Raw genomic sequence first — 57,671 nt, forward strand, 5'->3', positions numbered from 1 at the left:
CACCACGGTCTTGTTAGAAACGGGCATTCTGCCAATGCAGGAGCCATTCACAGACCTCACACTCGAGGCTCCCGCCGGGCTCATCCGCGTCCGCGCCACTTGCAAGGACGGCAAAGTCACGTCCGTCACATTTCGCAATGTGCCCGCCTTTGCCGTGCATCTCGATGCACAGATAGACGTTCCCGGACTGGGACCGGTTACTGTTGATATCGCATGGGGCGGCATGTTCTTTGTCCTCGCCCAGGCCGCAGCCTTGGGGGTCTCGCTAGATCCTGATAATGGCGGCGAAATCCTACGCATTTCCGAAGCGATCCGCCATGCCGCCGCAGAACAGCTGCCCGTGGCGCATCCCGACAACCCCGCCATCTCCGGCCCCACAATCACCAACCTCTGGGGGTCTCCCACCGATCCGGCCACGCACGGGCGCGGCGCTATAACGCTCTCGACCGGCCCATATGACCCGACAAATCCACAGGCGGCCAGTGGCATTCTTGACCGGTCCCCCTGTGGCACCGGCACCTGTGCCAAAATGGCGGTACTGCACGCGCGCGACCTTTTGAAACCGGGCCAAGACTATGTGAACGCGGGCCCACTCGGCACCACCTTCACGGGCCGCATCCTCGAAGAGACTACAGTCGGCCCCTATCCCGCAATCATACCCACTCTGACCGGTCAGGGTTGGATCTATGGCACCTCCCAATACATGCTCGATCCAACAGATCCGTTCCCGACCGGGTACACGGTTGGAGACATTTGGTGAGCACGATGCTGACAATCTGGGGCCGCAAAACCTCTTCGAACGTTCAGGCGCTGATGTGGTGCGTCGACGAACTTGGCCTGCCCTATCTGCGCCACGACCTCGGCCACCGATTTGGCGGTCTGGACGACGCCGCGTTTCGTCGCCTCAACCCCAACGGCACCATTCCCGTGCTTCAGGACGGAGACGAACCACCTTTATGGGAAACCGGAGCAATCCTGCGCTATCTGGCCACCTGCTATGGCGACGAAGACTTCTGGCCATCCAAACCAATTGCGCGCGCGCATGTTGATCGATGGGCAGAATGGGCCAAGATCAACGTTGCCATGCAATTCACCGTGCCAGTGTTCTGGCGCGTGGTGCGCACACCGCCCGTCCAACAGGACACCGCCGCCATCACGGCCGCCGTCGAAAATCTGGAAACCAGACTCAGCATTGCCGCGCACCAGCTGACAATCCACCCTTACCTAGCCGGCACGCGCTTCACGCTTGCCGACATCCAGCTTGGGCACATTCTCTATCGCTATTTCGACATTTCCATTACACGGGCTGACCTCCCGGCTCTTCGGGAGTACTATGACCGCCTCACCCAACGCCCTGCATTTCGCGCCCACGTGATGATCGATTATGACGATCTTCGCGTTCCGTGACACCCAACGAGAACAGCCCGTAAGGGATGGCGGAGCTGCCCATCTGCGTCACCCTGCATCAATGCCCCAATGCCGCAAAACCACACCGACGCAATACCGACAGAATACCGACGTAATACCTACGTTTCAATTTCGCACAAATGAGGGCCTTAACCATTCATCTCCGCCAGCCGCGCCACATAGCGCGCCAGCGTATCAATCTCGAGGTTTACCAGATCGCCTTCTTTCGCCTCACCCCACACAGTCACACCCTTAGTATGCGGAATAATGTTCACCCCAAACGTGCACCCATCTACCTCGTTCACCGTCAGTGACGTGCCATTCAGCGCCACCGACCCCTTAGGTGCAATGAACTTTGCCAATGCTTCGGGTGCACGGAATGTAAACCGCGTGCTGTCACCCTCGTCCACCATCGAAACAATTTCGGCCACACCGTCAACATGCCCCGACACAATATGCCCGCCCAGCTCGTCGCCCACCTTAAGCGCACGCTCCAGGTTCACCTTGGTGCCCTCGGCCCATGAAGCCAGATTGGTCTTCGACACAGTTTCCGCTGATATTTCAACGTCGTACCAGTCGTCACCTAGCTCCACCACGGTCAGACAAATACCGTTACTGGCAATGGATGCACCCATGTCAATCGTGGCTGTGTCATAGCTCGTCCCGATCCGCGCACGCAAATCACCGCGCTTTTCCAATGCGCGCACTTCGCCGATGTCTGTGATGATGCCAGTAAACACGAGGCCTCTCCTTTGTCTGAGAACGCCCAAGACCTACCGCTGCGCGTGCGCGCTGACAACCCGTCAGAATCTGGCAAATTGCGACCTTAATTCTGCCGCAACCTCATTGTACTCTGCTTGGAAACAACCAGCATCGCATAACAGAACCATGACACATTCCACAGGCAACAATCGGGTTTTCCTCTTCCTGCAAGGGCCACACGGGCCTTTTTTTGCAGGGCTTGCCCGTATGTTACGTCGCTCTGGCGCCACAATCTGGCGGGTTGGGTTCAATGCTGGGGACCGGGCATTCTGGCGTGATTCGTCCACCTATATCCCCTACACGGATACCCCCAAGAACTGGCCTACAGCTTTCAAATCGCTGATGAAAACCAAGAGCGTGACTGATATCGTTCTCTACGGCGACACACGCCCAATCCACTCCGAGGTAGTTGCAATTGCACGCGCTGCCGGTGTGCGCATCCACGTCTTCGAAGAGGGTTACCTGCGTCCCTATTGGGTCACCTATGAACGCGGTGGGTCCAACGGGCACTCGCGCCTTATGAATATGACAATCCCGCAAATGGAGCGCGCACTCGAAGGTTCGGACATGGAAGCTCCTCTGCCGCCCGGACATTGGGGCGACATGCGCCAACACGTCTTTTACGGTGCGCTCTATCATTGGTTCGTGATGTTCGCGAACAAGGCTTACCGGAATTTCCAACCCCACCGCGACCTTTCGGTCACGCGTGAATTTCAACTTTATATCAAGCGCTTGCTTCTTACACCTATTCAGATGGTTGAGCGCCGGATCGCAACGCGGCGCATTCGCACAGGCGGTTTCCCCTATCATCTGGCTTTGCTGCAACTGGAACATGACAGCAGCTTTCAGAAACACTCTCCTTTTGACTCCATGGTCGATTTCCTCGATCTCGTCATCTCCCAATTTGCAAAGGGCGCCCCAAGCCACCACCATCTGGTGTTCAAAGCCCACCCCTTAGAGGATGGCCGTGTCGCCCTACGCAAAGAAATCAAACGCCTGTGCCAGATGCATGGCGTCGCGGACCGTGTGCATTATGTGCGTGGCGGCAAACTGGCCCAGCTTCTCAACGATGCGCGCACCGCCGTCGCGGTCAACTCGACCGCTGGTCAGCAGGTGCTATGGCGTGGCATCCCGCTGCGCGCCTTTGGCGACGCGGTTTATAACCAGCCGGAATTTGTCAGCACCCAGCCGCTGGCAGATTTCTTCTCGGGTGCAACGCGCCCCGACAACCAAGCTTACAAAATTTACCGCCGCTACCTTCTGGAAACCAGTCAGGTACCCGGCGGTTTTTACTCCGCAAAGGGTCGCCGTCAACTCATGCGACTCGTTGTCGATATGATGCTCTCACCCGAAGATCCTTACGAGGCGCTCCGGTCTGGCACAGCGGCACCAAGGCAACAGTTGCGTCTGGTGAACTGACCGACACAAGGTCTAGCGCTGGATTTTTGGTTCGGATTCCGGTAACTTGTCGGAAAAAATTGAGGCAGAATAATAATAGGTCGAGGAGACCGAGCAGTGAAACCCTTTCAAAAACGATGGGCGAAGTGCGCCGTCACAGTGGCTCTTATTGCCGCCGTGTCATCGTGCAGCCTGATTCCCCGCCCCGGCCCGAACAAACGTGAAATCTTTGCCGGATCCGTGCAACGCGAAGGCGACGCATTTATCGTGGCCGTCAACGACCGCGTCACACGCGCAACCGCTGTAGTGCCCGCATTGGGCTTTTCCGATGGCTTTCAAAACGCCGGCACGCTTGGCTCAGATACGATCCGCCCGGGTGACATTCTTGCGCTGACCATCTGGGAAAACGTCGATAAACCGCTTCTTGGCCCCGAAGGTCAGGTTGCCGCCGTCCTCGAAGAAGTTCAGGTTGACGGCGCCGGGTTCATATTTGTGCCTTACGCTGGTCGCATCCGCGCCGCTGGCAACACCCCCGAAAGCATCCGCCGCATAATCTCGGCCAAACTGGAAGAGCAGACACCCGACCCCCAAGTCGAAGTGCGCCGCGCTGCCGGGGATGGATCAACCGTGTCCCTTATCGGCTCTGTTGGAGCACAGGGCGTCTACCCCATCGAACGCCCAACTCGCACGTTATCGACTATGTTGGCCAATGCAGGTGGTGTCACCATCGTACCTGAAATTGCGCAAATCACAGTTCTGCGTGGCGAAACATCCGGCAAAATCTGGTTTCAGGACCTCTATGAAAACCCGCAGCTCGACATCGCGCTGCGCGGTGGCGACCGTATTCTTGTAGAAGAAGACACGCGCGCCTTTACCGCGCTGGGGGCAACCGGCACCCAAAGCCGTATCAACTTCACAACTAAGGATCTGTCCGCGATTGAGGCGATTGCTCAGGTCGGCGGTCTCTCGGCTACGACCGGGGATCCCACTGGTGTCTTTATCTTCCGTAATGAAGCGGATGTGATCTCGAACCAAGTTCTGGGCCGCTCCGACCTTCAGGGCGCGCAGCGTATGGTCTATGTGCTTGATCTCACCGAACCAAACGGCCTGTTCATGGCACGCGACTTTGTGGTTCGCGACGGTGACACGCTTTACGTGACCGAAGCGCCTATCACCACTTGGGACAAGACAATTTCCGCCATCACCGGCACGCTCACATCGGCCGACACATTGTCGAGCCTTGGCGCGCTCTAACGTGACAGGCACTACGCCAATCAAGGCCGCCGGGACATCATCCTCCCGGCGGCTTTTTGCATTCAATGGTGGGTTTTATACACAACACCGCCTGCGCCGCATTCTGCACCTCGCAGGATACGATCTTCGTCTTGGTTGGCCCAAACCTGATGACCAGATTGCGATCTGGGGGCAAAGCCCGACATCCGGGCGCGGTCACATCGTCGCCGCCAAAACTGGTGCCAGCCCGCTGTTTTTTGAAGACGCTTTTCTGCGTTCCGTCCGACCGGCCCGCGTGTCCAAAGAACCACCAATCGGCCTGTTCATCGACAACCAATGCCCCCACTTTGACCCGTCAAAACCCAGCGATCTCGAAACCCTTTTGGCCACGCATCCGCTGGATGACAGCGCCCTGCTGAACCGCGCCCGTGCCGCCGTTGCGCGCCTACGCGAAGCACATCTGACAAAATATTCCGGCGTTGATCCAACACTGCCCGCACCCGCTCCCGGCTATGTTCTGGTCATTGACCAAACGCGCGGTGATGCATCCGTTACGGCAAGCGGGGCAAATGACGCCCGGTTTCGCGAAATGCTGGTCATGGCTCAGGAAGAGCACCCCGGCTGCCCGGTCATTATCAAGACCCACCCCGAAACCGCCCAAGGCCAGCGATTGGGCTATTATGGTCCAGAAGATGCCAATCACCGCGTCACCCTCTGCACCGACCCAATCAGCCCGTGGACGCTGTTCGAAGGGGCTGTGGGGGTCTATACCGTGTCCTCGCAAATGGGGTTCGAGGCAATATTTGCCGGGCACAAACCCCGCATCTTTGGCAAACCGTTTTACGCGGGCTGGGGTCTGACGGCCGACGAAGACCCCGTTCCACGCCGCCAACGTATCCTGACTCGTGCACAGCTTTTTGCGGCGGCCATGATCCTTTATCCTGTATGGTACGACCCCTGTCGCGATCAACTCTGTTCGCTCGAAGACGCCATCGACCAATTCGAAGCACAAACCCGAACATGGCGCGAAGATCAATTTGGCTGGAACGCCCATGGAATGCGCCTGTGGAAACGCAAACCACTGCAAAAGGTTTTTGGCAGCGTCAAACCGATGGTGTTTGACAAACCCACATCTGACCGTCCGGCAATGGTCTGGGCCAGCAAAAATGGCCCAGAAGGCGCCACGCGAGTCGAAGACGGTTTCTTGCGATCACGCGGCTTGGGCGCCGAGTTGGTCCCGCCCCTGTCGCTGGTCTGCGATGACCTTGGCATTTACTACGATCCGTCCCGCGAAAGCCGTCTTGAGCATCTGATCGCGCAGCGTGCCGACCTACGCCTCGATCAACACCACCGCGCCGAAGACCTCGTGGCGCGCCTGCGCAAACTCGGCCTTAGTAAATATAACCTTGGAGGCGCGCTGCCAGACCTGCCCGAAGGCCGAAAAATCCTCGTGCCCGGTCAGGTCGAGGATGACGCCTCGATCCTTGCTGGCACCGACGCATTACGCACCAATCGCGCGCTGCTCGAAGCCGCACGGCGCGCCAATCCCACTGCCCGCGTGCTTTATAAACCTCACCCCGATGTTGAGGCCGGCCTGCGGCAAGGGCACATACCCGATGCCGAAGATTTTGCCGATATGGTCCTTGATCACGCGGACATGGCGCAACTGCTGGAACAGGTGGACGAGGTTTGGACCATGACCTCCCTCACGGGCTTTGAGGCGCTGCTGCGCGGTGTCAAAGTCGTCACCTTGGGCACACCATTCTATGCGGGCTGGGGGCTGACCGATGACCGTGGCACGATCCCTCAACGTCGCAACGCGCAACCAGACCTCGCCGGGTTGGTACACGCGACGCTGATAGACTATCCTCGTTACTTCGATCCCGTCAGCGGTCTTCCCTGCCCGGTCGAAACCGCCATAGAACGCCTCGCTACCGGCGACATTCCCCATCCGGGCGCATTCAATAGATTGCTTTCAAAGCTACAAGGGCGATTTGCCAGCTACCAGTCTCTGTGGCGCTAATTCGCACTAATGCGGCTCAAGCCGGTGCCACACTGTCATAACATCGGCGCCCACAACCCGCTGAGATTGCAGCTCAAATCGCGGTGCTGCGCTCAAACGCTCGACCCCCAACGCACCAATCGCCGGGTGCCCTTCGGCCCCAAGCACCATGCCCGCCGAAAACGTGAGCAACTCGTCCACGAGATCCGCTCCCAAAAGCGACGCCGCCAATGCGCCACCGCCTTCGCAAAACACCCGCGTGATCCCCTTTTGCCCAAGCGCATTCAACACAGCCACAGGCGACACATGCGCGCCATCCAGGTTACACGGCAAAAGCTCGGCACCGATATCGCGCCACGTGCGCAACAAGGTTGAGTCCGCATCGGGCCCGTGTGCCACCCATACCGGAATATCTTTGGCAGTACGGGCAAGATTGCTCATCAGTGGCATATCCAGCCTCCGCGATACCACCACGCGCACCGGCTGATGCGCCACACCCAGTCCGCGTACTGTCAAAGACGGATCATCAGCGCGGGCTGTTCCACCTCCGACCATGACCGCGTCATGGCGCATGCGCATCGCATGCACTTCCCGCCTTGCCTCCGGGCCAGTGATCCACTGGCTTTCCCCCGTTGCCGTTGCAATCCGCCCATCCAGACTGGACGCCAGTTTGAGCGTCAGAAAAGGCCGCCCTAGATCGGTTTTCAGAAAAAAACCCTGCAAATCGCGCGCCGCTTCATCGGCCAACACGCCCGTGGTGACGTCGATACCCGCGTCCCGCAACATCGCCAGTCCACGCCCGGACACTCGCGCATCGCTGTCTTCGACGGCAACAACAACCCGCGCAACCTTGGCCGCAATCAATGCCTCCGCACAGGGTGGCGTTTGCCCGTGATGCGCACAGGGCTCCAGCGTGACATAAGCCGTGGCCCCTGCCGCTGCGGCGCCCGCTTGCGCCAAGGCAACAGGTTCCGCATGGGGTCGCCCGCCCGGCTGTGTCCAACCGCGGCCAACTATCCGTTCATCCTTGACGATCACACACCCTACCGCCGGGTTGGGCCAGCAACGCCCCATCCCTCGCCGCCCAAGTTCTAGGGCAAGCGCCATATACCGATTGTCAGACAGGGGTCAGTCCTCTGAAGGTTGGTCAGGTCGTAGTTCACTAACGAACTTATCAAAATCATCCGCCGCCTGAAAGTTCTTGTAGACGCTGGCAAATCGCACATAGGCCACGGTATCAATCCGTGCCAAGGCTTCCATAACGATTTCGCCTATCGTCGGAGACTGAATATCTGTCTCGCCCATGCTTTCCAGGCGTCGCACGATACCAGATATCATCTGGTCGATCCGGTCCGGTTCGACGGGGCGTTTCTGCATGGAAATCCGGATGGACCGTTCCAGTTTATCCCGGTCAAAGTCCTCGCGCCGTCCATTGGATTTGACAACCACCAGATCGCGCAGTTGCACGCGTTCATATGTCGTAAATCTTCCACCGCACGCCGGACAAAACCGCCGCCGTCTGATCGAAACATGATCCTCTGCTGGTCGTGAATCCTTGACCTGAGTGTCTATATTTCCGCAAAATGGGCAGCGCATAGGCTTTTCCCCTGTCCGATAATTCGTCTTTTCGCCACGCATGGGGGTTTGCCCCCACTTATCTACAGATACTATAGGACAGCATCTACCCTTTGGGTAGAGGGCAAATGCAACCGCAACATAAGCCACAGGCAAAAGGTTTAAATCTGCGCAAAATACCCTATATCAAGGTCAAGGGTTCCTCCAGAACCTCCACTTCATGCGAGAATATGCGCCGCCACCCGCCGGGTGTGTGGCGCATTTCTATGTTCAAACAGATAGATACCCTGCCACGTACCCAACTGCATTCGCCCATTGGCAATGGGAATGGACAAAGACACTGGCATCATTGCCGCTTTGATATGGGCAGGCATATCGTCGGGTCCTTCGTAAGTATGCTGAAGATAGGCCATGGACGGATCCGTCGTAGGCGGTACAAGTCGCTCGAAATACGCTTGCAAGTCGGATTGCACTTCGGGGTCAGCGTTCTCTTGTATCAACAAGCTGCAAGAAGTGTGCTGCACAAATAGCGTCAGCAAACCGTTTCCGCCAAACTGTGACACCCATTTCGCCACTTGGCCCGTAAACTCGTATAGTCCCGGGCCATGTGTCTGATGCAAGAATGTCGTCTGTTTCATAAAGCCCGCTTCTTAGAATATCAGCACGCCCAACTTGTCACACTCACCCCAGGCATAAGTCAGGCTTCGCCCATAGCCCGGTGTCAGGATGTCGGAAACCACGTTGTTTGTGTAGACCTCAACACCCGATGCCGCCGGATCGGTTGTAAACACAACGGCATTTGGCGATGCCTGCGTCACGCCCTGCCCAATGCCGGTTTTGACATAGATCCGCGTTTTCCATGGAGCGTTTCTACGGACAAAGAAATCAGCTGCAGCACACCAGAAATCAGGCTTGGTATTGCCGGGGCGTCCAATGACTTCAATTTCAACCGAATTGACCGGATTTACGATTTGGTTGTTCACCGTCCGAAAGGCCACGGCTTCGCTCGCGATTGCCACACTCAGCGCAGCCACCGTTATTTTTACGACACGTTGTATCATGGTGCTCCCCTTGATCGAATTACGCTTGCCCAACTCTGGGCATTACAATTCTGCGGAAGTTACCCAAACTCACAAGTCACGTTTCTGTTTCGTACGACACTCGTGGATGGCCTCAACGACAGAATTGCTTGCACCGATGTTTGGCCCCCAATAGGTGCGATTGCCTAGCGCGCCCTCAGTTTGTTCCGGCGGACTAAGTGAAAACTGTACAGTCGAGCGACTATCCGCAACAACTCCCGGCCCCGCCTCGCTGACCACGTATACTTTGTCGCGGTCTTCGGCCCCTAACACACGTTTGGCGTAATCCCCTGCGCCACACCAAAAGTCTTCTATTTGTGTCTCACCGGGAAGGGCAGCCACCTCAAAAATCTGTTCGTTTACCGGGTAAACGCGCACCCCAGTTCGGGTGTGAAAATCACCGCTTGCAGCGCTGCCCACACTCACCAAGACAAAGGGAGTCGCCAATATCGCTACTCGGTTCATGCGCTTCTCCTAGTATTCTCCACTGACGTCGAAAATGGCTCATAGGGTCAAGTAAACTCAAAACGAAAATCGTGCATACCATTGTTTTGAATAGTTTAAATTCGTTTTACTAGTCCCGATTCTGCGGGGTTCGACAGCTCGACGCAGACCTCACAACGGAGCTACTGGTCCCAATCTTTGGCCCCCAGGAACTTACTCGCCCCAATGCACCTTGCGTTTGCTCTGGTGGACTCATCGAAAACTGAACCGTTGAATTACTCTGCGCGACGACACCCGGTCCCGCCTCGCTCACAACATAAACGCGCTCACTATCCTTCGCTCCCAGCATTCGACGCGCATAATCGCCCGCCCCGCACCAGAAATCGGCCTCACCAACCCCACTCGGACTTTGTGAGACTTCGAATACCTGAGCGTTCACGGGCGCCACGCGTACGCCGTTGCGTGTGTGAAATCCACCGCTACTGGTTTCGCTGCAAGCGACAAATGCGAAACAGGACAAAATCATCAATTTGCGCATAGCTGAGTTCCATTTCTCAAGAATTTGTCAACTGCGCCCCAATTGCTCGGAACACAGGTTCAATCAGCGCATTTCCAGTTACATTTAACGCGAATTCACGAAGACGCGAAGCCACGCGATCTCGCCAAATTAAGGCACAAACCGGTCAATGTTAGAGTTACATCTTCGGCTTGCGTCTGCAACGAACCTAGAATCACCAATCTTCGGGCCCCAATTCCCTCTGTGGCCTTGCGCGCCTTGCGCTTGCCCGGGTGGCAACAGCGAAAATTGAACGGCGGAGTTACTGTTATACGTCACTGCTGGCCCCGCCTCGCTCACAACATAAACGCTGTCATTTGAAGCTGCTCCAAGCTCTCTTCGGGCGTATTCGCCTGCACCACACCAGAACTGAGAGGGGTATGATGCGGGCCGCGGGATCACTTCAAAAACCGACTGGCTGACCGGGTTCACCAGTTCGCCGGTGAATGTGCGAAAACCACTTGAAGACGAGGTTTCGCTACAGGCCGCTACGGCAAGAACCAATAGTAAAGGAATGTGCTTCATGACAATCTCTGCATCCTACACCTGCCAAATCCACAGGCATGCCTATCGTAGATGCAGATCCAAAAATGTCAAAGCGCACCAAAGTCGGAAAGCACCTAACTTAACGTAAACTGGCCGATGCGACCCGTATCAAGCATTTGGTCCGTCAAACAAACGGTCGCCTTGCTCGTCGATGACCTGTTTGCTCTTGGTTACACCCGCTTGCATCGCGTCGTCTTTGACGTTGACGGTATCCGCTCGTACCAATCGCTGCGAACGCAGCTCGCCATCTATGTTCTTTTCGATCCGCGCTGACACACGAAACACGCCACCTTCTTTGATCGGTTCGGGGTAGATAGCAAAGCCTTTGTAGTCGACCGGTTCAGCAGCTTGCGCCGATTCACCTCCGCCACCAGTCCCGCCAAAGAGTTTTTTCAAAAAAGACATTTGCCCCCCTCGCCCTACGCACTCATTATGGGCGTAGCTATCAGATCGTCCAAGCGGGCAACGCGCGCGCGCCCGCCGGACATCAATGTGTGCGCTTACTGGTCCAGGAAAGACCGCAGCTTGCGCGAACGGCTCGGGTGCTTCAGCTTACGCAGCGCTTTGGCTTCGATCTGACGAATACGTTCGCGTGTTACGCTAAACTGCTGCCCCACTTCTTCCAGCGTGTGATCGGTGTTCATGCCGATGCCAAATCGCATCCGCAACACACGCTCTTCACGCGGCGTAAGCGAGGCCAGCACCCGTGTCGTGGTTTCCTTGAGGTTTTCCTGAATGGCGCTGTCCAGCGGCAGCACAGCATTTTTGTCCTCGATGAAATCACCAAGCTGGCTGTCTTCCTCGTCGCCAATTGGCGTTTCGAGCGAGATAGGCTCTTTGGCGATTTTCATCACCTTGCGCACTTTCTCAAGCGGCATTTGCAGCTTTTCGGCCAATTCTTCCGGCGTTGGCTCGCGGCCAATTTCGTGCAGCATCTGGCGACCGGTGCGGACCAGCTTGTTGATGGTCTCGATCATGTGCACCGGAATACGGATTGTGCGGGCCTGATCCGCGATTGAACGCGTGATCGCCTGACGGATCCACCATGTCGCATAAGTCGAGAATTTGTACCCGCGACGATATTCAAACTTGTCCACGGCCTTCATCAGGCCAATGTTACCTTCTTGAATAAGATCAAGGAATTGCAGGCCACGGTTGGTGTATTTCTTGGCAATCGAGATCACCAAGCGCAGGTTCGCCTCGACCATTTCTTTCTTGGCTTGACGCGCTTCTTTCTCGCCTTTTTGCACTTGCTGTACGATACGGCGGAATTCGCTGATATCCAGACCGACATACTGGCCAACTTGCGCCATATCGTTGCGCAGCTCTTCAACCTTGTCGCTCGAGCGCTCCATAAACATTTGCCAGCCGCGCCCCGGCTTGCCGGACATATCGTCCAGCCAAGTCGGATCCAGTTCGCGCCCACGATAGGCGTCGATGAATTCGCGGCGGTTGATCCGTGCCTGATCCGCCAGCTTTACCATGGCCGAGTCGATCTGCATTACGCGTCGGTTAATCCCGTAAAGCTGATCGATCAGCGCCTCGATCCGGTTGTTGTGGAGGTGCAGCTCATTGACCAGCTCCACAATCTCAGAGCGCAGTTTCTGATAAGTCGCTTCTTCGGTCGACGAAAAGCTGTCATCCTCGTTCAACGTGGCCGAAATACGGGCGTCCTGCATCTCACTCAACTGCGCAAAATCACGCGCGATGATGTCGAGCGTTTCCAGAACACGCGGCTTTAGCGCGGCTTCCATCGCGGCAAGCGACATGTTCGCCTGTTCGTCATCGTCGTCGTCATCGTCTTTAGCAATTGGGTTGCCGTCCGCGTCCAGCTCCTGTTCGGATTCTTTCTTGGGCGCAGTGGTGACATTGGCCGCTTCTACAACCGGTTCTGCCACCTCTTCCTCGTCATCGTCACCCATCTGGTTGCCAAACGTGGTCTCCAGATCGATCACGTCGCGCAACAGGATTTCTTCGGACAAAAGTTCGTCACGCCAGATCGTAATCGCCTGGAATGTCAGTGGGCTTTCACACAGCCCAAGGATCATGGTGTTGCGGCCGGCCTCGATGCGCTTGGCAATCGCGATCTCGCCTTCACGGCTCAACAGCTCGACCGAACCCATCTCGCGCAGATACATGCGCACCGGATCATCCGTGCGGTCCAGCTTTTCACCTGTGCCAGACGCCAGCGCCACACCACGGTTCGCAGACGATGTGTCCACAACCGCGGTCGACTTCAGCTCTTCTTCTTCGGCCTCTTCGTCTTCGATGATGTTGATGCCCATTTCGCTGAGCATCGACATCACGTCTTCGATCTGTTCCGAACTCACCTGATCGGGCGGCAACACCTGATTAAGCTGATCATAAGTGATGTAGCCCTTCTCCCGAGCTTCAGCGATCATTTTCTTGACGGCGGTCTGGCTCATGTCCAGCGAGATTTCGGCGTCCTGATCGGCGGGCTTCTGGTCGTCGGTGTCTTTGGCGGCCATGCGGTGCTCCTGCAAATTCGGGCTATGGGTGATTCGCTAAAAACGAATCAATCGCGAGGTCAGATGATTCGCAACCCTGTTTACCCTGATTCCTTTACCTGTTCCTCACCAAAACGTACTAACCGCGTCGCGGTTTGCCTCCACGTGAGAAATCAATGTTATCTGTCAATGCGTTCAATGCCGCACGTTCATCCTTGTCGATCGGCGCACCGTTGTCGCCAACCTCGTATTCTGCGTTGTCCTCCTGACGGCTGCGAATCGCATTGTTGCGCGCCTCCGCCGCTTGTCCCAACCGCCACGTCACCGCTTCGTCTGCCACACCCAAAAGGTCTTCTTCCGCTTCGGCAATCTCGGCACTCAGACCGCGTTCGGTCTTCAGCTTTGCCAACTCTTCACTCAGTGTCAGTCTGGCAATATCCACGTCGCCCGGATGGCGCACAGCAGGGGTGATCGCCACATAGGGATGACGCAACAGATTTTCAACGGCTTCCAGCCCCAACGCCATCTCGACCTCTGCACGCGGGTCCGGACTGTTGGCATAGCGCAACAGAACGTCCCGGATCATCGCGTTTTCCGGGTCCAGACACTCCATGCCCTCAATGGCATATTCAAAACTATCCAGTATCTCCGGTGTCACCAGCGCCACTGCCAGCACCACCGCTTCGCGCAAACGGTGTTCCACCGCCCCTTCGCTGGCTGCCAGCATGGATACTTTTGTCTTTGTCACAACCACCGGGCGGGCATTCCATTTGCCCTTCCTTTGCCCGGCACCACCCCCACGCTGCGGGCGGAATAATTGCCAGCGCATATCGTTGATCGCCTGCCCGTAGTGCTTGCGGATCGACGGATCCTTGATCAACAGGATCTTTTCCTTGAGCGATTTGTCCAACGCCGCCTTGCGTTCGGGGCTATCAAACACCTTGCCCTCAATCTCACGCTGCCACAGTAGTTGAACCATCGGCATCGCCTGATCCAGAACCTTTTGCACCGCCGCACGCCCCTTGGACTTTATCAGGTCGTCCGGGTCCTTCCCATCGGGCATAATCGCAAAGCGCAGCGATTTCCCCGCCTCCAATTGCGGCAAAGCCAAATCAATCACCCGCATCGCGGCCCGCAACCCGGCTGTGTCGCCATCCAGCGCGATGATTGGCTCATCCGCAATGCGCCATAGCAATTGAAGCTGGTTTTCCGTAACGGCCGTGCCCAGCGGTGCAACCGACGCGCCAAAGCCCCCTTCGGCCAGCGCGATCACATCCATATACCCCTCGGCCACAATCAGCGCCTGCCCCTTGCCCGCCGCCTCGCGCGCGGGACCATGGTTATATAGGCTACGCCCCTTATCAAACAGCTCGGTTTCGGGCGAGTTCAGGTATTTGGCATTGTCATCCGGATCCATCGCCCGCCCGCCAAAGGCAATACACCGCCCCCGCGCATCGCGGATCGGGAACATAATACGGTTGCGAAACGTGTCATAGGGCTTGCCACCCCGGTTCGAGGGCTTGGCCAACCCGGCGGCGATGATCAGGTCCGGTGCGACTCCGCGCCCGATCAACTGATCCCACAGTCCCTGCCATCCCTCGGGCGCGAAACCGATGTTCCAACGATCCCAGGCAGTTTCGTCCAAACCGCGCTTGTTTTTCAAATACTCACGCGCAGTGTTTCCCGCGCCCGATTTTAACATCAGCCGGAAATGTTGCACCGCCATTTCCATGATTTCTGCAAGCTGCGTACGCCGATCAGCCTTTTGCTGCGCCTGCGGATCGCGCTCTGGTATTTTCATCCCGGCCTCATCGGCCAGAATGCGGATCGCCTCCATGAACTCGACGTTCTCTGTTTCCTTTACAAAGGAAATTGCGTCGCCCTTAGCGTGGCACCCGAAACAATAGTAATACCCTTTTCGGTCATCCACATGAAAAGACGCGGTTTTCTCGTGGTGAAACGGGCAAGGCGCCCACATGTCGCCTTTTCCTTGGTTTGATTTGCGCTGATCCCACATCACTTTGCGCCCCACCACCTGTGTCAGGCTGGTGCGGGTGCGCAGTTCATCCAGAAAACCGGGTGGCAGACTCATTGCAGAAATATGGGCGCTTCACGAGACTCTGTCCAGCCTCGCGCCCATCCCAAGCGTTTCAAAAAGTGATGGCTTATTGCGCGACGCAGGCGTCGAAATAGGCTTTTCCGGGATCTTGCTTAAGCTGCTTGCGCTTCAGATCCTCGTAAACCCACTCAACAATCGCCGGAACCGAGGCAAGATATTTCTCCGCAACCGCCTCATCTTCGCCCGAGGTCATGGTTTCAAGCGCCTTTTTCTTGCTGGTGCGATCCTGGCGCAACTCAGCCGCGCGCGTCACAATGGCCGCCTGCAATTCGCACTCTGCCTGCTTTTCCGATGCATGTTCATGCGCAAAAACCGGCAAAGCGGGCACAGAGATGGCAACACTCAAGGCAACAGCAGACAGCAGACGCATTTTCATTTTCCTCGTTCTCACAGCAGATAGGCCAATTAGATGTCAGGATGCGTCGCGCGCCGCAACCCCTTTCATGGCCGTTTCGACCTCGTGGACCAGCGTCTTGGCCATCGACCGGAATGCCATAATCTGAAAGGCGCTGTCTCCAACACGCGTTATGGAAACGCTCATATGCTGCAACATGGTTCGCACCGTGTGACCGCGCTTGAACACAGCCGCGCGCAGATCAACGGGCACCAATCGCGCCAGCACATCTTCTGCCCCTTCGCCATATAAGCGCACCACAGCCCAGGCATCGCTCTGATCAGTCAGTGCGCCATGCGCCTCCAGCGACGCCGCCGGTTCCGGCCCGATTAACATCACCTGCTCCCGCCCAATCCACACCACGCGTGCACCGTCGCGCCCTGTGGCCCGGTTTGGTGCGGGCAATGCCATACCATGCGCCGCCTTCAAGGCCTCCGACAAAGCCGCGGTTTGTCCCTTGAACGGAGAAATTGACGTCATCAACGTCATTGGAATCTCGCTCAGATGCACATCTCCGGCCGCAATCGGTAACAGGCCATCACAAGGCGATTTTGCATTCATTTCAGCCACGCACACGCCCTCCTTCGGGATCAAAGAATACAGGATCACACACCACGCAACGCGCTGTCACATCGCGCAAGTGATCGACCATCACAACTTCTTCACCATGTCGCCCCCGCCCATTTCGCAGGAACGCCAACCCCAGATAACTCTCCATCGTTGGTGAATAGCCAACAGAAGTCGTATAGCCTTGCTCATTCTCGCGCACCGCTGCGGCCCCGACCTCAAACAAATGCGCCCCGGCCGTCAGTTGTTTAACCGGTCCCACCGGTTTCAACCCAACCAGCTGTTCACGGTCCGCGCCGCTCAACCCTGGACGTTCGCTCATGGTTTTGCCTACACAGTCCTTCTTGGCGCTGACCATGCGTTCCATGCCAATATCGAACGCAGTGACACGCCCGTGAATTTCGGCATGGGTAATAAAGCCCTTCTCGATACGCAGAACATTCAGCGCCTCCATACCGTATAGCCCCCCACCCAGCGCCTCTGCTCGCCGGTTCAACTCTCCAAACAGGCTTTCGCCAAACCGCGCCGGCACCGCAATCTCATAAGCGCGCTCACCGCTGAACGAAATCCGAAACAGCCGCCCACCGACACCCAGCACCTTAATCGGCCCACAGGCCATGAACGGCCAGTTTTCGTCGGCCAGATCGTCGTCCACCAAATCATTCAAAAGATCACGCGCTTTGGGCCCGGCCACGGCAAATTGGGCCCACTGCTCGGTCACGGAAATCATCTGCACGTCCATCTGCGGACACAGACACTGATGCACAAATTCCAAATGCCGCAGCACCGGTCCCGCCGCTGCCGTTGTGGTGGTCATCACATAGCGTTGCTCGCCCAATCGCGCCGTGGTGCCGTCATCCATAACGGTGCCATCCTCGCGCAGCATCAGCCCATAGCGCGTGCGCCCCACCTTCAGGGTCGAGAACATGTTGGTATAGACAAAATCCAGAAATGCGCCCGCATCCGGCCCCTGAATGTCGATCTTGCCCAATGTGGACACATCACACACTCCCACCGCATTGCGCACCATATTGACCTCCCGGTCACAGCTCTGGCGCCACGTCTTTTCCCCCCGCGCCGGGAAAAAGCTGGGACGGTACCATAGCCCTGCTTCGATCATCGGCGCACCGCGGTCCACGCTAACGTTGTGACTTGTGGTAAAACGCTGAGGTGCAAACCCCGCGCCCTGCGCGCCCGCACCCAGAGATGCGATCGATACCGGAACGTACGGCGGTCGGAACGTGGTTGTCCCCGTTTCCGGTATCCCGCGCCCCGTCGCATCCGCCAACACCGCCAATGCCGCCACGTTGGAGTTCTTACCCTGATCCGGGCTCATGCCTTGGGTGGTATAGCGCTTCATATGCTCCACGCTGGCAAAATTCTCGCTCGCGGCCTGCTTCACATCCTTGACCGTCACGTCATTCTGGAAATCCAGCCACGCGCGCCCCTTACCACCCACGGCCCAGAGCGGTGCCACCTCGTATGGTGCATCCTCCGCCTTCGGAATGTCTGTCACCTTGGCGCTGATCCCCAATGTATCCAACGCCACAATAGCTTGTGCCGCGCCTTCGCTCAGCGCCCCGTGTGTCGAGAACGTACCCTGACACGCCCCGGCTGTCGTCATGCCTGGGATCATCCCATCCACCGGAACAAAAGACTGTATGGCTTCGTTCCAAACCGGTCGCCCATTCATATGACAGGTTAAATGTACACTCGGGTTCCACCCTCCGGATACGGCCAGACAGTCAGTCTCCACCTTGTCCTCGCCGCTCAAGCTGCGAAAGGTCACGCTCTCCAGTCCCTTACGGCCAGAGCTGTTACACACTTCCGCCCCGCGATAGACTGGATAGTCATTGCTGTCTGTCGCATCCCGGCGATTGTCGATCACAGCCGCCACATGCACACCCGCTGCAATCAGATCACGCGCGGTTTGATGCACGCCATCATTGTTGCCAAACACAGTCACTCGCCGCCCCGGCGCCACGCCATATCGGTTCAGATAGGTGCGCACAGCGCTGGCCGTCATTATACCCGGCCGGTCGTTGTTCTGAAACGCCACGGGCCGCTCTATCGCACCCGCGCACAGGATCGCGCGCTTGGCCACGATCCGCCAGAAACACTCCAGCGGACGCCCGCCGCGATCCCCAAGGTGATGCGCCACGCGTTCCAGCGCACCATATGTGCCCTGATCATAGGCCCCCGTTACAGTTGTACGTGTCATCAACCGCACATTCGGCATCGCCTCCAGCTCAGCAACAACGCCAGCCGCCCAATCGGCCCCAGCCATGCCGCCAACCTCTTCGGTCTCGCCATTCAATCGACCGCCCATCAGCCGGTCTTCCTCAGCCAGGATCACATCCGCCCCCGCGCGCGCCGCTGTCAGTGCCGCCATCAACCCGGCAGGCCCCGCGCCAATCACCAACAGGTCACAGAACGCAAAAGCCTTTTCATACCTATCCGGATTATGCGCCCCGCTCAGCGCACCCAATCCCGCAGACCGACGGATGATCGGCTCGTAGATCTTCTCCCAAAACGCCTTGGGCCACATGAAGGTCTTGTAATAAAATCCCGCCCCCAGAAACGGTGCCGCCAGATCATTGACCGACAACATATCCCAGTGCAGACTTGGCCACCGGTTTTGCGACCGCGTCTCCAACCCGTCAAATATCTCCTGCATTGTGGCGCGTACATTTGGATCCTGCGCAGCGCCGCGTCCAACGGTCAACAGCGCATTCGCTTCTTCGCTGCCCGCACCCATCACACCGCGCGGGCGATGATATTTGAACGATCGCGCCACCAACTTGACCTCGTTGGCCATCAAAGCCGACGCCACCGTGTCACCTTCAAACCCCTGAAACACGTTCCCGTCGAACCGGAACGACACCGGCTTGGTGCGGTCGATCAATCCCTTGCCCGACAACCTCATGCCATGGCCTCCTTCGCGTCAGAGGCCAGCTCTGTCTGCAAAACCTCATGGGTCACCGTGTTGCGGGTCACGACCAGCCACGCACCGCATCCACCCTCATGATACCAAAGGTCTCGTGTCACCCCGGCCGGGTTGTCGCGATTGTGCACATAGTCATCCCACGCAATATCCCCGTCATCCGGATCCGGGCGCGACAATGCTACCGCATCCCCCACATAGTAAAACTCGCGCCGGTCGCGCTCTCCGCAAATGGGACAGGTGATCCTCATGATTGCGCCCTTACTTCTCTATGTTCCCAAATACCCATGACCCAAACCTCTTCCTGCGCGATCAGTGCAGATTATGCTGCGCGCCCGTGCCTTCTTCGTCCATGATCCCTACGCCGGTGCGGAACCGATCCAACCGGAACTTCTCCGCCACCTCATGTGGTCTGTCCGTGGCCATCAAATGCGCCATGCACCAACCAGATGCAGGCACCGCTTTGAAACCGCCATAGTTCCAGCCACAATCGATATACAGACCGTCAATCCCGTCAATCCGATCAATGATAGGCGAGCCGTCCGGCGTCATATCCATGATCCCTCCCCAGCTGCGCAGCACCTTGGCCTTTCCGATCATCGGCATCAGCGTCATGCCCGCTTCCATCACGTGCTCTTTCATTGGCAGATTGCCGCGCTGCGCGTATGACGCATAAAAATCCAGATCACCACCAAACACCAATCCACCCTTGTCAGACTGGCTGATATAAAAATGCCCCATGCCAAAGCTGACCACGTGATCAATCACCGGCTTCAAACCCTCGGTCACAAACGCCTGCAACACATGGCTCTCAATAGGCAAACGTCGACCGGCCATCGCAGCCACCTGCCCCGAGCGCCCGGCCACGATGATCCCCACCTTCTTGGCACGGATTGGTCCCCGACTGGTCTGCACGCCTTTGACAACGCCGTCCTCAATGTCGATCCCGGTCACTTCGCAGTTTTGCACCAGATCAACGCCCCGATCCGAGGCACCGCGCGCATAGCCCCACGCCACCGCATCATGTCGCGCTGTACCGCCGCGCGGATGCATCAACCCGCCGTAAATCGGAAACCGGGTTTGCTCAAAGTCTAGATAAGGTAGATGTTTGCGCACCCCCTCGCGATCCAGCAAAACCGCGTCATCACCCTGATTGATCATCATATTGCCGCGCCGCGCAAAGGCATCACGCTGCCCATCAGAATGGAACAGGTTGATCAATCCGCGCTGCGAATGCATCACGTTGTAATTCAGATCTTCCTCAAGACCTTCCCACAGTTTCAGCGAATGGGAATAGAACTCCGAGTTGCCCTGCAAAAAGTAGTTTGCGCGCACGATCGTCGTGTTACGCCCAACGTTGCCGCCACCCAGATAGCCCTTTTCCAAAACCGCAACATTGGTAAGCCCGTGGTTCTTGGCCAGATAATAAGCCGTCGACAATCCGTGACCGCCCCCGCCGATAATCACCAGATCATACTCGGGTTTTGGTTGCACTTCTCGCCAGTGCCCTTGCCAACCCTTGTTACCAGTCAGTCCCTCTTTCAGAACGCGCCAACCAGAAAACTTACCGGAATACCCCATCCTAGGCCTCTCTATTCGTCACCACGTAACCTCACGCAATTTGCACAGTTGCTCGCGATTAGTTCACTTTGCAATCACTTTGTTCAGGCAGTAGTCTCCCAAGAACTAAAGAAGTGGGGAATTATGAACGTCAAGACTTTGCTGACCGTTCTGGGGATCGGTTTATCGGCAAGCTGGGCAGGCGCGGGGGAGTTCAAGTCACCAGATATTCTGGTCTTGGGCGACAGCCAGGTTTCTTTTGGATCGGGACCAGCCTATGTCAGTTTTTTCGAAAACCTCAAAGAGAATTGCCAGCCAAACAAACGACAGGCCCGCCAGCTAAAGAAACTTGGCGAGGCCAGCGTTGGTGTGATCGGAGTGCGTTCAACATCTCTACACTCGTGGAACGCTAAATCGGGCAAAGCCAAAGGCATGATCTGTGACGTTGATCCAAAATGGAAGGTCAACGCAGGCAGCTACGGCATTCTGAACACCACAAAAAACCCTTACGTTCAGATTGGCCAGGGCGCGAAATACCAGTTCTGTCAAAAGAATACCCCAGCGTTCAAAGCGATGCTGCGCCCCAACTATTACGAACCCAAACTGCTCATCATGGCGTTTCTGGGCAATTCCACGGGCACTTGGATCGACGAACCAGCCAAAGCCGTGACTGACGTTAAAGTAATGGAAAAAAACCTACCACCCGACATGCCTTGCATCTTTATGACCACGGCGCCGGGCTATAGCGAAAAAATCAACGCCCGCCGTCGCGCCGCTCAGGAAAGCATACGTGCGGCTTTTGCCAAAACTGGCAGCCGATGCAGTTTCATCAGCGGTCTCACCCCCAAAACCGAAGCCTTGAACGAGGGTGTAAAATCCCACTTTCGCCGGAAACAATCTGGCGCAGTGCGTGATCCTTATCACCCGAACAAAAAGGCTGCCCGCAAGCATTTGGGTGCCTTGCGTGGCGAACTTTGCAACGCGATTTACGATCAGCTCTCGGACATGGAAACCGCCGCGTTGGTCGAATAACGTCTCACTAAAAGATATAGCGAAAACTAAACCCGGCAATTGGCGCGGGATCATAGCTCTGCGAACTGACCACGGACCCCGCAGTGTTTTCCAGTTGCAAACGGCCATCAAACTCGGCGCCCGCAAAGGCCGACAGCGTTAGCGCTCGCGACGGTTTGAATTCGACCGACATCACAACTGGCACGCTAGAATCTTCCCCAACACCACCCGGTGCCACTCCACTGTTATCCAACAGGAACCGCACCTTTTCGCTACGCGTAATCAGAGACACGTTCACCGTGTCGCTGGCTTCGTAGGTCAGAGAAACCCCCGGCCCTTGGGATGCCCCCAGCCCAGCGCCCGTACTCAGGTTCCATCGATCAGCAATGTCCCAATCCACTAAAAGCGCGGGGAAAATCTCGACCCCATTGGTACCCAGTTCAGAGAACACTCCCATTGCCGGGCCAATCCGCAGGTTTGGGTTAATTTTCCAACTGACGCCACCAAATACGCCATATGTCATACTGTCCGAAGCGCTCGCGCCGCTCTCGTAGTCCCACCGCACCTGTGGCGACACAAATACTGCGCCAGTTTCACCAAACGTGAAACGCACCGGAGCAGACACACGAAAATCCGTCACATTGCCCCATGGCGCGGGCCCTGCAAAATCGTAGTCAAGCTGCCCATAACTGGCCAATACGCCATAGGACGTACCTTCCAGATCACGATACAACGCACCAGCGCGCAAGAATTGTCGGTTGGCCGAAAAGGTTCCTCCGCCGCTCAAATCAGCCTCAAACTGATAAACCGCCAACCCATCCACAACCCAGGACCAGCCTGCACCGCGTTGCTGCGCAGCCACATCGCCGCCTGCGCAAACCATCATTGCCGCGCCAATTGCGGCCGCCACATGCCCGTATCTGATCATTTTGTGCCCTAACACCCAGCTCTCGCCCAACAACACGTCGGATTTCAGAGGTTTACGCAATGGGAATTCGAGTGGATTAAATAGATTGGGGTGAACCGCTCCGCAAAAGGCACAGTTTTATGCATCAGCCGGGCAAATTTGCACCTAGTCCGGGGTCGCTGCCTGTCGTTCTGCAAGCGTCAGAATACGCGGCTCGACCACCGGCTGGCGCGCGTCATCAAAGAACGGCGTGTCGCGGGCCGTGCCCTTTAACACTGCCCCAAAATGACGCCGCAGCACTTGCAAACCAAGTTTTGCAAATCCACGATCCCTAAGCGTACCCGGACCGGGCTGGGCAAATTTGGTATGTACCACGGTCGTTACCGGCCCAATCATCTGCCCTACGTCGTCCCCCTGCATCAATGCGGTCAAAACGCCGACAAACGCCAACTTGGGACTAGGCAGTGTGGTGCAGACCGGCGTGTCACAGCATGACGCATACCAACGCAATACCCCCTTGGGTGACAACCGCAAACAGGCCAGATGCTCGGCACCGGCCACGATCCGAAACCGGTTGGGTAGGGTCTGGAAAATGTCCGACCCACCCCGAGGTTTCAAAATTTCATCAGCCCCCAGCGCGTGCGCCCCAGCCTGACAATCCTTGCAATAACAAATCAAATGCGAACCCGTTTTCGGGCTCGCATCTTGTATTTCCGCGCGAAATGCTCCGCATCTACACGCTATAGCAATATCCCTGCCCGACACGGCCTAGAGCCCTTTGGCCCGATAACTCGACGCAACCTTGTCAATCGACACCAGATAGGCCGCCGTGCGCAGATCTTGGACATCCGCCCGGCTATGCCAGACGTCGCGCATCGACTGATAGGCGATCCGCATCGTGTCATCCAACCCGGATCGGACAAGCTCCAGCTCATCCGCGCCACGCAAATACTTGTTCTTGAACTCAGGTGTCATCGACCACGCATCGCCAAGATACCGGTCCAGACGCTCCAATTCGTCTATCACCAGCTGGTGGCGTGCCTCTTCCTGTCGACGCTGCATTCGGCCAAATCGAATATGGCTAAGGTTTTTGACCCATTCAAAATAGGACACAGTCACACCACCGGCGTTTGCATACATGTCCGGAATGATCACTGTGCCTTTCTCGCGCAGAATCTCATCTGCACCCGCTGTCACCGGACCATTCGCGGCCTCGATAATCAACGGCGCCTTGATCCGCGCCGCGTTTGCGAGGTTTATCACCCCTTCCAGTGCCGCCGGGATCAGAATGTCGCATTCCTCTTCCATGACGGCTTCGCCTTCTGCGTGGTGCGTGGCATCCGGATACCCTGAGACGCCGCCATGCTTGGTGAGCCATTGATGAACCCCATCAACGTCCAGACCGCTTGGATTGAACAGCGCCCCGTCTCGCTCGATTATCCCGATAACCCGCGCACCATCTTCGTCGCTCAAAAACTTGGCCGCGTGGTAGCCCACGTTGCCAAGCCCTTGCACGATAATCCGCTTACCATCCAGAGATCCGGAAAGCCCGGCCTTCTCAACATCGCGAACATCGCGGAAAAACTCGCGCAATGCGTATTGCACCCCCCGTCCTGTTGCCTCGACACGGCCTGAAATTCCGCCCGCGTTCAGTGGCTTGCCTGTCACACAGGCTTTTGCGTTGATATCGGTCGTGTTCATCCGCGCATATTGGTCAGCAATCCACGCCATCTCGCGCTCGCCCGTGCCCATATCAGGCGCAGGCACGTTCTGACTCGGATGGATCAAATCACGTTTCGCCAATTCGTAAGCAAAGCGACGCGTGATACGCTCCAACTCGTGCTCATCATATTCTCTAGGATCAATACACAACCCACCTTTGGAGCCTCCAAAAGGGGCCTCAACCAGCGCGCATTTATACGTCATCAGCGCAGCAAGCGCTTCTACCTCATCTTGATTGACTGTCGGGGCGAAACGAATACCGCCTTTAACCGGCTCCATATGTTCCGAGTGAACAGACCGATACCCGGTAAAGGTTTGTATTTGTCCGCGCAACCGCACGCCAAAACGCACTGTATACGTCGCGTTGCATACGCGAATCTTCTCTTCCAACCCAGGTGGCAGGTCCATCAAAGCAACGGCCCGATTGAACATCAGGTCTACACTCTCACGGAAACTCGGTTCATTTCTTGCGCTCATCCTACACCTCCCGACAAGCTCGGACTGCGACTCACCGCCGCACTCTCGATATTGGCACTCTAGGCCCGAAACCGGATGATTGACGAGAGATGATTAAAACTTTGGCACCAATGTGACAGCTCCGGAAAATTGGAAACAAAAAGCCAAACCCACCCCAGACTGTCGCCAAACACCTGTATATTAAGGTGTTTTTTTGGATTTTCCGCAAATTTTGACCCATCTTTCGCCGTAATTTCGCCGAACTCATGAACGACACATGTGGGTGGTGCAAAGTGTCGAATGTTCGACGCCGCATCAATTGCGCGCCGGAACGAGGAACTGTAAAATGCAAGACTACAAGGCAGAAGACCAGCCATTGCCCGCTCGAAAGAGACGAGCTTCTAAGTCTGAGTGGTTAGCGCAATTCTGGCGTGAAGAAGACGGCGTTGTTGTCGGTTTTGCGATATTTTTGTTCCTGATCATTTTGATGGTTGGTGGCATTGGCGTTGATGTGATGCATTCCGAAATGAAACGCACACGCCTACAGCACACGCTGGACCGCGCCATTCTGGCGGCAGCAGACCTTGATCAAACGCGTGAACCCAACGCTGTTGTGCAGGATTACTTCGAAAAAGCTGGTATGACAGACTATCTGAGCGACGTGACAGTCCGCGACGGTCTCAACTTCCGCGAGGTCGAAGCCGCTGCGTCCTCGCAACATGACACTATGTTCATGAAAATGGTTGGTGTCGAAACCCTGTCCGTTCCGGCCTCGGGCACAGCGGTTGAACGCATCGGCAATCTTGAAATTTCCTTGGTGCTCGACGTGTCCGGTTCCATGGGTAGCAACTCGCGTCTCACTAACCTTAAAGTTGCCGCCAAGGACTTTGTGCAGGCGATGTCCGACAACACCGAAGATGGAACGTTGTCTGTTTCGATTATTCCTTACGCAACTCAGGTCGCGGTTCCCAATAACCTATTTGAAACTCTCAACGCCTCGACCACAGGTGATGTGGATGTAGATACCGCCCTCGATACCGGTGCCGCAGATGCCGCCTCAAATCAGCACGGATATTCCCGCTGCATTCATTTTGAGAGTAGCGACTTCGCTTCAACTGAGTTGAACCCAGGTGATCGCTGGAAACAGGCCGTACATTTCAGCCCTTGGAGTGATTTTGACGGGCGCGACAATGACCCCAAAGAATTGGTGTCATCACCGGTCTGCCGCACAGATAGCGGCAGCGAAGTACTGGTTCTGGAAGATGATGTAACTACGCTGAAAAACTACATCGATGGCCTTTGGGCCAGCGGAAACACGTCCATTGATCTTGGCATGAAGTGGGGTACCGCCCTACTTGATCCTTCCACACAGGACGTGATCGACCACATGATCGACAATGACAACGTGTCCAATGACTTCAGCGGCCGTCCCTACGAATACGATGATGCAGAGTCCCTGAAAGTGGTCGTTCTGATGACGGATGGGAAGAATACGTCGCAGTACTATGTCCACGACAACTTCCGCGATGGTGATTCTAACATTTGGTGGAACGACGAAGAGGAAAAATATTCTGTCTATATAGGTACCGATCATTACGACGATAATGACAACGGCGAATACGACGACGACCTCTATTACTGGCCCTTTGACGACACTTGGTCCGACCACCCCTATGGCAACGGAGAAATCACTTCGTCCGAGTGGATTGAGCACGTCGAAACTTACTGCAAACGCTACAACTCCAAAAAGGGCGAATGTAAGAAATGGGGCAATCGGACAACCTATGAAGAGGTTATCACCACAGTCTCCGAAGACGGTGAGGCGGTTCGACTGCAATACCCTGATCTTTGGGCATACACGTCGCTCGAATGGAACGTCGAAGAGCATTACGAGCCTTGGATGAACGACAGCCAGGCATGGGATGACTGGTACTACGATGTGCGCAAGTATGTGGGGTCTTCAACCAAGAACACCCGCACAAAGAGCATCTGCGACGCAGCTAAGGATGAGAACATCATCGTCTTCACCATCGGCTTTGAAGCACCGGACTCCGGTCAGGCCGTACTTCAGGACTGCGCCAGCTCCGACAGCCATTATTTTGACGTAGACGGTCTCGAAATTCGTGATGCCTTTGCCGCCATTGCTACTTCGATCCGCCAGCTGAGGTTGACCCAATGATACAACGTTCCAAGACCTTCCTGCGTCGCTTCCGCAAAACCGAAGACGGCCACGCAACTGTCGAGTTTGCCATTATGGTGCCGCTCCTGCTGGTGATGATGGCATCCGCCGTCGAACTGGGTATGCTCACATTACGCTATGCATTCCTGGAACGCGCGCTGGACGTTGTCGTACGAGACGTACGCCTTACAACAGGGGCTGCCCCGACACATGACATGCTGCGAGATCAAATTTGCGAAGAAGCCAACTTCATCCCTAACTGTTCGTCGTCGCTACGTTTGGAAATGATCCCTCTCAGTCTTCGCGATTGGGATGGCATCCCAACAAACACAGTGTGCACAAACCGTGCCGAAGAAATCCAACCGGTGGTTTCTTTCACCAACGGACAGGATAACGAACTGATGGTACTGCGGGTCTGCGCCAAGATCGAACCACTGTTCCCCACGACTGGGCTCGCGGCAGCATTCGACAAAGACAGCGCAGGCGATTACCGCCTCGTTTCAACATCAGCTTTCGTGCAGGAACCGAGGTAAGCCAAGATGACCGTACAGTTCAAAACCTACCTCCGCCGCTTTCGTGACGACACGAATGGCACCGCCGCTGTCGAAGCCGTCGTAATCATGCCCGTCCTGTTTTGGGCATTTATGGCCATCGCAGTCTTCTTTGACATGTACCAGTCGCGCTCCAGCACCGAAAAAGCCGCCTTTACGGTTTCTGATATGCTTTCGCGCGAAACAGCGGCTGTAAATGGTGATTACATCGATAATGCACTCGACTTGTTTGAAACCATGTCCACACTGGACGCGGATCAGACGATGCGCGTGAGCGTTGTGTCCTGGAGTGACGTTGAAGAGGATTATGTTTTGGATTGGTCCTACGGCACTGGGCTAGTTGAAGCCCTGACAGCTTCAGACCTCAACAATCTCGAAGACAAGCTCCCGACTCTTGTAAACGGCGAACGTCTGATCCTTGTCCAGACGTACGGAGCATACGCCCCCTCCGTCAATGTTGGGTTTGGCACCATCGACATGAATACCCTTGTGTTCTCCCGTCCGCGCTTCGCTCCGCAACTGGCTTGGTCTGACACTTAATTTTAGCTGCCCGAGGATTTCTCGACCAAGAGCGCCTCAAGCATTTGGGCCATAACCTTTGACTGTGAGCCAGGCGTGACGCCGCCAATGCCTACCTTGCGGCCCATCGCCCACCAAAGCCCCGGTTGCCATCTGCGCGGCCGGGGCTTTTTCAATCGCACCAGAAATCCGTTTGATGGCTTCATCGCAAAAGTTCCCCGTTCGACATTTGCAATCTCATCCAACGTCGCGATCACTTCACCGGAACTGCTGCGCAACCCATCGCTGGTCAGCTCGACCATATACTCCGTCGCCCGCCGCGTCCTATCCGCCAGCCACAACGCCGCCAAGCCAGTCACGATCAGAAATACCTGCCAAGGCAGTGTCGGGGGCGTCGACATGGCAAAGTAAATCAAGATACCGCCTAATAGCGCCATCACGACGATCCCAAACCACCGACGCGGCGCCGACGCGCCAACAACTGCGAGTATTTCTTCTTGCATATCATCCCCCAAAACCTGCCCTTTGGCCTACCCTGTCGCGCCGCGCGCTACAAGTCCGCGAAACTGGGGAGGAGGGCGCATACCGTAGCCCCATAGCAGGTTAAATTCATCAGATTGACAAGCGAAACCCGTGGCAATGCCCGCAATACAATAGCACCGCCCGCGCTTCAGATACGCTTTTCTTTGACGTCGGTTACAGTCAATGCACATGTTTGGAAAACGAGAGAGTTCGGGTTGCTAGAGTTATTTGGTCTCATCGCTACTACGATTGCAACGATTGGCGGCATCGCCGCCTATTTCGACGCAGTCATGGGGGACGATGGCCAAAAACGCATTCTGTCTTACGTTGTCCCCACTAAGCAAGACAATGAAACTGATGAAAACGGCTCTCAAAACGCCACCTATTCCGAAGCGTTGCAGTCCATACTAAGGGTATATGTCTCCGGCCCGATGGGACGATTTGACGTGTTTCGCTCGTTGGTCACGTTGCTGATCATCTTGGTAGGAACCAGTATTTTCAGCTTTTATATGGTGCGCCATTTATCCGGCGACAGCCTAGGCTGTGGACCTATAAACAGGTCGCAGCGTCAACGGTTGCTTTGACCCAGAGCAGACACTAGCAGAAAACACGGCTATGACCGGGTTGCGGACAAACCTGCATTTCAGGATTGGGTCGCCAGTTCATTCTGCACTAAGGATACAAAATACGCGCATCCGTACGGAATGGCGTCGTCGTTGAAGTCGTAATCCTGATTGTGCAGTGCAGCCGTTTCACCATTGCCCATGAACATGAACGCTCCCGGGCGTTCCTCAAGCATGTAAGCGAAATCCTCCGCACCCATGGAAGGCATGCGATTACCATTTATAGCACTCGGCTCCACGACCGTGGCCGCTGCACGCAACGCCACCTGTGTCTGCTCTGGGTCGTTGTGGGTCACGGGTACATCGTCCATGTAACTCAGATGAACCTCGGCTCCGGTCATCTCCGACACGCCCTTACATATCTCGAACATCCGCTGTTTGCCCGCCAAACGAGCAGTACGCGACAGACTGCGAACGGTCCCCCTAATTTGCGCAGTTTCAGCGACGATGTTGTCCGCTGTTCCCATATGAATTTGCGTGATTGTGACAACATGCTGCGTGGACGAAGCAATGCTTCTTGAAACAATCGTTTGAAAGCCCTGAATTATCTGACCGACCGCAATAGCTGGATCAATACCTTGATGTGGAAATGCCGCGTGGCATCCTTTGCCGGTGATGTTCACTTCAAACAAATCCGCAGAACCCATCACACCGTTTGGGCAGGTTGCGAAATGTCCGACGGGAAGTTGAGGCGCGTTGTGCAACGCAAATACCCTTTGAATGCCAAAACGCTCCATTAACCCATCCTTTACCATGGCAAGCCCGCCGCCATCAGCTTCCTCTGCCGGTTGGAATATGAGAATGACGGTTCCGTCAAAATCCCTGTTTGCTGCGAGATATTGCGCCGCCCCCAATAGCATGACGGTGTGCCCATCATGACCACAGGCATGCATTTTACCTTCGGTTTTGGACGCATGAGGAAGGTTCGTCTGCTCTTGCATTGGAAGTGCATCCATATCTGCGCGGAGCCCAACGACGCGATTGCTTTGGGTGCTATTGCCACGTATTACGCCGACAACACCCGTTCGGCCTACACCGGTGACAACATCATCAACACTCATCTGCTTCAGACGTTCGGCAACCAGCCCAGCGGTGCGCTCGACGTCGAAGGACAGTTCCGGATGCGCGTGGAAATCACGCCTCCACTTAACCAGCTTGGACAATTGAGCATCGAAATCGGCAAGGCTGACCATCGGCAATCCTACGGTATAATAACTGGGTACCGTTTGATTGTCGCCGAAAGTCACAGAAAAGTCGTCAATTATCTCGGATTACACGGGTCGCTCTGGGCTCTTCTCAGTCATCTGAGCGTTTCTGTCAGATGACTGCTTTGCCGCGTTGAGCGGCCTTTTCGATGATCGATTCCATTCTTTGCTGCATCGTGATTCAACAGCGACTGGAGGATTGTCCATGTCGCATCTGTTCTGGCTCGACCAAGAGCGTCTCAACCGCATCAAGCACATGTTCCCAAAGCCACGTGGTGTTGCTCGTGCTGACGACCGAAAGGTTCTCAGTGGCATCATCCATGTCATTCGCAATGGCTTGCACTGGCGAGACGCTCCGTCAGACTATGGGCCACATAAGACGCTTTAAAACCGATGGGCGCGATGGTCCCAGATGGGCGTCTTTGCACGCATCCTTACCGAATTGGCCGCTCAAGGGGATGCAACAGGCACACTAATCATTGATGCGACCGACCTGAAGACCCATAGAACAGCGTCCAGCATGGGGCTTAAAAAAGGGGGCGTGATCGCCTGATTGGCCGCACCAAGGGTGGGCTAAATTCGAAACTCCATGCCGTTACCGATGCGGTGGGTCGTCCCATCCAACTATTTCTGACTGCGGGGAATGTCAGCGATTACATCGGCGCGCGGGCGCTCTTACCCTCACCGCCTTCTGCCGATTGGATGCTGGCGGATCGCGGCTATGACGCCGATTGGTTTCGGAAGGGCTTGAAAGAAAAGAGCATCAAACCCTGCTTCCCATCACGGCGGAACCGCAAAGACGCCATCCAACATGACACCAAGATTTATCGAAGCCGTCACAAGATTGAGAACATGTTTGGACGGTTGAAAGACGGGCGCAGGGTCGCGACCCGCTACGACAGATGCCCGATAATCTTCCTGTCTGCCATCGCCCTCGCGGCAGCAGTGTTGTTTTGGCTATGAGTCCAGAGCCTAAGCGCGCTTCCAAATGAATACACGGCTCATAACTTGGTCATCCCGTATGTCATTACGTTTTTGACGTCTTGGTTTTTGGGGCTATTCTCGATCTACCAGGCAATGATTTTCTTTCGACTGTTCGCTCGGTCAAGCGCACTGATTGAGCGCGGCCTGCTCATCTATGCTGATTTTGCCTAGTCCTATACCGTTACCTTGTTGATTGCCTTTATTTCGATTTTGGGCTCGGTCATCTCAATTAACCACACGATGGACTACAGCGTTAAAATTGTGCTCACCAAGGAAACTGATCGCAATGACAACGCTGGCTTGTCTTTGCTTGTGACGGGGAACAACCAGAATCCCAGCGCGTTTACCCAGATGCTGTCGACAGTAGACGAAGATATGACAATCCATGGGTTTCTGAATTACGTGACGCGCGTTCGACCCGATTTCACTTTGTCTCCAACGAACTGCTCAAATTTGAGCCAAGATATTATGTCCAAGAGCACCTTTTCAAAGAACGGCGCCAGTACTCGTAAACAGGTCTGTTACGACGCTCAAATCCGTCGCTCATTCGGGAACCCGGCCAGCGGCCCCGTGTTAATCACCTCCCTGTATTTGGCAATCAATTTAACAGCGAGCTCCGCGATTTCCGGTGTCTTTGATCTTATTGTTGCGGACCCAACAAAGCTCGCCGCTACTTTTGTCGCGCCTCCTACCCCCTCCGAAGAGAGCCGGTTGGACGATTCATTGCGAGCACTCCTCAACGAATTAGCCTCCGTCGAAAACTCGAACTTTCAAGCTTCCCTGGTTCTCTCGCCCTTCATCATGGCATCAGTGTATTTCACGATCATGATATACACTTTGGGGGCCGTGATCTTTGCCGCGCGCAAGGCGTCTCTCCTTGCGCGCGCACGTATCCGAATACCTCTGATGAACCCCAAAAAAACCATCCTAAGCTTATCGGTTTACGTAAATGCATTTGCTGTTACGATCGTCTGCATCGTCTTTTTCAACACCTGATCAGCGTTTCGCTAACTACGATCCGGCGCTTAAAATGGCATCGGATGTGCAATGTGTACCTGATCCAGCTCCGCCATAACCTCATCGCTCAACCGCAATCCATCGACCTTCAGGATATGCTCCAGCTGCGGCAGCGTTGTTGCGCCAAAGATTGAGCTGCACATAAACGGCCGCTGCAAGGTAAAGGCTAACGCCATATGCACGAGATCCAAGCTGTGGCGCTCGGCAACGTCCACATAGGCATCCACTGCCGCAAAAGCCCGCAGTGTGGTGCGACCGCCCAAGGTGTCCTGCAACGTCTTGCGCGACCCTGCTGGCACAACACCGCCCTGATACTTGCCAGTCAACAAACCAGTGGCCAACGGCGAAAACGCCAATAAACCGACATCTTCGTTGACGCTCATCTCAGCCATATCGGTGTCGTAAAGACGGCACAGCAGCGAGTATTCGTTCTGCACCGTCGCCACACGCGGGCCGCCCACGTCCTCGGCCACGTCCAGCCATTTTGTTGTGCCCCAGGCACTTTCGTTGCTTAACCCAAACGCTCGGATGCGCCCCTTTTCAACCTCACGCTGCAACGCACCCAGCGCGTCTTGCATATGCGCAATCGTTGACGCCCGGTCTTGTGCAGATGGATCATATTTCCAGTTCTGGCGGAACATGTATGACCCGCGATTGGGCCAGTGAAATTGATAGAGATCGATATAGTCGGTTTGCAACCGTTTCAACGAGCCCTCGACTGCCTCCGGAATACTTTCCGCCGTGATCGGCCCGCCCTCGCGGATATGCTTCAACCCGGTGCCCGAGTGTTTCGTCGCCACCACCACGTCACCGCGCCGACCGGATTTGGCAATCCAGCTACCAACATATTCCTCACTGCTGCCCTGCGTTTCGGCGGTGATTGGGTTTACCGGATACATTTCTGCTGTATCTACAAAGGTAACACCACCATCCAACGCCATATCGATCTGTTTATGCGCATCGGCCTCATTGACCTGAGTACCAAACAGCATCGTGCCCAGGCACAGTTCCGTCACTTCGATGCCAGTGCGGCCCAAAGGGTTCATCTTCATGATTTTCGTCCTGTCTCAATCGCGTTTGTCGGCACCGTAAACCTTGCCCTGGCGCGCGCAAGAGGAACAACCGACTATTCACATCCGCGCGATGGCTTACCGAACCCCGCGCGCGTGAAAGATGAACCCCAACAGGTTCAACAAAACCTGCGCTGCCAAGATCGCGGTTGAACCCGTCTGGTCATAGTCTGGCGCGACTTCGACCAAATCGATGCCAACCACCTCATGCCGCTGCGCAAGTGCCTGCAACATTTCCAAAACGTCATAATACAGAAACCCACCATGGCTTGGCGTACCGGTCCCCGGCGCAATGGATGGGCAGAATGCATCAATATCAATCGTTACATATACCCGCGCGCCGTCTGGAATGCGGTCGATCACACCCGCAGGCCCCAAAGTGCGCGCCTGCCGCACACTTAGAATATCGCTGCCCATATCTCGCGCATCGGCATAGCCCTCCTTGGCGGTGGAACTCACATTGCGAATACCGACCTGTGTCAGCCCGGTGACATACCCCTTTTCCGCCGCGCGCCGCATTGGGTTGCCGTGCCCGTGGCGGACCCCATGGCGCTCGTCCACAAAATCCAGATGCGCATCAATTTGCAGAATATGAATGTCGCCCTGCCCTTCAAACGCGTTCACGCAAGGGATGTTGATCGAATGGTCCCCTCCAATCACCACCGGCAGCGCTCCGGCGGCTAGCATCGCCCGCACCCCGGCCTCAATATTTGCATGGCTTTTCTCGGTCTGCGTGTGCACGATATCGGCATCTCCGATATCCACCATCCGCACCGATCCTGGCAAATATGTTGCGTCGTCTTCGTGGTCGTAGGCCCCGGCATGGCCAAAGCTGAACAGGGTCGACGCCTCTCGCACTGCGCGCGGGCCAAACCGGGCACCGCTGCGCCACTGGGTGCCAAAATCAAACGGCGCGCCCATCACGGCGACATCCGCGTCAATGGCGCTCCAATCCTCGACATAGGCGCGTTTGCCAAAGGTCGAGATCCCGACGAAAGGCAGGTTCAGCCTGCCGCCCTCATAACCATGCTCGCTCATTTCGCCTCGCCCCTTTCTGCAATCGCGATACGTTGCCGGAAATTCCGCTGCGGGTAAAGACACCCAGCTTGAGAACAAAAAGTGAACATGATAGGTTTAACCTCATGGCGACTCACCTCTTCAAACGCGCGCCGGAACGACCTCGCCCCACGTTGCAGGTGGCCCCCGGCATCACCCTTGCCCTTGCCCGCCTGCACGAGGCGTGTGGCAGTGCCCGATATACCTTTGCCCTGTGGCTGGCACGCCAGACACGCGGCCCCGTTTTCTGGATCGCCACGGATTGGAGCGGTGCGCCCCTCTACCCCGATGGTATTGCCCGCTTCGTGCATCCGGGCCGTTTCACTTTTATTGCGCCCCGCCGCCCCGAGGATGTGCTCTGGGCGATGGAGGAAACCCTGCGCGCCGGACTGGTGCCGCTGGTGGTCGCTGATCTGCCCGGCCTCCCCGCCCTGACCCCGGTCCGCCGCCTGCATCTGGCCGCAGAAACAGGCGCGGCAGAGAGTGGTCAGCCCCCGCTCGGCCTGATCCTGACGCCGGGGGATGGCGGTGCACAAGGGGTCGAAAGCCGCTGGCACATGGCTGCCGCGCATATCGCCCAAGACGACAGCTGGATCCTCACCCGCCTGCGCGCCCGCACCGACCCGGTCAAGCGTTGGCGGCTCTCCGGCCTGCCCAAAGAGGCAAAGCTGAACCCGGACTGCGCTGAAAAAACCGCCGAAAATCAAGACGCCGCAAAGGCTCATCATACCAATGACAAGGTTTCAGCATGACGAAAGGCCACACAATGAAAAGTCAAAGGTAGCCATCTCTCCGCGAAACCACTAAACCGAACCAAACACCCAAAAACGACACGCTCAAGTCGAATAACCACAAGCCCATCCCCACCCATCCGCGATGCTGGACCTGTTATGCGACTGATGATCTCCTTTTCTGCCCTGTTTCTGTCGGTGGTTCTCCTGCAACTCAGCACAGGTGGCGTCGGCCCGCTCGACGCAATCTCCGGCATCGCGCTCGATTTCACCACCTCGCAAATCGGTCTCTTGGGCTCTGCGCATTTCTTTGGCTTCTTCATCGGCTGCTGGTTCGCACCACGACTGATGGGCAGCATTGGCCATTCACGCGCCTTTGCCGCCTTTACCGCCACCGGTGCCATTGGCCTGTTGGCCCACTTCCTGATCATCGACCCTATCGCATGGGCCGTGATGCGCGTTGCCTCCGGCCTATGTGTTGCGGGGTGCTACACCGTGGTCGAGGCATGGTTGCAGGCCAAGGTCACCAACGAAAACCGTGGTCGGGCCATGGGCACCTACCGCGTGGTCGATATGGGCGCATCTCTCGCGGCTCAGCTGGTGATTGGCGTGCTGGAACCCGCCTCTTACGTCTCTTACAACCTGCTCGCCCTGCTTTGCTGTGCCGCTCTTTTACCGATCACGCTCACCAAAGCTTCACAACCTGCCACCCCCAGCGCACCGCGCCTGCGGCCCATGCTGGCAGTTTCACGATCGCCTTTGGCCGCCGCCGGGGTGCTCGTCGCCGCGCTCAGCGCCGCCAGCTTCCGCATGGTCGGCCCGGTTTATGGCACCGAGGTCGGGCTGGCCACTGGGCAAATTGCCTGGTTCCTCGCCGCTTTTGTTCTGGGCGGCGCGCTCGCGCAATACCCAGTCGGCTGGCTGGCTGATAAATTTGACCGCCGTTGGGTGTTAATCTGGCTTTCTGGTGCTGCCGTTTTCTCTTGTATGACAACCATCCTGATCGGCGGTGGCAACACCACCTTGGTCATGATGAACGCCACATTCTTTGGCCTGACATCTTTCCCGATCTATTCAGTTGCAGCAGCACACGCCAACGATTTTGCCACGTCCGAAGAAAGGGTCGAGCTATCCGCGGCACTGATGTTTTTCTTTGCCCTTGGCGCCATTGCAGCGCCCCTCTTTGCTTCGGGGTTGATCCAGCGCTTTGGCCCCTCCGCGCTTTTCATGATGATCGCAACCGGCCACGTTGTTCTCATCCTGTTTGGTCTAAACCGGATGCGCGCCCGTCCCACGGTGGAAAATCGCACTCGGTACATCTATGCGCCTCGTACGTCCTTCACCATCGGTCGCTTGACCCGCCGCCAACGCGAAGCCAAGCCAGATGTCAAATCGGATGAAAATGACACCGACGCGAAACCGACGTAATACCGACGCAATACCGACGTTGCATTTTCACCCGATTTAGCCCTCTGGAACTGCACGCCGGATTGGGCTAGACGGGGCCGAACAGCAGTTTAGGAAACCTGATATGGCGCGCCATCTGATCACCTCGGCCCTTCCGTATATCAACGGCATTAAGCACTTGGGAAACCTCGTCGGCAGCCAGCTGCCCGCTGATCTTTTCGCCCGCTACATGCGCGGTCGCGGCCGCGAGGTTCTGTTCCTATGCGCCACGGATGAACACGGCACCCCCGCCGAACTCGCCGCCACCAAGGCGGGCAAACCAGTCGAGGATTACTGTGCTGAACTACATGAAGTGCAAGCGCGCATTGCCGACGGTTTTCGCCTCAGCTTTGACCACTACGGCCGCTCATCCTCACCCCAGAATCACGCCCTGACCCAGCACTTCGCCGGGCGGTTGGCAGACCTTGGGCTGATCAGTGAAGTCACTGAAAAACAAATGTATTCCAACGCGGATGGCCGCTTTTTGCCGGACCGCTACATAGAGGGCACCTGCCCCAATTGCGGCTTTGAAAGCGCACGTGGCGACCAGTGCGACAACTGCACCAAACAGCTTGATCCAACCGACCTGATCAATCCCTATTCCACGATTTCCGGCTCTACCGATCTTGAAGAACGTGAGACAAAGCACCTGTTTCTGCGCCAATCCGAAATGCGCGAAAAGCTGCAAAACTGGATCGACACCAAGGCCGATTGGCCAATCCTGACCACATCCATCGCCAACAAATGGCTGAACGATGGAGACGGCCTTCAGGATCGCGGCATCACCCGTGATCTGGACTGGGGCATCCCAGTCAAACGCGGTGCTGAAGACTGGCCCGGCATGGAAGGCAAGGTTTTTTACGTCTGGTTTGACGCACCCATCGAATACATCGCCTGCGCCCAGGAATGGGTTGATGCCGGCAAAGGATCTGACTGGGAACGCTGGTGGCGCACCGACAAAGGCGCCGACGATGTGACCTATACGCAGTTCATGGGCAAGGATAACGTACCGTTCCACACACTGTCCTTCCCGGCCACAATTCTCGGCTCTCAGGAACCGTGGAAAGCTGTGGATTACATAAAATCTTTCAACTACTTGAACTATGATGGCGGCCAGTTCTCCACCTCACGTGGGCGCGGCGTCTTCATGGATCAGGCGCTTGAAATCCTGCCTGCCGACTATTGGCGCTGGTGGTTGCTCAGCCACGCACCGGAAAGCAGCGACAGCGAATTTACGTGGGAAAACTTCCAGCAATCGGTGAACAAAGACCTCGCCGATGTGCTCGGCAACTTCGTCAGCCGCGTCACAAAATTCTGCCGTTCCAAATTCGGCGAAGAGGTCCCCACCGGAGGCGCATTTGGCGAAACGGAAACCGCGCTCATCACAGAGCTCACCACCCGCATTCGCGCCTACGAGGACCATATGTCCTCAATGGAAGTGCGCAAATCTGCGCAAGAGCTGCGTGCCATTTGGGTGGCTGGCAATGAATATCTGCAAAACGCCGCCCCTTGGTCGGTGTTCAAAACCGATCCGGAACAGGCCGCTGCACAGATCCGTCTGGCGCTGAACCTGATCCGCCTTTATGCTGTGCTATCCGCGCCGTTCATCCCCGACGCCAGCAAGGCTCTTTTAGCGGCAATGAACACAGACGACACCTCTTGGCCCGATAATGTGCCCGCAGCACTGGAGGTGCTTAAGCCGGGGCATGCCTTTACCGTGCCCGACGTAACATTCCGCAAGATATCGGATGAAGAAAGAGAAGACTGGCAAACCCGTTTCGCGGGAAAACGTGACTAAGCTAATAGCAAAAACTTATTTTCGCGACCTCTAACCAACTTGCAGACACGCAGGTCGGCCCCTACGCTTCTATTATAAATGCCCTTGTGGCAATGCGTCAGCGTTGGAAGAGGAGCCACGCTCACGTCGCCGCCCGAGGCATGCAAAACGCATACTGGGAGGATATCATGAAACTAGTTGGTGCATTAGCTGCCAGCGTGGCCCTGTTCATCGGGTCCGCTGCATCGGCCAAAGACCTGAGCCTGTCATACTTCATGGGACCAAAACATCCGATGAATGGCGCGGTGTTCACGCCCTTTGCTGAGAAGCTGGCCGAAGTATCCGGCGGCGAAATGACTGTCACTCAGTTTGCTGGCGGCGCGTTGAATTCAGCCCCTCCCAAGCAATATTCCATCCTGCTTGACGGAGTTGCGGACGTGGCCTTTCACTTGCCGGGATACACGGCACAGTTGTTTCCGATTGCCACATCCGTGACCACGCCCAACATGTGCGACACCGCCGTGGATTGTACCGAAGCCATGTGGCGCGCTTATGACGTGATTGAGAACGAATTTGACGCCAAGATCCTGGCGCTTTGGGCAAACAGCCCGCAGGTTCTGTTCTCCAAGGATACAGCAATCCGCACGTTGGAAGACCTCGACGGGAAAATCGTGCGCGTAACGTCAGCGCAGGACATCCCGTTTACCGAAGCATTAGGCGCCTCGGCTGTGTCGCAACCGGTGAGCGTGATCAATCAAAACCTTGCGAATGGTGTGGTCGACGTGGTGTCCATAGACCCATCCGCCGCCCTGTCGTTCAAGTTGCATGAGCCGACCAACTACATCACTGTTGGCGTCCCGGGTGCAGGGTCTGCCTTTATTTTATTGATGAACAAGGGGGTCTATGGCGGTCTGTCCGATCAGGAAAAGGCGTGGGTCGACGAAGCGTCAGGCAAATGGCTGTCGATGCAGGGCGCAAAAGCTTATGACGCCATCGCTCAAAAAGCGCTGGATGTGTCTGCCAAAAATGGTGTGGACATTATCAATCTGTCCGATGAAGAGGCCGCGCGTTGGGATGCAGCTATTCAACCGGCAATGGACGCATGGATGGCATCTGAGGTTGGTCAGGGGCTTACTGGTGCGGACGTTACAAAGCTGATGCAGGGGAACTGAGCGTTCTCCGTATGACTGCGCACAAACTAAACAAGTTTGAAAACGCACTGGCCGCAATTGCATCTCTATTTGCGATTGCGGGCGGCTTGGCTTTGGTCGTTCTGGTCGCGATTACCGGCGTGTCGGTGTTTTATCGCTATGTTTTGCGCGCGCCCATTTTCGGGATCGAAGACCTCTCGACCATGTCTCTCACCGTGATTGTCGCTGCATCGGTTGCGTGGACCGCCATTCACAAAGGTCACGTATCGGTCAATATCATCACGATTTTTGCTGGGCGGGCTTTCACCCGGTTTACTGATGCCATCGGACGTTTGCTCGCCTTTGCCATGATGGCGTTCGCGTCTTACGCGCTTTTTGTTAAGGGCAGCTGCGGAATGCCTTGCGGTGCGATGACGTCAAATCTCGGCATTATTCACACACCTTTCTACTACGTGCTTGGTCTGGCCATGGGCTTTTTTGCGGCCCTGATCCTGACTCACTTGATCATCGGCTTGCTGCATTGGTCAGGCGATGATCCGAACGAGGTAGCCGACTGATGGATAGAGAAACAATCGCGGCGACCGGGTTCATCGCGCTGTTCGTCCTGCTATTCATCCGGGTACCTGTGGGCCTTGCCATGATGATCGCAGGAGGTTTGGGGATTTACCTCATCCGCCCTCCCGCCGCCATGCCGGTCATTGCGGGCGAAATATTTGGCGAGGCGTCGAACTATCCACTTACCATCCTGCCGTTGTTCATCCTGATGGGCAATTTGGCGGGGGTGTCGGGTATGAGCCGCGATCTCTACGATGCGGCACATAGCTGGTTTGGCCATCTCAAGGGAGGATTGGCCTCGGCCACTATTGTCGGCTGCGCCGGGTTCTCAGCACTCTCCGGCTCGTCGCTCGCAGCGGCCCTTACCATGGGCCGTGTCAGCCTGCCAGAGATGCAACGCTACAAATATCACGACGGCCTTGCCACAGGTGCGGTTGCAGCAGGTGGCACATTGGGCATCCTGATCCCGCCGTCAGCCGGGTTCGTAGTTTATGCCATTCTTACTGAAGAGAGCATTGGCCGTTTGTTCATGGCCGGTGTGTTGCCCGGTCTTCTGCTAACGGCGATGTTCATTATTGCGATCTGGCTCGTTGTAACGGCGACGCCCAGCAAAGCGCCCAGCGCCGCCGAGCGAGCGCCGCTTGGCATTCGCCTGCGCCAGCTTGGGCGGGCTGGATGGATCATCGGGATCATCCTGATAACAATTGGCGGCATTTACGCAGGAGTTTTCTCCGCGATTGAGGCCGCCGGGGTTGGTGCCATTCTGGCCTTTCTGGTCACAATTATGCGTCGCGCGCTGACTTGGACCAATATCAAGGATGTCACCTCATCCGCCCTCAAATCCACAGGCACGGTCTTTCTCATCTTGTTCGGCGCATTTGTGTTCAAAACCTTTGTTGGTTTCACCGGATTGCCGATCAAAATGACTGGCTGGGTCGAGGCTCAGGGTTTTAGCGGGATGCAGGTCGTGATTGCCATCCTGATCATGTTCATGGTGCTTGGCACTTTCCTCGAAGGATTTGCCATACTGGTTCTCGCCGTGCCGTTGGTTCAACCCATATTGGAGTCCCTTGGTGTCGACATGATCTGGTTTGGTGTTCTGATGGTGATCGTTTTGGAAATGGCTCTGATCTCGCCACCCGTCGGGATCAATGTATTTGTAGTCAAAGGGATTGCGCCAAATGTGCCGCTTGGTACGATTTTCCGCGGCATCTGGCCGTTCTGGTTTGCCATGGCCGCAGTGGTAATTTTGATCGTACTGTTCCCAAACATCGCACTGTTATTGCCCGACTCGATGTTTGGATAAGCGCCGCTTTATGCGGCGCTGTCCACCACATCGACGATGGCGTGTTCAAGGCTGTCCAAAGCGCCATCCAATTCTGCTTCGCTGGAGATAAAGGGCGGTGCCAGCATTACGTGATCCCCATGCCGACCATCCCGCGTGCCCGGCATCGGATAGCAGATCAACCCATTCGCAAAGGCGGCCTTTTTCAACCGCCCGGCAATGCCAAGCCCCGGATCGAACGGTCTTTTGCTGTCGCGATCCGCGACAAATTCCATGCCCCAGAACAGGCCGCGTCCCCGGATATTGCCGACATGCGGATGCTGGGCAAATCGGCGCCTGAGCTGAGTTTCCAAATAAACCCCACGCGCGCGCACTTGCGCAACCAGATCATTCTCCAGAATTTCCCGCACGACAGCCAAACCCGCCGCCGCCGCCACAGGATGGCCAAGATAGGTGTGTCCGTGCTGAAAAAATCCGGTACCATCTGCGATCCGGCCATAAATTTCACCTGTGCACAACATTGCACCAATTGGCTGGTATCCGGCCCCCAACCCCTTGGCGATGCAAAGTATATCCGGCGCAACGCCCTCAGCATCGCAAGCAAACAAATGCCCAGTGCGCCCCATGCCGCACATCACCTCGTCCAAAATCAAAAGTACGCCGTAGGTGTCGCAGATTTCTCGGATACGTTGATAATACCCCTCAACCGGTGGCACGGCGCCCAACGTGGCCCCGACCACAGGCTCAGCAATAAACGCCATGACACTGTCCGCACCCAACCGCAGGATTTCATCCTCTAGTTCTTGCGCAGCGCGCTGGCCATAATCAAAAAGCGTTTCGTCCTCCGCCCGTTCCGCATATTCATAACAGGGTGCAATATGGCTTACTTCGGTCAACAGCGGTGAGAACTGCGCGCGCCGCCACGCATTTCCCCCCGCCGCTAATGCGCCTAACGTGTTGCCATGATAACTCTGCCGCCGGGCGATCAGGTGCCGCCGCTGTGGCTCGCCATTTTCAAGATGGTATTGACGCGCCAGTTTGATTGCGCTTTCGACCGCCTCCGAGCCGCCCGAAACAAAATAAACCCGGTCCAGATCGCCCGGTGCGTGCTTGATCAAAAGATCGGCTAGTTCTTCTGCGGGTTCGGACGTGAAAAACCCAGTATGCGCAAAGGCCAACTGGTCGACCTGTGTCTTGATCGCTTCGGTAACGCGCGTGTTGGAATGCCCCAAACACGAAACCGCCGCCCCGCCAGAGCCGTCAAAATAGCGCTTGCCATCAGCATCAATCAGGAAACAACCATCCCCACCAACCGCGACGGGTTGCGTGGAATGACAATGGCGTGGAAAGACGTGGCTCATCCTTTGTTCCTTTTCAATGTTGTCACCAGCGCCGCGACTGAAGCGGCGTTGTTTGCGTGTTGATACCCGGTTGCGCTCACAAGGCTATTCTCAAATCCAACCCGCAGATTGCCACCTCTTCCGGCACCATCCACAAGACAGGCATGCTCTTGCGGACCAAAAGCGCATAGCATCCAATTTTTTGCGTTCGGCAACGCAACTAAAAACGGGTTCAAATCAGACGGCTTTGAAACCTGTCCCGCACTGTATCGCCCCAGAACAAACAAAACGCTGTCTTGCTTCGCAGGCACAGTTTCATCCGCCCACCATCGCTGCAACAGATCAATGTCGTCAGAGTCATAAAGGATATGCTGCACCTCACAGCCCATGTCAGCGCAGGTGGCATAGACCCGTGACGCCAGTTCTGGATCGCGTGCAATCTCACGTACCGAAACAGACGCCCAGTTTGGCGCGACCTCGTTTAAACAAGTCAATTGTTGCGCGACCGAATAGATTCCCACGGCTTCGGTCGTGATCTGCAATCGCATATTTGGCACCGCTCGTGCGACTTCTGTCATTGCCTCTCGATACCGCCCAGAATCGAGTGAATGCGCCCCGTCATCATCGCGCACGTGAAGATGCAACGCGTCCGCCCCCGCCGCAAAACACGCCTTGGCCGTTTCTGCGATCTCGTCAGGTGTAACAGGTAAGGCCGGATGGTCCGCTTTGCTACGCCGCGCCCCGTTTGGGGCGACCATGATTAGCGGCTTACACAAGGCTCATCGCTCCCGTTTTCATACGGCTTCCATCCGGATCAAACAGCGGACCAACCACGACGGTAGCATCATAAAAAACCCGCGCAATATCGACCTGCACCCGCGCTCCGTGCGCGACTGTTCCATGATGATGCGCCAGCGCCACCGGTTTTCCGACACGATAGCCGAATGCGCAGGACGTTGTTTGACCGATGATTTTGCCATCCAGATAGATAGGCTCATGCCCCAAAGGCACAGCCGCTTCGTCGTCCAGTACCAGCGAAATCACTTGTGATTTCGCACCCTCCTCGCGCCGCTCGGCCAAAGCTTCGGCTCCAATAAAGCCACCTTTCTTCCGCGTTGCAAAATCAAGACCAACTTCAATGGGTGAGACGTCACTGTCCAGCTCATGCCCCATAGCGCAGAACCCTTTTTCAATCCGCATGGAGCTTTGTGCAAACATCCCCGCGGGCACAGCCCCTGCCGCCGTCAGCGCGGCGTAAATCGCTGCGGCATTCTCGGACTTCATGGTAATTTCCCACCCGGCCTCGCCAACATAAGACATCCGTGCCGCGCGCACGTGTTTGCCCGCAATATGTGCAGGACCAACCTTGAAATACCCCAGTTCGTTCAATTCCGGCGCGCCGCAATCCGCAACAATCCGCGCGGCCTCTGGTCCCATCAGACCAAGTACCGCGTAATCCTCTGTGCTATCCGTGAGATTTACATCAAACCCGTCTGCGTGGCTTTGGAACCATGCCAGATCGCGCTTGATCGCAGCGGTTCCGACAAAAAGGCGATAGTGATCCTGTGCAATGCGTTGAGCGGTAATGTCACTCTCGAACGTGCCCCGTGCGTTCAAGACCGCTGAGTAAATCACCGAGCCGGGCGCACGCGCCATGTGACCCGCGCAGGTATGCAACAGGAAAGCCTCGGCATCTGGTCCATTCACTTCGATCTTGCCAAAAGATGACGCATCAAAAATTGCTGCGGCCTCATGCGCTGCCTTGACTTCGCGCGCGACATTCTCGAACCAGTCGGGCCTTTCAAACGTCATTTTCGGCTCAGCGGTTTTGCCAAAATAGAGAGGTCGCTCCCATCCGTAAAACTGGCCCATGTGTGCACCTGCGGTCCGGTATTCGCAATCGAGTGGCAAAACGCGCAAGTTACGGGCAGTTTTGAGCTGTTTTCCGGGATACGCAATGTCGTAATGCGTCCCCAATATTTCGGGTGCACGTGCCATAAGGTGGTCGAGCGAATTGAACACAGGCGCGAACCGCTTGGCGTCTGCTTCACCCAAATCATATGCTGTGTGACCGTGCACAATGGCATGGGCCAAATTCATACCTGCACCGCCGCCCGACGCCAACCCAACCGAATTCATGCCACACCCAAGGAACAGCCCCTTGGTCTCGGCGGTCTCGCCCAACATGAACGTGCCATCCGGCGTGAAACTCTCCGGGCCGTTCAACAGCATCTTAACCTCTGCCGTCTCCAGCGCGGGCAAACGATGTAATGCCAGCTCCATCATTGGTTCAAAGTGGTCCCAATCCTCGCCCAACAGGCCAAATTCAAACCCTTTGTCCAGCACACCCGGCTTGATCGGCTTGCCCATCGGCTCGAAACACCCCACCAGCAAGCCGCCGGAATCATCGCGAATATAAAGATGGCTGTCATGATCGCTCAGTGTTGGCGTATTGCCAACTATGCCATCAATCGGTTTGGTCAACAGATAGAAATGTTCACACGCCAGCGCGGGCACTTCGGCCCCGGCCATCGCCCCTGCCTCTCGCGACCACAAACCGGTGCACAAGGCTATGGCATCGCACATGACCGTACCTTGGGTGGTTTCAACGCCCGTTATTCGACCGTTTTCTGACAAAATCCCGGTAACACCTGTTCGCTCAAAAATCTTCGCGCCCAGCCCTTTGGCCCCTTTAACAAGCGCAGCACAAACATCCGAAGGTGACACACGCCCATCGTCTGGCGACCAGACCGCCCCCAAAACGTCATTGGCATTCATCAACGGCCAACGTTCCTTGGCCTCCCCTGCCGAAATCGACGCCACCTCGATACCATAAGCATGCGCCAACGCCTCCTGGCGCTTCACATGGGTCAACCGATCTGGAGTTGTTGCAATCGATAGGCTGCCTTTCTGGATCCATCCAACCGATTGCCCGGTCTCGGCTTCTAGCTGAGCATAAAGGTCAACCGAATACTGGATCATCCGCGTCAGGTTACGCGAGTGACGCAATGCGCGCACCTGCGCGGCTGAATGCCAGGTTGTTCCCGACGTTAGCGCATTTCGCTCCAGCAAAATGGCGTCGCTCACTCCCATTTTTGCCAAATGATAGAGCGTCGAACATCCCATGATACCGCCGCCGATGACGACAACAGATGCGTGAGAGGGCAGAGTGTTAGGCATGGCTTTTTCCTGAGTGGGCCTTGATGACCAGGGCCGCTGACTGAGTTTTAGATCATGTCGGAATTACAAAATCAGTCAACGGTACGGAAAAATAACGTATGTTATTTAGATAACACGCCGGAAACAGGACGATTCGCCATGGACCCCACGTTGAAAACCAAAACGATTTCAACGCTCAAGACCATCTTGCCGGACTTGTCACCTCGTTTGAGGACAGTTGCCAAGTACATCGTCGACCACCCGTCAGACTTTGGGCTGGACCCAATCCGCGAGACAGCCCGCAAGTGCGGGGTCAGCACTTATACCCTTGTGCGCATGGCAGAGCGCATCGGTTTCGAAAGCTACGATGAGATGCGCGAACCCTTTCGCCACGCCTTGGTTTCGGCCACAGCGTTGGTCGAACAGCCCGAATGGATCGAGAACCTTCAGCAAAAGGGCGATATGGGCAATGTGCTGGCCGAAGCCGGTATGAACACCATGGCCATCGTGCAGCGATCGTTGGAACGACAGACACCCGAACAGATGGAGCGTGTCGCCGAAATGTTACTGGGAGCGAATACGGTATTCTTGACCGCAGTGCGCGCCAGCTATGCGATGGCCTATTACTTTCATTACGTAGGGCGTATGGCCTTGCCATCGTTGCAGTTAATTCCTCGCCACATGAATAGCGCAATCGATGAGCTAAATTATGCAAGCGAGCACGACGTCATGATCGCCATCAGCTTTACGCCCTATTCCCGAGAGACTATCGAGGCCTGCAAGTTCGCGCTTGAGAAAGGTGTGAAACTGATCATGATTTCTGACAGCGATGTGATTTCTCCGGATTTTACTGCCGACGAAACGCTGATTGCCTCGGTAATTTCGTCACATCATTTTGGCTGTTACGCAGGGGCAATGTCGGTGATCGAAAATTTGCTGGCATTGCTCGTCAAGCTGGGCGGAACGGAGGCAAAGGATCGAATCACGTCTTACGAGAACCTTCGAAAGGACAACAACGCTTACTGGATCGCTCAAAAAAAACATTAGTTTTAAGGTGACAGGAGAAAAAACTTTCGCAACCTTACTACACGGAATAAAGAGCGCGCTCGGCGTCGACGATTCTATTTGGGAGAATAAAATGAACATGAAAACAACAATCTATGGCTTTACAGCTGCGGTTACGATGGGGCTTTCGGGCGCCGCGATGGCGGCTGATCAGCAATTTGTAACCATCGGCACCGGTGGTGTAACCGGTGTGTATTACCCAACAGGCGGCGCGATCTGCCGTCTGGTGAACAAAGGTCGCAAAGAGCACGGCATTCGCTGTTCGGTCGAATCCACAGGTGGTTCGGTCTACAACACACGCACCATTCGTCAGGGCGAACTGGACTTTGGCGTGGTCCAATCTGATGTGCAATCTGCAGCCGTTTCCGGGTCAGGCAAGTTTGCCGATGACGGGGCATTTCCCGAATTGCGCGCACTCTTCTCGGTCCACCCCGAGCCGATGCACCTGATGGCACGCGCCGACAGCGGCATCGCGTCCACCGCAGACCTCAAGGGCAAGCGCGTGAACATCGCGAACCCCGGCTCGGGCACACGCGTATTGGCGGAAACTCTGATGCAGTATGAAGGCCTGACAGCGGATGATTTCGCGCTTGCGGCAGAGCTTAAATCCTCAGAACAATCCGCCGCACTTTGCGATGGCAAGATTGACGCCACCATCTGGGCCGCAGGCCTGCCGAACGGCTCCAGCCAAGAGGCGACATCGTCCTGCGACGTCAAACTGATCCCACTGGCCGGTGCTGGTATCGACAAACTGCTCTCGGACAACAGCGCTTATGCAGCCGCCACCATCCCCGGTGGCATGTATCCGGGCAACGCTGACGACATCCCTTCATGGGGTCCCAAAGCAACCTTTGTGACTTCGGCAGACGTATCTGACGAAGTTGTCTACGCGGTTGTGTCGGCTGTGTTCGAGAACTTTGATGACTTCAAGAAGCTGCACCCAGCTTTTGGTCGTCTGGTCGAAAGCGAAATGATTGTTGACGGTCTGACCGCAGAACTGCACCCCGGCGCCCTGAAGTATTATCAGGAACGCGGCTGGAAATAATCGCATGTGCGATTGAAATGATGTCCCCCCGGCGTTGCAAGCAGCGCCGGGGGGCGCTTGTTTAAAAACAATAAGATTACGGGGACACCATGGCACAAGTTCAGGAAAATGACGCGCCAGACAGCAGCTTGGAAGATTTTGTAGCTGACAGCGACACGGGCGGACGCCAGCCCAAAGACGCTTTTGGCCGTGCCGCTCTTTGGTATATTCCGCTGGTCTGGTCGCTCTATCAGCTCTGGATCGCCTCTCCCCTGCCCTTTATCCTTCGGGTTGGTGTGTGGAACGACACCCAAACCCGCGCCATTCACCTCGGTTTCGCCGTCCTGCTCGCTTTCATCGCTTTCCCTGGGCTGAAGGGCAGCCCGCGCCACAAAATTCCAATTGGCACTTGGGCGCTGGCGATTGTCGGTGCGTTGGCATCATCCTATCTGTTCTATGCCTATGACGGCGTCGCAAATCGCTCAGGCGCGCCCAACACGACCGACGTTGTGGTGGCACTGGTCGGTATAATCCTCCTCATGGAGGCCGCGCGCCGCTCGCTTGGTTTCCCGCTTATGGGCGTTGCCCTGTTCTTCCTCGCCTATGTATTCTTTGGCTCATGGTCCGGTCTGCCCGAAGTCGTGCAGTGGAAAGGCGCGTCGCTGAACAAGGCGATGAGCCATATGTGGCTGACCACAGAGGGTGTGTTCGGTGTCGCCCTTGGCGTCTCGTCCGGCTTTGTATTCCTATTTGTTTTGTTCGGCGCGTTGCTCAATCAGGCGGGCGCAGGGAACTACTTCCTGAAACTTGCATTTGCTGCCCTCGGTCATTTGCGTGGCGGCCCAGCCAAAGCGGCCGTAATTGCCTCAGCTGCGACCGGCCTGATATCCGGCTCCTCGATTGCCAATGTGGTTACCACCGGTACTTTTACTATTCCATTGATGAAGCGGGTAGGATTCCCGGCGACCAAAGCAGGCGCGGTTGAGGTTTCCTCGTCAATCAACGGTGTTCTCACGCCACCGGTCATGGGGGCCGTGGCCTTTCTCATGACCGAATATGTTGGCATTTCTTACGTTGAGGTTGTGAAAACCGCGATCGTTCCCGCTGCGATTTCTTATGTCGCCTTGGTCTATATCGTGCACCTCGAAGCGCTTAAGATGAACATGCCCGGCACCAGCCGCATGCACCCGGTCAAGTTCATGCTTGGCGCGATCTTCATCATCGCAATCTCGATTGTGATCGCCGGAGGAACGCTGTTCCTCTGTGGCTTTATTGTAGACACATTGCAATCGGCTGTTGGTGGGGCGTCTACCTGGATTATCGTGTTGGTCATGGCGATTGCCTATATCGCCGCCGTGCGATTTGCCGCCAAAGGCCCAGACCTTGAAATGAGCCTCGAGAGCATGGAGCACCTGCCTCCGACGCGTGAGATTTTCAAGACTGGCATTCACTATCTGATGCCGATCCTGCTGTTGATGTACCTGCTGATGATTGAACGCAAATCGCCAGGTCTCTCGGCATTCTGGTCGACCATGGCTATGCTGGTGATCCTTGCCACACAAAATCCACTGAAGGCGTTTTTTCGCGGTCAGTCCGACGTAATGGAACAGCTCAAAGCCGGTTTTGCCGACATTGCCGAAGGCCTGATTGTCGGCGCGCGCAACATGATTGGCCTTGCGGCTGCAATGGGTGTAGCTGGGATCATCGTGGGCGCGGTTACGCTGACCGGCATTGGTCAGGTGATGGCTGAGTTTGTCGAGTTCCTCTCAGGCGGCAATCTCTTGGCAATGCTGTTCTTTGTCGCTCTGATCTCGATCATCCTTGGTATGGGTTTGCCGACCACGGCCAACTATATCGTTGTCAGCTCGCTGATGGCAGGTGTGGTCGTTGAATTGGGGGCGCAGAACGGCCTGATCGTGCCGCTCGTAGCAGTACACATGTTTGTTTTCTACTTCGGGATCATGGCGGACGTAACGCCACCCGTTGGCCTCGCCAGTTTCGCCGCCGCCGCGATCTCCAAAGGCGACCCACTGCGAACGGGTTTTCAGGCGTTCTTCTACTCGATCCGGACCGCGCTTTTGCCGTTCCTGTTCATCTTCAACACAGACCTGCTGTTGATCGATGTCGGCCCCTACCGTGCGGTCTTTATCTTCATCGTCGCACTGATTGCCATGCTGCTCTTTGCGGCCGGAACGATGAACTATTTTATGGTCAAGTCGAAGATATGGGAGAGCATCATCCTGCTCCTTGTTGCGTTCACCTTGTTCCAGCCCGGTTTCTTCCTTGATCGCTTGCAGCCAGAGTTTGAAACGGTTGCCGGGGCCGAGATTTTTGATCGCGCCCAGGCTGCGCCAGACAATGCATCCTTGCGTGTCCGACTGGTCGGAGAGAACCTCAATGGCGACATGGTTGACGCTCGGTACTTGCTACCGCTAGGCGAGAGTGGCGCGGATGGCACTGGACGCCTTTTTGATGGTGCAGGCATCGAATTCCGCGAGGAAGACGGCAAACTATTTGTCGACAACCTCAACTTCGGCGGCCCGTCGGAACAGCTTGGAATCGATTTCGACTGGGAACTGGTCGAACTGGAAATCCCTGCAGACCGGATGCCCAAAGAAATCTTCTACATTCCGGCTCTCCTGCTCTTGGGATTTGTCTATCTGCTGCAAATGGGCCGCAAGCGCAAACAAACAGAAGGAGCGCCCGCATGACTGACCACGTCCTCTGTGCAGTCGACCTTACGCATCTCAAAACCGAAAAAAACTTACTCTTACGAGCCGCAGAACTGGCCACATTTTATAATGCATCGCTTAGCGTGGTCACGGTTGTCCCAGACTATGGGATGACCATTGTCGGTTCGTATTTCAAGGAAGGGACGATGAGCTCCGCCGTGGAGGCGGCCAACACACAGCTCCATGATTTTGTCTCGCAAACCTTGCCAGATCATGGACCAGTACAACATATTGTAGAAGTCGGAACGGCTTACGAGAAAATCCTCGACGCTATCGAGCGTTCCAAAGCCGACCTCGTCGTACTGGGAGCGCACAAACCAAATATTATGGATAAGCTGCAAGGCCCAAACTCTGCTCGAGTCGCGCGTCATGCGCATTGTTCAGTATTGGTTGTCCGCTGACAAATTTGGAAAACAAGGTTCGCTTGCAAGCAAACAAACACTTGGTACCCGCGGCCGGATTCGAACCGGCACGGCCTCATCGGCCTAGGGATTTTAAGTCCCCTGTGTCTACCATTCCACCACGCGGGCACTCGTTAACGTCACTCAATAAGTGCGCGACTTTATACATTCAAGGTCATGTGTAAAGCGCCGAAATGCTACAATTCCTGACCGGATTTGTGTCGATTTGCGGGGGATTTTACCAAATCCCGTTCCGGCAACCATGGGTTTAGCTCAAGCGCCTGCGCAAGGGCATCTTGCGCCGCCGCATCCTGCCCTAAACCAATAAGAGTAAGCGCGCGCCCGGAAAGCGCGCCGACGTGCTTTGGCGAAAGCTGTATCGCCTTTTCCAGATCCGGCAAGGCACCCGAGAAGTTCTGGTTGAGGAAATTTACAAAAGCCCGTTGATTGTACCCCTCAGCATAGTCAGGACAATACGCAACCAAACGATCAAAATCCTCACGAGCCCCCAAAAGATCCCATGCCGCGCGTTTACTCATGCCACTGTCGAGCATTTCCTGCGCGGTGTCGTCGGGCGCATCAGTCCAATATGACCACATCTTATCTGATAAGATTTGCGCTGTCGCCGGATCCGAGGCAACTTGTATCTCTGCGATCAAAGCTTCCAAGGCACCAGAATGGTCCGGTGCTGCTGGGCACGCCAAGGCGCCAACAGGCAAAACAAATGCCAACGCTACTCCAAGTGTTTTCATTCCAATAGCGTGTCACTTTACTACGATAGAACCAACTCACATCTCTGCGAGGCCGGTGTCCTTGACTGCTTCCATCGCCACATATGTCGAGGTGCTAGCCACGTGCGGCAAGGCGGATATCTTTTCCCCCAAAACCGCTCGATAGGTTGCCATACTGCTGGTTCGAACCTTCAAGAGATAGTCGAAGTGGCTTGCGATCATGTGGGCCTGCTCGATCTCGGGCACCTTGGACACCGCGACATTAAACGCTCTCAAGGCCGCTTCTCTGGTGTCGGCTAGTTTGACTTCAACAAATGCCACATGATCCAGCCCTAATCGCACCGGATCAAGCAACGCACGGTATCCGGTGATCACCCCGGCCGTTTCAAGCCGTCGCAACCGGGCTTGAGTTGGGCTTTTTGATAACCCTACCTGTTTGGCGAGGTCAGTCACAGACACGCGTCCGTCCGTCGCCAGAACTTCAAGAATCTTACGATCTAAATTGTCGAGAGCGACCTGACCGTTCTGCACCGTAGTTCCCCCTTTTTCAGTCTTTTTGACCTCGGATTCAGCCAACTTCAGGCCAATCGCCTTTGATTCACCCCCTATAATGACTAAAAGCAACGGAGTTCGCCATGTCCATTTCCCAATCGCGTGCGCTGATCGATACATCGACATACTGTGACGAAGCCACCCTGGTCTCTCGACTTGTCCAGCAAGCCGCGCTGTCATCCGCTGATCGCGTCCGCATCTGCGCGCAGGCAGGCGATCTTGTGCGCGCCATCAGGGATGAATCTGCGCCCGGAGTGATGGAAGTTTTCCTCGCTGAATATGGCCTGTCCACCGACGAAGGTATTGCTCTGATGTGCCTGGCCGAGGCGCTGTTACGCGTGCCGGACGCTGAGACGATTGATGCCTTGATCGAAGACAAGATTGCGCCGTCCGATTGGGGCAAACACCTCGGTGCCTCGGCCTCCTCATTGGTTAACGCCTCAACTTGGGCGCTGATGCTGACGGGCAAAGTGCTGGACGAACAAGAACCCGGCCTGCTTGGGAGCTTGCGGGGGGCTGTAAAACGGCTGGGCGAACCGGTGATCCGCACCGCCGTAGGGCGCGCAATGAAGGAGATGGGCCGCCAGTTCGTACTAGGCGAAGACATCAACGCGGCCTTGGACCGCGCAGCAAATATGGAGGAAAAAGGGTACACCTATTCATACGATATGCTGGGCGAAGCCGCAAAAACAGACGCAGACGCCATGCGTTATCACCTGTCTTACAGCCGCGCCATTACCGCTATCGCCTCGGCTTGTACGCATGACGACATTCGCGAAAACCCTGGCATCTCGGTCAAGCTGTCCGCACTGCATCCGCGATACGAAGTCGCACAACGTCACCGCGTGATAGAGCAGCTTGTACCGCGACTGCGATCGTTGGCTCTCTTGGCAAAATCGGCGGGCATGGGTCTGAACATCGACGCCGAAGAAGCGGATCGTCTCTCGCTGTCCATCGACGTGATTGAAACAGTGATGTCTGAACCCGCACTTGCGGGGTGGAACGGTTTCGGGATCGTCGTTCAGGCCTACGGGAAACGCGCCGGCGCGACGTTGGACACCCTTTACGAAATGGCCAACAAATTGGATCGCAAGATCATGGTACGACTGGTCAAAGGCGCCTATTGGGACACCGAAATCAAGCGCGCCCAAGTTTTAGGGGTGGACGGGTTTCCAGTGTTCACCACCAAGCCAGCCACCGACATTTCTTACATCGCCAATGCGCGCAAGCTTTTGGGCATGACAGACCGAATTTACCCTCAATTCGCCACGCACAACGCCCATACTGTGGCCGCTATCCTCGATATGGCACAGGATACTGCCGCATTCGAATTCCAGCGCCTGCACGGCATGGGCGAGGCGCTGCATGATATTGTTCTCAAATCACAAAACACCCGTTGCCGGATCTATGCGCCGGTCGGTGCACACCGCGATTTGCTAGCCTACTTGGTGCGGCGGCTTCTTGAAAATGGCGCCAACAGCTCTTTTGTGAACCAGATCGTAGACCAAGATGTGCCCCCTGAGGAGGTAGCGCGCGACCCGTTTGAAGCGTTCAAAGATCCCGTTGAATCATTGCCCACCGGCCCAGAGCTTTTTGAACCAGAACGCCCAAACTCTGTTGGCTTCGATCTTACTGATTTACCAACACTAGAACGGCTCGACGCGGCGCGTGCACCGTTTCGTAATGCCCTGTGGCACGCTACCCCGTTGATCGCAGGCAAAGCGCGTCCGGAAACCGCTCAGCCCGTAGACAATCCATTTCTGCCAAAGGATTCCCCGGGAACCGTCGCCCAAGCCAGCGCTGCCGATATCGAGGCCGCCCTGTCCGCTGCAACGCCTTGGGAGGCGTCTTCTCAAGACCGTGGCAATGTCCTTGCACGGGCTGCCGATCTTTTTGAAGCCAACTATGGAGAGTTCTTTGCGCTATTGACCCGCGAGGCAGGGAAGACACCGTTGGACGCTGTCGCCGAACTGCGCGAAGCCGTTGATTTCTTGCGTTATTACGGCGCGAACGCTCCAAGCATCACACCGGCGGGTGTATTCACATGCATCAGCCCGTGGAACTTCCCGCTCGCAATCTTTTCCGGTCAGGTTTCCGCGGCACTCGCCGCTGGTAATGCGGTACTTGCCAAACCTGCTGACCAAACTCCTCTGATCGCGCATCGCGCCGTCGAACTGATGCACGAGGCGGGCGTTCCATTCACTGCTCTTCAACTATTACCCGGAGCCGGTACGACAGTTGGCGCCGCGCTGACTTCAGATGCGCGGATCAATGGTGTTGCCTTTACAGGCTCGACCGCGACGGCAAAACGCATTCGTACCGCCATGGCCGATCACCTTGCCCCCGGCGCGCCCCTTATCGCGGAGACAGGCGGGCTAAACGCCATGATCGTTGACTCAACTGCCTTGCCGGAGCAGGCCGTCACAGCCATTATCGAAAGCGCGTTTCAATCCGCCGGTCAACGGTGTTCGGCATTGCGCTGTCTTTACGTGCAAGAAGACATCGCTGACGGGCTGCTTGATATGTTGCAAGGTGCCATGAAAGAGTTAACGCTTGATGACCCGTGGGAGCTAAGCACCGATTGCGGCCCGGTTATTGACCAAAAAGCGCAGTCCGGCATTGCCGGCCATATCGCGATCGCACAGGCCGAAGGCCGTGTTTTGTATCAGCTGACAACGCCACAATCTGGCACGTTCATTGCACCCACGCTGATCCGCGTGAAAGGCATTGCAGATTTGGAGCAAGAAATTTTTGGTCCCGTTCTACATGTCGCCACCTTCAAGGCCAACGAGTTGGACGCGGTGATCGACGCGATCAACGATACTGGATATGGGCTGACCTTTGGCCTCCAGACGCGAATTGATGATCGGGTTCAACATGTCTCGGACCGGGTCCATGCGGGCAATATCTATGTGAACCGCAACCAGATTGGCGCCATAGTGGGATGCCAACCTTTCGGTGGCGAAGGTCTTTCCGGTACTGGCCCCAAGGCAGGCGGGCCAAACTATCTTGCACGCTTTAGCGCTACAGCGTCTCAAACCAGCAGCGCGTGGAGCGCGAAAATGCCGCTGGATCAACTCAAGAATGCGCTCAGGACCTGCGGGCCGGGTGATCCGATTATCACGACCACCCTGCCCGGTCCTACTGGCGAATCCAACCGACTGAGCACCTATGCCCGTCCGCCCATCCTATGCCTCGGGCCCGGCGCAGGCGCGGCACAGGCGCAGGCCAATGCCGTCACAAAGATGGGAGGCCGCGCGGTGGTTGCTACAGGACATGTGCCGGAAGAATCTCTCACAGATCTGGCTGGCATTGCCGGTGTGATCTGGTGGGGCGAGGCATCACAAGCTCGGCTGTATGAGCAGGCCCTCGCCAAACGCGTCGGCCCAATTCTACAGCTGATCACGGGGGTGCCAGACGTTGCGCGGGTGCGCGGTGAACGCCACGTATGCGTCGACACAACCGCTGCCGGAGGTAACGCCGCATTGCTGAGCGGGGCGGCTTGACCTCCGGCTCCATAGCGGCCAGCTTGGGCGCATGTTTCCGATCCGAGATCACAACCCGTCCGGGCGTACACCGATTGTCGTTTACGCGCTGCTGCTGATAAATGTCGTCATTTTTCTGGCATTTACGCCTATGAATGACGACCAACAGCTAGCCCATTTCTATCAGAATTGGGCGCTGATACCGGGCGAAGTTTATCACGGCTACAGCCTGCATACCCTGATCTCATCAATGTTCCTGCATGGCGGCTGGATGCACCTGCTGGGAAACATGTTGTTTCTGTGGATCTTTGGCGACAACATGGAAGACGAAATGGGCCATGTCGGCTTTCTGATCTTTTACGTGTTGTCAGGCCTCGGCGCGGGCGCAGCTCAGATCGCGGCCGATCCGTATAGCAATATCCCTATGATCGGCGCGTCAGGGGCGATTGCGGGCGTAATGGGCGGGTATCTTTTGATGTTCCCCAAGGCTCGCGTCGACGTGATCCTGATAATAATCATATTTTTCAAAATCTTCACTGTGCGGGCGTGGATTGTTTTGGGTATCTGGTTTGCCATCCAACTTTTTGGCAGCGCAGCCATGAACAGTGCCGAAGGCGGGGTCGCCTATTGGGCCCATGCAGGTGGGTTTGTCGCCGGCGTTGTCTTGGCGCTGCCCCTTTGGCTGCGACAGGGTGGGACGGGATTCTGGCGTGCAAACGAAGGTCATCCGCCCCATCCTGAGACCAAATACCGTCTGACACAAAGCTCGATTCCAAAGGTGAGGAGGCGTCGATGAAGCATAAGCTGACATGTCATTGTGGTGCGGTGGAGCTGCAAGTTAAGCTGTCCGATCCGCATACCGACGCAAAGCGATGTGATTGTTCATTTTGTCGTCGACGGGCCGCAGCTACGGCTGCGGTTTCGCTGGATGATCTGGAGATTGTGAAGGGGGCTGACAACCTGACGCAGTACCAATGGAACACCAAAACCGCCAAGCACTTTTTCTGCAAAACCTGCGGGATCTACACACACCACCAGCGCCGCTCAAACCCCAATGAATATGGCGTGAATATTGGTGCACTCGAAGGTGTGAACCCGCGAGAACTGGAACCAATTGGATGGGTCGACGGTGTAAATCATTCGTCAGATCAGTCCGTTTGATCCAACAAAGAAACCGACTTTAGGTGTTACGTATCACCTTGGAAAACTGAGCGAAAATCGGTTCGTTCGCACAGATCACGTCGCCGTCTTCTGCGACATTGCCAGCGGGGTCGATTGCCTCAACCATGCCGCCTGCTTCTTTGACGATAATGACACCAGCGGCCACGTCCCAGATGTTGACTTCACGCTCCCAGAAACCT

General features: G+C 56.1%; 51 protein-coding genes, 1 tRNA gene and 1 pseudogene (2 of these 53 only partly in view). 25 read left to right on the forward strand and 28 right to left on the reverse strand.

Features of this window, described 5'->3' with window-relative positions:
* Both CLV88_RS08825 and CLV88_RS08830 read left to right on the forward strand, forming a co-directional pair.
* Positions 1-760, forward strand: the 3' portion of a protein-coding gene (locus tag CLV88_RS08825; RefSeq protein WP_106608032.1) for a proline racemase family protein. 293 nt of this gene lie to the left of the window's left edge; 760 of the gene's 1,053 nt are visible here — the last part of the coding sequence; its start codon lies off the left edge, out of view; its stop codon occupies positions 758-760.
* Between the two features lie 5 nt (positions 761-765).
* Positions 766-1,407 carry a glutathione S-transferase family protein gene (locus CLV88_RS08830; RefSeq protein ID WP_106608033.1) on the forward strand — a complete coding sequence of 214 codons (642 nt, stop codon included), beginning with the start codon at positions 766-768 and terminating at the stop codon, positions 1,405-1,407.
* 149 nt (positions 1,408-1,556) lie between these two features.
* Here CLV88_RS08830 and CLV88_RS08835 read toward each other — a convergent pair whose 3' ends face one another.
* The gene (locus CLV88_RS08835) at positions 1,557-2,147 is read right to left on the reverse strand and encodes a riboflavin synthase (RefSeq protein WP_106608034.1); all 591 of its coding nucleotides are present in this window, start codon (positions 2,145-2,147) and stop codon (positions 1,557-1,559) included.
* A gap of 148 nt (positions 2,148-2,295) precedes the next feature.
* Between CLV88_RS08835 and CLV88_RS08840 the strand changes: the two genes are divergently transcribed.
* The 3 genes from CLV88_RS08840 to CLV88_RS08850 all read left to right on the forward strand — a co-directional run bounded on the left by CLV88_RS08840 (position 2,296) and on the right by CLV88_RS08850 (position 6,823).
* On the forward strand, positions 2,296-3,588 hold the full coding sequence (locus tag CLV88_RS08840) for a capsule biosynthesis protein (RefSeq protein ID WP_106608035.1): 1,293 nt from the start codon (positions 2,296-2,298) through the stop codon (positions 3,586-3,588).
* 96 nt (positions 3,589-3,684) lie between these two features.
* Positions 3,685-4,821 (forward strand): polysaccharide biosynthesis/export family protein, encoded by a 1,137-nt coding sequence (locus CLV88_RS08845; RefSeq protein ID WP_243403610.1) that lies wholly within the window; start codon positions 3,685-3,687, stop codon positions 4,819-4,821.
* Between the two features lies 1 nt (position 4,822).
* Positions 4,823-6,823: a capsular polysaccharide biosynthesis protein gene (locus tag CLV88_RS08850; protein ID WP_243403611.1), complete on the forward strand. Its 2,001-nt coding sequence runs from the start codon at positions 4,823-4,825 to the stop codon at positions 6,821-6,823.
* A gap of 6 nt (positions 6,824-6,829) precedes the next feature.
* Here the strand turns inward: CLV88_RS08850 and ribD are convergent, their stop codons facing one another.
* From ribD to CLV88_RS08915, 13 genes are all read right to left on the reverse strand, one after another.
* The gene (ribD, locus tag CLV88_RS08855) at positions 6,830-7,909 is read right to left on the reverse strand and encodes a bifunctional diaminohydroxyphosphoribosylaminopyrimidine deaminase/5-amino-6-(5-phosphoribosylamino)uracil reductase RibD (RefSeq protein WP_106608036.1); all 1,080 of its coding nucleotides are present in this window, start codon (positions 7,907-7,909) and stop codon (positions 6,830-6,832) included.
* 21 nt (positions 7,910-7,930) lie between these two features.
* A complete protein-coding gene (nrdR, locus tag CLV88_RS08860) occupies positions 7,931-8,398 on the reverse strand; it encodes a transcriptional regulator NrdR (protein ID WP_106608241.1) in 468 nt (155 codons plus the stop codon).
* Positions 8,399-8,595: 197 nt separating this feature from the next.
* Positions 8,596-9,015, reverse strand: coding sequence for a secondary thiamine-phosphate synthase enzyme YjbQ (locus CLV88_RS08865; RefSeq protein ID WP_106608037.1), 420 nt, complete (start codon positions 9,013-9,015; stop codon positions 8,596-8,598).
* A 12-nt stretch (positions 9,016-9,027) separates the two neighbouring features.
* Positions 9,028-9,438, reverse strand: coding sequence for a hypothetical protein (locus CLV88_RS08870; RefSeq protein ID WP_106608038.1), 411 nt, complete (start codon positions 9,436-9,438; stop codon positions 9,028-9,030).
* A gap of 69 nt (positions 9,439-9,507) precedes the next feature.
* The gene (locus CLV88_RS08875) at positions 9,508-9,921 is read right to left on the reverse strand and encodes a hypothetical protein (RefSeq protein WP_106608039.1); all 414 of its coding nucleotides are present in this window, start codon (positions 9,919-9,921) and stop codon (positions 9,508-9,510) included.
* Between the two features lie 1,189 nt (positions 9,922-11,110).
* Positions 11,111-11,407: an HlyU family transcriptional regulator gene (locus tag CLV88_RS08880; RefSeq protein WP_106608040.1), complete on the reverse strand. Its 297-nt coding sequence runs from the start codon at positions 11,405-11,407 to the stop codon at positions 11,111-11,113.
* 95 nt (positions 11,408-11,502) lie between these two features.
* Positions 11,503-13,491 (reverse strand): RNA polymerase sigma factor RpoD, encoded by a 1,989-nt coding sequence (rpoD, locus tag CLV88_RS08885; RefSeq protein WP_106608041.1) that lies wholly within the window; start codon positions 13,489-13,491, stop codon positions 11,503-11,505.
* Between the two features lie 118 nt (positions 13,492-13,609).
* Positions 13,610-15,562, reverse strand: coding sequence for a DNA primase (dnaG, locus tag CLV88_RS08890; protein WP_106608042.1), 1,953 nt, complete (start codon positions 15,560-15,562; stop codon positions 13,610-13,612).
* 73 nt (positions 15,563-15,635) lie between these two features.
* Positions 15,636-15,959 (reverse strand): hypothetical protein, encoded by a 324-nt coding sequence (locus CLV88_RS08895; RefSeq protein WP_133169931.1) that lies wholly within the window; start codon positions 15,957-15,959, stop codon positions 15,636-15,638.
* Positions 15,960-16,001: 42 nt separating this feature from the next.
* Entirely contained in the window at positions 16,002-16,553 is a 552-nt protein-coding gene (locus CLV88_RS08900) for a sarcosine oxidase subunit gamma (RefSeq protein WP_106608044.1), read from the reverse strand.
* Entirely contained in the window at positions 16,546-19,476 is a 2,931-nt protein-coding gene (locus CLV88_RS08905) for a sarcosine oxidase subunit alpha family protein (RefSeq protein ID WP_106608045.1), read from the reverse strand. Before CLV88_RS08905 ends, CLV88_RS08900 begins: the two co-directional genes overlap by 8 nt.
* Entirely contained in the window at positions 19,473-19,745 is a 273-nt protein-coding gene (locus CLV88_RS08910) for a sarcosine oxidase subunit delta (RefSeq protein ID WP_106608046.1), read from the reverse strand. The genes CLV88_RS08905 and CLV88_RS08910 overlap by 4 nt, the downstream gene beginning before the upstream one ends.
* A 61-nt stretch (positions 19,746-19,806) precedes the next feature.
* Entirely contained in the window at positions 19,807-21,075 is a 1,269-nt protein-coding gene (locus tag CLV88_RS08915; protein ID WP_106608047.1) for a sarcosine oxidase subunit beta family protein, read from the reverse strand.
* A gap of 123 nt (positions 21,076-21,198) precedes the next feature.
* On the opposite strand from CLV88_RS08915, the gene CLV88_RS08920 reads away from it, so the two are divergent.
* Positions 21,199-22,086 carry an SGNH/GDSL hydrolase family protein gene (locus tag CLV88_RS08920; RefSeq protein WP_106608048.1) on the forward strand — a complete coding sequence of 296 codons (888 nt, stop codon included), beginning with the start codon at positions 21,199-21,201 and terminating at the stop codon, positions 22,084-22,086.
* 7 nt (positions 22,087-22,093) lie between these two features.
* Here the strand turns inward: CLV88_RS08920 and CLV88_RS08925 are convergent, their stop codons facing one another.
* The 3 genes from CLV88_RS08925 to CLV88_RS08935 all read right to left on the reverse strand — a co-directional run bounded on the left by CLV88_RS08925 (position 22,094) and on the right by CLV88_RS08935 (position 25,171).
* Positions 22,094-23,053, reverse strand: a complete 960-nt coding sequence (locus tag CLV88_RS08925) for a DUF6268 family outer membrane beta-barrel protein (RefSeq protein WP_243403612.1) — start codon at positions 23,051-23,053, stop codon at positions 22,094-22,096.
* A gap of 84 nt (positions 23,054-23,137) precedes the next feature.
* Positions 23,138-23,737 (reverse strand): DUF6151 family protein, encoded by a 600-nt coding sequence (locus tag CLV88_RS08930; protein WP_243403613.1) that lies wholly within the window; start codon positions 23,735-23,737, stop codon positions 23,138-23,140.
* A gap of 3 nt (positions 23,738-23,740) precedes the next feature.
* Complete coding sequence (locus CLV88_RS08935; RefSeq protein WP_106608050.1) at positions 23,741-25,171, reverse strand: Glu/Leu/Phe/Val family dehydrogenase; 1,431 nt, start codon at positions 25,169-25,171, stop codon at positions 23,741-23,743.
* 325 nt (positions 25,172-25,496) lie between these two features.
* Here CLV88_RS08935 and CLV88_RS08940 point away from each other — a divergent pair, with 325 nt between their 5' ends.
* Genes CLV88_RS08940 through CLV88_RS08950 form a run of 3 tightly spaced genes read left to right on the forward strand, consistent with a single transcriptional unit; the run spans position 25,497 to position 28,420 of the window.
* Positions 25,497-27,329: a TadE/TadG family type IV pilus assembly protein gene (locus tag CLV88_RS08940; protein WP_165798844.1), complete on the forward strand. Its 1,833-nt coding sequence runs from the start codon at positions 25,497-25,499 to the stop codon at positions 27,327-27,329.
* Positions 27,326-27,862 (forward strand): TadE/TadG family type IV pilus assembly protein, encoded by a 537-nt coding sequence (locus tag CLV88_RS08945; RefSeq protein WP_106608052.1) that lies wholly within the window; start codon positions 27,326-27,328, stop codon positions 27,860-27,862. The genes CLV88_RS08940 and CLV88_RS08945 overlap by 4 nt, the downstream gene beginning before the upstream one ends.
* A gap of 6 nt (positions 27,863-27,868) precedes the next feature.
* Complete coding sequence (locus tag CLV88_RS08950) at positions 27,869-28,420, forward strand: TadE/TadG family type IV pilus assembly protein (RefSeq protein ID WP_106608053.1); 552 nt, start codon at positions 27,869-27,871, stop codon at positions 28,418-28,420.
* A gap of 2 nt (positions 28,421-28,422) precedes the next feature.
* Here the strand turns inward: CLV88_RS08950 and CLV88_RS08955 are convergent, their stop codons facing one another.
* Positions 28,423-28,902, reverse strand: coding sequence for a hypothetical protein (locus CLV88_RS08955; protein WP_106608054.1), 480 nt, complete (start codon positions 28,900-28,902; stop codon positions 28,423-28,425).
* Between the two features lie 234 nt (positions 28,903-29,136).
* Between CLV88_RS08955 and CLV88_RS08960 the strand changes: the two genes are divergently transcribed.
* A complete protein-coding gene (locus CLV88_RS08960) occupies positions 29,137-29,505 on the forward strand; it encodes a hypothetical protein (RefSeq protein WP_106608055.1) in 369 nt (122 codons plus the stop codon).
* A 59-nt stretch (positions 29,506-29,564) separates the two neighbouring features.
* Here the strand turns inward: CLV88_RS08960 and CLV88_RS08965 are convergent, their stop codons facing one another.
* Positions 29,565-30,737, reverse strand: a complete 1,173-nt coding sequence (locus tag CLV88_RS08965) for an amidohydrolase (RefSeq protein WP_106608056.1) — start codon at positions 30,735-30,737, stop codon at positions 29,565-29,567.
* Between the two features lie 217 nt (positions 30,738-30,954).
* On the opposite strand from CLV88_RS08965, the pseudogene CLV88_RS08970 reads away from it, so the two are divergent.
* Both CLV88_RS08970 and CLV88_RS08975 read left to right on the forward strand, forming a co-directional pair.
* Positions 30,955-31,712 (forward strand): annotated as a pseudogene (locus CLV88_RS08970) (IS5 family transposase).
* A 210-nt stretch (positions 31,713-31,922) separates the two neighbouring features.
* Positions 31,923-32,729: a hypothetical protein gene (locus tag CLV88_RS08975; RefSeq protein ID WP_133169933.1), complete on the forward strand. Its 807-nt coding sequence runs from the start codon at positions 31,923-31,925 to the stop codon at positions 32,727-32,729.
* A gap of 29 nt (positions 32,730-32,758) precedes the next feature.
* Here the strand turns inward: CLV88_RS08975 and CLV88_RS08980 are convergent, their stop codons facing one another.
* A complete protein-coding gene (locus CLV88_RS08980; protein ID WP_106608058.1) occupies positions 32,759-33,802 on the reverse strand; it encodes an aldo/keto reductase in 1,044 nt (347 codons plus the stop codon).
* A gap of 96 nt (positions 33,803-33,898) precedes the next feature.
* The gene (gene speB, locus CLV88_RS08985; RefSeq protein ID WP_106608059.1) at positions 33,899-34,858 is read right to left on the reverse strand and encodes an agmatinase; all 960 of its coding nucleotides are present in this window, start codon (positions 34,856-34,858) and stop codon (positions 33,899-33,901) included.
* A 104-nt stretch (positions 34,859-34,962) separates the two neighbouring features.
* On the opposite strand from speB, the gene CLV88_RS08990 reads away from it, so the two are divergent.
* From CLV88_RS08990 to CLV88_RS09015, 6 genes are all read left to right on the forward strand, one after another.
* A complete protein-coding gene (locus CLV88_RS08990) occupies positions 34,963-35,628 on the forward strand; it encodes an ImuA family protein (RefSeq protein ID WP_243403614.1) in 666 nt (221 codons plus the stop codon).
* Between the two features lie 138 nt (positions 35,629-35,766).
* A complete protein-coding gene (locus CLV88_RS08995; protein ID WP_106608060.1) occupies positions 35,767-37,035 on the forward strand; it encodes an MFS transporter in 1,269 nt (422 codons plus the stop codon).
* A gap of 103 nt (positions 37,036-37,138) precedes the next feature.
* Complete coding sequence (gene metG, locus CLV88_RS09000) at positions 37,139-38,851, forward strand: methionine--tRNA ligase (RefSeq protein WP_106608061.1); 1,713 nt, start codon at positions 37,139-37,141, stop codon at positions 38,849-38,851.
* 167 nt (positions 38,852-39,018) lie between these two features.
* Complete coding sequence (locus CLV88_RS09005) at positions 39,019-40,002, forward strand: TRAP transporter substrate-binding protein (RefSeq protein ID WP_165798845.1); 984 nt, start codon at positions 39,019-39,021, stop codon at positions 40,000-40,002.
* An 11-nt stretch (positions 40,003-40,013) separates the two neighbouring features.
* A complete protein-coding gene (locus CLV88_RS09010) occupies positions 40,014-40,538 on the forward strand; it encodes a TRAP transporter small permease (protein ID WP_106608063.1) in 525 nt (174 codons plus the stop codon).
* Positions 40,538-41,842: a TRAP transporter large permease gene (locus tag CLV88_RS09015; protein WP_106608064.1), complete on the forward strand. Its 1,305-nt coding sequence runs from the start codon at positions 40,538-40,540 to the stop codon at positions 41,840-41,842. Before CLV88_RS09010 ends, CLV88_RS09015 begins: the two co-directional genes overlap by 1 nt.
* A gap of 8 nt (positions 41,843-41,850) precedes the next feature.
* On the opposite strand, the gene CLV88_RS09020 is transcribed toward CLV88_RS09015, so the two are convergent.
* From CLV88_RS09020 to CLV88_RS09030, 3 genes are read right to left on the reverse strand one after another with little or no spacing between them, the layout of a single operon-like run.
* Positions 41,851-43,182: an aspartate aminotransferase family protein gene (locus tag CLV88_RS09020; protein ID WP_106608065.1), complete on the reverse strand. Its 1,332-nt coding sequence runs from the start codon at positions 43,180-43,182 to the stop codon at positions 41,851-41,853.
* Complete coding sequence (locus CLV88_RS09025) at positions 43,179-43,937, reverse strand: beta-keto acid cleavage family enzyme (protein ID WP_243403615.1); 759 nt, start codon at positions 43,935-43,937, stop codon at positions 43,179-43,181. Before CLV88_RS09025 ends, CLV88_RS09020 begins: the two co-directional genes overlap by 4 nt.
* On the reverse strand, positions 43,930-46,341 hold the full coding sequence (locus tag CLV88_RS09030) for a GcvT family protein (protein WP_106608067.1): 2,412 nt from the start codon (positions 46,339-46,341) through the stop codon (positions 43,930-43,932). Before CLV88_RS09030 ends, CLV88_RS09025 begins: the two co-directional genes overlap by 8 nt.
* Before the next feature lie 138 nt (positions 46,342-46,479).
* Here CLV88_RS09030 and CLV88_RS09035 point away from each other — a divergent pair, with 138 nt between their 5' ends.
* The 4 genes from CLV88_RS09035 (at position 46,480) to CLV88_RS09050 (ending at position 51,542) form a co-directional block, all read left to right on the forward strand.
* On the forward strand, positions 46,480-47,367 hold the full coding sequence (locus CLV88_RS09035) for a MurR/RpiR family transcriptional regulator (protein ID WP_106608068.1): 888 nt from the start codon (positions 46,480-46,482) through the stop codon (positions 47,365-47,367).
* A 91-nt stretch (positions 47,368-47,458) separates the two neighbouring features.
* Complete coding sequence (locus CLV88_RS09040) at positions 47,459-48,430, forward strand: TAXI family TRAP transporter solute-binding subunit (protein WP_106608069.1); 972 nt, start codon at positions 47,459-47,461, stop codon at positions 48,428-48,430.
* A gap of 89 nt (positions 48,431-48,519) precedes the next feature.
* Positions 48,520-51,120: a TRAP transporter permease gene (locus CLV88_RS09045; protein ID WP_106608070.1), complete on the forward strand. Its 2,601-nt coding sequence runs from the start codon at positions 48,520-48,522 to the stop codon at positions 51,118-51,120.
* The gene (locus CLV88_RS09050) at positions 51,117-51,542 is read left to right on the forward strand and encodes a universal stress protein (RefSeq protein WP_106608071.1); all 426 of its coding nucleotides are present in this window, start codon (positions 51,117-51,119) and stop codon (positions 51,540-51,542) included. The genes CLV88_RS09045 and CLV88_RS09050 overlap by 4 nt, the downstream gene beginning before the upstream one ends.
* Before the next feature lie 42 nt (positions 51,543-51,584).
* On the opposite strand, the gene CLV88_RS09055 is transcribed toward CLV88_RS09050, so the two are convergent.
* The 3 genes from CLV88_RS09055 to CLV88_RS09065 form a co-directional block, all read right to left on the reverse strand.
* Positions 51,585-51,671, reverse strand: a tRNA-Leu gene (locus CLV88_RS09055).
* Positions 51,672-51,739: 68 nt separating this feature from the next.
* The gene (locus CLV88_RS09060; RefSeq protein ID WP_106608072.1) at positions 51,740-52,294 is read right to left on the reverse strand and encodes a tetratricopeptide repeat protein; all 555 of its coding nucleotides are present in this window, start codon (positions 52,292-52,294) and stop codon (positions 51,740-51,742) included.
* Between the two features lie 36 nt (positions 52,295-52,330).
* Positions 52,331-52,804 (reverse strand): Lrp/AsnC family transcriptional regulator, encoded by a 474-nt coding sequence (locus CLV88_RS09065; protein ID WP_243403616.1) that lies wholly within the window; start codon positions 52,802-52,804, stop codon positions 52,331-52,333.
* A gap of 104 nt (positions 52,805-52,908) precedes the next feature.
* Here CLV88_RS09065 and putA point away from each other — a divergent pair, with 104 nt between their 5' ends.
* From putA to CLV88_RS09080, 3 genes are read left to right on the forward strand one after another with little or no spacing between them, the layout of a single operon-like run.
* Positions 52,909-56,331, forward strand: a complete 3,423-nt coding sequence (gene putA / locus CLV88_RS09070) for a bifunctional proline dehydrogenase/L-glutamate gamma-semialdehyde dehydrogenase PutA (protein ID WP_106608074.1) — start codon at positions 52,909-52,911, stop codon at positions 56,329-56,331.
* Between the two features lie 31 nt (positions 56,332-56,362).
* Complete coding sequence (locus CLV88_RS09075) at positions 56,363-57,106, forward strand: rhomboid family intramembrane serine protease (RefSeq protein ID WP_106608075.1); 744 nt, start codon at positions 56,363-56,365, stop codon at positions 57,104-57,106.
* Positions 57,103-57,471 (forward strand): GFA family protein, encoded by a 369-nt coding sequence (locus tag CLV88_RS09080; protein WP_106608076.1) that lies wholly within the window; start codon positions 57,103-57,105, stop codon positions 57,469-57,471. Before CLV88_RS09075 ends, CLV88_RS09080 begins: the two co-directional genes overlap by 4 nt.
* Before the next feature lie 19 nt (positions 57,472-57,490).
* On the opposite strand, the gene CLV88_RS09085 is transcribed toward CLV88_RS09080, so the two are convergent.
* On the reverse strand, positions 57,491-57,671 hold the final stretch of the coding sequence (locus tag CLV88_RS09085) for an inositol monophosphatase family protein (RefSeq protein ID WP_106608077.1). Its footprint extends 611 nt past the window's final position; 181 of the gene's 792 nt are visible here — the last part of the coding sequence; its start codon lies off the right edge, out of view; it ends in the stop codon at positions 57,491-57,493.

It is taken from the genome of Shimia abyssi (assembly GCF_003014475.1).
GTDB classification, from domain to species: domain Bacteria; phylum Pseudomonadota; class Alphaproteobacteria; order Rhodobacterales; family Rhodobacteraceae; genus Shimia; species Shimia abyssi.

Bases quoted from the DNA above. Each gene is read 5' to 3' on its own strand.
- CLV88_RS08830 (WP_106608033.1), top strand. From the start codon at position 766: ATGCTGACAATCTGGGGCCGCAAAACCTCTTCGAACGTTCAGGCGCTG.
- CLV88_RS08840 (WP_106608035.1), top strand. From the start codon at position 2,296: ATGACACATTCCACAGGCAACAATCGGGTTTTCCTCTTCCTGCAAGGG.
- ribD (WP_106608036.1), bottom strand. From the start codon at position 7,909: ATGGCGCTTGCCCTAGAACTTGGGCGGCGAGGGATGGGGCGTTGCTGG.
- nrdR (WP_106608241.1), bottom strand. From the start codon at position 8,398: ATGCGCTGCCCATTTTGCGGAAATATAGACACTCAGGTCAAGGATTCA.
- CLV88_RS08865 (WP_106608037.1), bottom strand. From the start codon at position 9,015: ATGAAACAGACGACATTCTTGCATCAGACACATGGCCCGGGACTATAC.
- CLV88_RS08870 (WP_106608038.1), bottom strand. From the start codon at position 9,438: ATGATACAACGTGTCGTAAAAATAACGGTGGCTGCGCTGAGTGTGGCA.
- CLV88_RS08875 (WP_106608039.1), bottom strand. From the start codon at position 9,921: ATGAACCGAGTAGCGATATTGGCGACTCCCTTTGTCTTGGTGAGTGTG.
- CLV88_RS08880 (WP_106608040.1), bottom strand. From the start codon at position 11,407: ATGTCTTTTTTGAAAAAACTCTTTGGCGGGACTGGTGGCGGAGGTGAA.
- rpoD (WP_106608041.1), bottom strand. From the start codon at position 13,491: ATGGCCGCCAAAGACACCGACGACCAGAAGCCCGCCGATCAGGACGCC.
- dnaG (WP_106608042.1), bottom strand. From the start codon at position 15,562: ATGAGTCTGCCACCCGGTTTTCTGGATGAACTGCGCACCCGCACCAGC.
- CLV88_RS08895 (WP_133169931.1), bottom strand. From the start codon at position 15,959: ATGCGTCTGCTGTCTGCTGTTGCCTTGAGTGTTGCCATCTCTGTGCCC.
- CLV88_RS08905 (WP_106608045.1), bottom strand. From the start codon at position 19,476: ATGAGGTTGTCGGGCAAGGGATTGATCGACCGCACCAAGCCGGTGTCG.
- CLV88_RS08910 (WP_106608046.1), bottom strand. From the start codon at position 19,745: ATGAGGATCACCTGTCCCATTTGCGGAGAGCGCGACCGGCGCGAGTTT.
- CLV88_RS08915 (WP_106608047.1), bottom strand. From the start codon at position 21,075: ATGGGGTATTCCGGTAAGTTTTCTGGTTGGCGCGTTCTGAAAGAGGGA.
- CLV88_RS08920 (WP_106608048.1), top strand. From the start codon at position 21,199: ATGAACGTCAAGACTTTGCTGACCGTTCTGGGGATCGGTTTATCGGCA.
- CLV88_RS08935 (WP_106608050.1), bottom strand. From the start codon at position 25,171: ATGAGCGCAAGAAATGAACCGAGTTTCCGTGAGAGTGTAGACCTGATG.
- CLV88_RS08940 (WP_165798844.1), top strand. From the start codon at position 25,497: ATGCAAGACTACAAGGCAGAAGACCAGCCATTGCCCGCTCGAAAGAGA.
- CLV88_RS08945 (WP_106608052.1), top strand. From the start codon at position 27,326: ATGATACAACGTTCCAAGACCTTCCTGCGTCGCTTCCGCAAAACCGAA.
- CLV88_RS08950 (WP_106608053.1), top strand. From the start codon at position 27,869: ATGACCGTACAGTTCAAAACCTACCTCCGCCGCTTTCGTGACGACACG.
- CLV88_RS08955 (WP_106608054.1), bottom strand. From the start codon at position 28,902: ATGCAAGAAGAAATACTCGCAGTTGTTGGCGCGTCGGCGCCGCGTCGG.
- CLV88_RS08965 (WP_106608056.1), bottom strand. From the start codon at position 30,737: ATGGTCAGCCTTGCCGATTTCGATGCTCAATTGTCCAAGCTGGTTAAG.
- CLV88_RS08980 (WP_106608058.1), bottom strand. From the start codon at position 33,802: ATGAAGATGAACCCTTTGGGCCGCACTGGCATCGAAGTGACGGAACTG.
- speB (WP_106608059.1), bottom strand. From the start codon at position 34,858: ATGAGCGAGCATGGTTATGAGGGCGGCAGGCTGAACCTGCCTTTCGTC.
- CLV88_RS08990 (WP_243403614.1), top strand. From the start codon at position 34,963: ATGGCGACTCACCTCTTCAAACGCGCGCCGGAACGACCTCGCCCCACG.
- CLV88_RS08995 (WP_106608060.1), top strand. From the start codon at position 35,767: ATGCGACTGATGATCTCCTTTTCTGCCCTGTTTCTGTCGGTGGTTCTC.
- metG (WP_106608061.1), top strand. From the start codon at position 37,139: ATGGCGCGCCATCTGATCACCTCGGCCCTTCCGTATATCAACGGCATT.
- CLV88_RS09005 (WP_165798845.1), top strand. From the start codon at position 39,019: ATGAAACTAGTTGGTGCATTAGCTGCCAGCGTGGCCCTGTTCATCGGG.
- CLV88_RS09010 (WP_106608063.1), top strand. From the start codon at position 40,014: ATGACTGCGCACAAACTAAACAAGTTTGAAAACGCACTGGCCGCAATT.
- CLV88_RS09015 (WP_106608064.1), top strand. From the start codon at position 40,538: ATGGATAGAGAAACAATCGCGGCGACCGGGTTCATCGCGCTGTTCGTC.
- CLV88_RS09020 (WP_106608065.1), bottom strand. From the start codon at position 43,182: ATGAGCCACGTCTTTCCACGCCATTGTCATTCCACGCAACCCGTCGCG.
- CLV88_RS09030 (WP_106608067.1), bottom strand. From the start codon at position 46,341: ATGCCTAACACTCTGCCCTCTCACGCATCTGTTGTCGTCATCGGCGGC.
- CLV88_RS09035 (WP_106608068.1), top strand. From the start codon at position 46,480: ATGGACCCCACGTTGAAAACCAAAACGATTTCAACGCTCAAGACCATC.
- CLV88_RS09040 (WP_106608069.1), top strand. From the start codon at position 47,459: ATGAACATGAAAACAACAATCTATGGCTTTACAGCTGCGGTTACGATG.
- CLV88_RS09045 (WP_106608070.1), top strand. From the start codon at position 48,520: ATGGCACAAGTTCAGGAAAATGACGCGCCAGACAGCAGCTTGGAAGAT.
- CLV88_RS09050 (WP_106608071.1), top strand. From the start codon at position 51,117: ATGACTGACCACGTCCTCTGTGCAGTCGACCTTACGCATCTCAAAACC.
- CLV88_RS09060 (WP_106608072.1), bottom strand. From the start codon at position 52,294: ATGAAAACACTTGGAGTAGCGTTGGCATTTGTTTTGCCTGTTGGCGCC.
- putA (WP_106608074.1), top strand. From the start codon at position 52,909: ATGTCCATTTCCCAATCGCGTGCGCTGATCGATACATCGACATACTGT.
- CLV88_RS09075 (WP_106608075.1), top strand. From the start codon at position 56,363: ATGTTTCCGATCCGAGATCACAACCCGTCCGGGCGTACACCGATTGTC.
- CLV88_RS09080 (WP_106608076.1), top strand. From the start codon at position 57,103: ATGAAGCATAAGCTGACATGTCATTGTGGTGCGGTGGAGCTGCAAGTT.